We start from the raw sequence: 55250 nt of genomic DNA, 5'->3' as shown, positions 1-55250 counted from the left end.
CCCGCCGCTCGACGGCCGCTACGCAACCGAAGCCTTTGAACTGTTCCTGCAAAACGTCGAGGCGGCAGGCACCCGGCCGAACGAGTACCAGGCCAAGCTGTTCGGCGGCGCCAACATGTTCACCGGCGGCAAAGGCAGCCAGATGGACATCGGCGCGCGCAACATTGAATACGGACAGCGCCTCCTGGCCTCGAAGCATATCGCGCTGATGGCCGAACACGTGGCTGGCAGCGGACGGCGCAAGCTGCGCTTCGACATCTGGAGCGGTGCCGTCTGGCTGTCATTCCCCGAAGGTGAAGGCGCAGAAATAAGGAATGTTAATGGCTGACAAAATCAAGGTAATGATCGTCGATGACTCGGCGGTCGTGCGTCAGGTCGTTGCCCAGGCTCTGGCCAGCGACCCTGGCATCCAGGTCATCGGCGCGGCTTCCGACCCGGTCTTTGCCCTGGAAAAGATGCGCACGATGTGGCCCGACGTGCTGATCGTCGACATCGAAATGCCGCGCATGGACGGCATCACCTTCCTCAAGAAAATCATGGCCGAGCGCCCGACACCGGTCGTCATCTGCTCGTCGCTGGCCGAAAAAGGGGCGCAAGCCACCTTCGAAGCGCTGTCGGCCGGTGCCGTGTCGATCATCACCAAGCCCAAACTCGGCCTGAAAAGTTTCCTCGAAGACTCCTCCGACGACATCGTGCAGGCCGTTCGCAGCGCGGCAAGGGCCAACGTGCGCGTTCTGCGCCCCACCACTATCAACACCATCGTCCAGCCCAAGCTGACCGCCGATGCCATGCTCAGCGCCGGCAGCAACCTGGCGCTCACGCGCACCACCGACCAGGTCATCGCCATCGGCACCTCGACCGGCGGCACGCAAGCGCTCGAAGCCGTCCTCACCCGCCTGCCGGCAACCAGCCTGGGGATCGTCATCGTCCAGCACATGCCGGCGGTATTCACCGCGATGTTTGCCGAACGTCTGCACAGCCTGTGCCAGATCGAGGTACGCGAAGCGAAGAATGGCGACCGGGTGATTCCCGGACGGGCGCTGATCGCCCCCGGCGGCAAGCACATGATGCTCAAGCGCAGCGGCGCGCAATACATCGTCGAAGTCGCCGACGGCCCGGTGGTCAATCGTCACAAGCCCTCGGTCGACGTGCTATTCCGCTCGGTCGCCAAGTTTGCCGGAGCCAACGCACTCGGCATAATAATGACCGGCATGGGCGATGACGGCGCACGCGGCCTCAAGGAAATGCACGACGCCGGAGCCAAGACCATCGCCCAGGACGAAGCCAGCTGCGTGGTTTTCGGCATGCCGATGGAAGCCATAAAACTGGGCGCGGCTGATTTCACGATGTCCCTCGACCTGATTCCGGCAGCCATCGTCAATTACAGTGCCAGCTACAACAAAGGAGGACAATGATGGACGTTCTTGCGGCCCTGAATGCCATTGCGGCCGACGCCGCGCGCGGCGACATCGTATTTCCCACCCATACCGAAATTGCCTTGCGTGTGCAGCGCATGCTCGACGACCCCGACTGTTCGATCGACAAACTCGGCAAGCTGGTCTCGGCCGAACCGATCCTCGCCACGCGCGTGCTCAGCATCGCCAACTCGATCGCCTACAACCCCGGCGGCCGCGCCATCACCGACCTCAAAAGCGCCATCTCGCGGCTCGGTTTCGCCACCTTGCGCGCCCTCGCCGCGTCGATCATCGTGCGTCAGATGAAGGAAATGTCCCAAACAGAAGAACACCGCGTGCTGGCCGCCAGACTCTGGGAGCACACCGCCCATGTCGCCGCACTGGCGCGCGTCATCGCCAAGCGCGTCACCCGGCAAAACCCGGATGCCGCCTTCTTCGCCGGCATCGTGCACGAAGTTGGCAGCTTCTACCTCATCTCCCGCGCCAGCACCTTTCCCGGCCTCCTCACCAGCGATCTCGAAGCCTGGCACGGCGAAGGCGAAGCCAGCGTCGGGCGCGCCGTGCTGCAAGCGCTGGAAGTGCCGGCAAACATCGTTAGCGCCATGGAAACCCTGTGGTCCGGCTTCCTCGCCATGCCCCCGGCCTCGCTCGGCGACACGCTCCTGCTGGCCGATGAATTGTCACCGATCGAGTCACCGATCGACGCCCTCGCCGGCATGAGCCGCAAAGGCATGGACGTCGAACTTGAAGTGCTGATCGACGATGAAACCCTGACCAGCATTCTTGCCGAATCGGCCGAGGAAGTAGCCTCGCTGAGTGACGCGTTGAAGGGTTAGAGTGTAACGATCAGTGGATGTGCTGCGAAGCAAATACTCTTGTTTTGTTCGTCCCTCTTCAGGGAGGCTGCGCGCTGTCTTTCGTGATTTTCGTGGATGGACTGAGGTTTTTTTGGTTGATGGATTGGCGTGATAATAAAATATTGTTCGTTTTCTAATGGGAATGAGAATCCATGAATCCAGGAAAATTCGCCGCATTCATATCTGCTGCGCTCTGTTGCTCCATCACGCTGGCTGAACCTGCAGCATGGTACCTATGGAGAAGTCTGGTGAACGAAGGCGCTATTTGCTCGCAAATCTCGCCGGGTGAGGGATGGGAAGTAGTGAAAGGTCCTTTCCAGGATGCTTCTTGTAGAAAGCCGGGAGTTCCGCATTGAGCTTGGAACTGCCAGGTTTATTTCGGGTATTGACGTATTGGATTATGCTGACTTAATGGTGCGGCATCGCGTTTATGGTGTAACTTTTGAAGTAGATCTACTTCCTGCTTTTTCGCGATGCCATGTTGGCTATAGTTCCAGCCATGTAGTTGATTCATCATCTGTCCGCAGTGCGACCTTGGGAGGGCCATTCACTAATCGAGCCGTGCCAACTTCGATTTGGCCAGCGGCGGGTTCTTGGAAAAGTATTTCTTCATCCCGGAAAGTATGGCCTCGGCCATCTTGTCCTGATAGGCATCGTCGTTGAGTCGCCTTTCCTCTTCCGGGTTCGAGATGAAGGCCGTTTCGATCAGGATGGAGGGAATATCCGGCGCCTTGAGCACGGCGAAGCCGGCCTGCTCGACACTTCCTTTGTGCAGACGGTTGATGCCGCCAATCTCGCCGAGTACCGCCTTGCCGAGTTTCAGGCTGTCGCTGATCGTTGCCGTTTGCGACAGATCGAGCAGCGTGCGCGCCAGCATCGGATCCTTGACATCGAGATTGACGCCGCCGATCAGATCGGCGGCGTTTTCCTTTTGCGCCAGATAACGCGCCGCCGAACTCGACGCACCACTCTCGGACAAAGCAAAGACCGACGAGCCGTTGGCATCGGGTCGCGTGAAGGCATCGGCGTGAATCGATACGAAAAGATCGGACTGGATGCGCCGCGCCTTCTGTACCCGCATGTGCAGCGGCACAAAAAAATCGGTGTCGCGAGTGAGCACCGCCCGCATGTTGGGCTCGGCATCAATCTTCGCCTTCAGGCGCCTGGCCACAGCCAGCGTAACGTGTTTTTCATAGCTGCCGCCGCTGCCAACGGCACCTGGGTCTTCGCCACCATGACCTGGGTCAAGGGTAATGGTCACCAGGCGATCGACGATCGGTTTGCCTTGGCGAGGACGTTCTGCCTTGATCTCGACGTTCGGCTCAGGTCTTTTTTCGACCTGTATGCCCATGTTGCCGAGCAGTGATTCATTTTTTTCAAGCAACAGCAACAAAGGATCGGGCGGCACCAGCGGATAAACGTCGAGCACCAGACGATGACCATATTCACCCACTGGCGGCAGCACGAACACCTGCGGATTGACTTCATTCTTGAGTTCCATCACCAGACGAACAACGCCCGGCTTGAAGCGGCCGGCACGCAGCAACTTGATATTGGGGTCGTCTGGCGCAATCTTGTTGGCCAGCCCTTCAAGCACACTGTTGAACTCGATTCCTTCAAGATCAACCACCAGGCGGTCCGGGTTCTTGACTGTAAAGTGCGTGTATTTCAGTGGCGCATTGTGTTCGATGGCCACGCGCGTGTAATCTGCGGCCGGCCAGACGCGAACAGCGAGTATGCCCGGATTTCGATCCGCTGCGGCGCGCCCGACCGGGCTGACCAGCAGGAGCAAGCTTGCTCCGGCGAACTTGATCAGTTCACGGCGCCCGGCCAGCGGCTTATGAATGCGCTCAGACATTTATTCCCGGCCTCGCTACAGGCATGCAAGTCGATAATTCGACCAGATTCCGGTGTGTCTGCTGCAAAACGGAATACGAGGGCAAGATCGGCCTGCGGCACATGTCCAGCCGCCTTCTCTGGCCACTCGACCAGACACACGGAATCATCCCGAAAATATTCGCCAAGACCGGCATCTTCAAACTCTTCTGGCTCATTGAAACGATAAAAATCAAAGTGATACCAGTATATGCTCGAAACTACGTAAACTTCAACCAATGTGTAGGTAGGGCTTTTCACCGGCCCGGCGTGGCCCAACCCGCGCAGGAGTGCTCGGGCGAGTGTGGTTTTGCCGGCACCGAGATCGCCATCTAGCCAGATAACCATGCCTGGAGTCAGCAAGGGCGCCAACTCGCGCCCCAGGGCAATGGTTGCCGCTTCATCCGGCAAGCGCAGCGTCAACGGTGATTGGCCACCATCAAAACCATGAACAGGACTACGATTCGGGCTATGCAAGAGAAGAACTCCGATACGAACGCGATGGCGGCAGTCGCCTTGGGCCAGGTCGATTATGCCGCGCTGGTCAGAAACATCAGGAACTGGGGGCAGGAACTGGGTTTTGCCGGGATCGGCATCGCCCGTGCCGATGTTTCCGCCGCAGCCCCCAAGCTATTGCGCTGGATAGAACTCGGCCACCACGGCGAGATGGATTATATGGCCAAACACGCGGTGTTGCGCGCCCACCCGAAGGCGCTGGTGCCCGGCACGCTGTCGGTAATTTCCGCACGACTCCCCTATTGGCCACAGGCGGCTGAGAGTGAGCAAATACTCGCCAACCGCGGCCTGGGTTACATCTCCCGCTACGCACTCGGCCGCGACTATCACAAGATGATTCGTAGCCGACTGCAGAAACTGGCCGAGCGCATTGGAAAAGAAATCGAGAATTGTGAAACCGGCATTCCGTTCACTTACCGAGCGTTCTCGGATTCTGCGCCGGTAATGGAAGTTGAGTTCGCCCGTCAGTCGGGCATCGCCTGGCGCGGGAAACATACACTATCGCTTACCCGCCTGGGTTCCTGGCATTTTCTTGGCGAAATCTATACCACCCTGCCCTTGCCGCCAGACGCACCGATCAGCGAGCACTGTGGTACCTGCCGTCGCTGCCTTGACGCCTGCCCGACAGCGGCCATAGTCGCGCCCTACGAGGTCGATGCCCGCTTATGCATCTCTTATCTGACCATCGAATTACCCGGTGCCATTCCGGTTGAACTGCGGCCGCTGATCGGCAACCGGATCTATGGTTGTGATGACTGCCAGCTCTGCTGCCCGTGGAACCGTTATGCGCAACTCGGCGATCCTGATTTTGCCGTTCGCAACAACCTGGATACGGCCCCCCTGGCCGAACTTTTCGCCTGGAGCGAGCAGGAATTCGAGATCCGGCTGGCAGGCAGCCCGATCCGCCGCATCGGCCACGAACGCTGGCTACGAAACATCGCCGTCGCTCTGGGCAACTCGGAAAACTCTCCGGTAACGCTGGCTGCGCTCCAAACGCGTCGGGACCATCCTTCCGCGCTGGTACGCGAGCATGTCAGCTGGGCGCTGGCCGCTGTTCGACACAAATAACTGCTGATCAGTCTTGATTTCCTTGTATTTCCCGATAGTATTCAGTATTCATGTCGTATCGTAATGGACGTGTTGTTTGTAGCTCTCGTGACACATGTTCCTTGGCGATACCTTTAACCGTGGTCGGCGTGGCAAAATTCACCGGCCTCTGAAACAGGGCAAACCCGTCGAAAGACGGCGACGCAAAGTTACCGGCCTACCGCCGCATGCAATATGCGGCAACGGCAGCGGGACTACCAGAAAGCGGGGTTGATCGTGATTCAGCATTTCCCTCATGGCAAAGCCCTTTATTCAGCGCGTACTCCTGACGCGTTGACCTTTCCCGCACGTAAACAAAAAGCGGCTTCTCAACTGGGGCAAAGTCATGGCTAAATTCTCTTCGAACACTGCGTTGAACAGGGTTGTCTCCCTTAACGCTTTAGGTCGTGACCGCAGCCCGGGGCATCGCATTCTTGGCGAGTGTCGGGACCAACTGGTTAACAGCCTTTGTCTCTGGCTTCGCGAGCTCGCGACCCCGGTTTCCGAAGAACTTTTTGTCCTTGCGGATTCGACACGTGAACGACTTCAACAGACTCTTTATCTCGATCTGCGAGCAGATATTGAAAAAGACTGGTCACATCTGGTTGAAACTTTCCGCCGTGATCTCTCGGCTGAAGCCGAACGCTGCCAGAACCAGGAAAATCAAAAAGGCCGTCATCACGAAGTGCCGCTCGAAGTACCGGACTTCGACGGTTTGCAGCTACTTGCCGATGAAGACCTCTCCGAGCACATTGTCATCCGCGAATTCGCTGCTCAGCTTTGCGAGTCTTGTGACGCAGAACTCTACACACTCAATCGTCGTGTTGCCGCCTTGCTTGGACATGACGAACTGATTGAAAGCACCAATCCGCTGGCCCCACCGATCATTTGCAGCGCGCTTTCCGACGCTTGCGCCACGATAGGATCGGATGCGGGGGGGAGACTGCTCCTGCTGCGCAGACTGGAACGTCACCTGCACCTGGCCCTGCCCTCAATCTACCAGCAAATCAACGTCTACCTGATCGAACGCGGCATTCTTCCCGATCTGAAACGAAACTATCGGAGAGAGACTCCGGCTGGCGCTGCAGCCGGTTCACCATTCGAGGCCCAGGCACCCGCGCCATCAAGCACATCTGCTGCCACGCCTTTCACTGGCGATGGCATCCTTGATGCATTGCAGCGGCTCGCACAGGCTCGCGCTGGTCATTCTGCTCCTGCCGGGATGTTCGGCAATAGCGGCAGCTTCATCCCGGGCACCCAGGCGGCATCCTCCCCGGGCGTCTTGCTGGACACTGCAACCATCAATCAACTGCTGCTTTCCTCGCTCAATGAAATGCAGCATGCGCCGTCCGTACAATCCGGAGGCTTGATCGTCAATCAGGTGCGCATGGTTCGCGATTCGGAAAACGCGAAGCAGGTTGGCGGGCTCGAAGCGGTAACCATCGACATCGTTGCCATGCTTTTCGATTTCATTTTCGACGACAAGCATATTCCCGTCGCCATCAAGGCGCTGATCAGCCGGCTGCAGATCCCCGTTCTTAAAGTGGCCATGCTCAACCCCGGATTCTTCGCCGACCGCCAACATCCGACGCGTCGATTTCTCGGCAGCGTCTCCGGCGTCTCCATGCGTTGGGGCAGTTCGGTTGATGAGAAGGATCCTTTTTACTGCAAGCTCGCTGAACTCGTCGAACGGATTCAAACCCGATTTGAAAACGATGTCGAAGTGTTCGGCACGGCGCTCGCCGAACTGGAGGCCTTTGTCAATGAACGTGAAGGCGAAGAAGACAGCACCGCACTGACCGCCGCCAATGTCGTCATTCTGCGAGAACTGGAAACAGTTGCATGGGAGCGTGCGCAACGGGCAGTTCAGACTTTCCGCTCAGACACCTCCCTGCCGGCGCTGATCAATGACTTTCTCGGAGAACACTGGGTTGGCGTCCTGCAGGCGATTGCTGTTAAGGACAATGATATCGGGACGGGCTGGAAGGCCGCCAAGGAGACGATGAATGACCTGGCCTGGAGTATCAAGGCAAAAAAGTCCCCGGATGATCGCCTGAAGCTGATCGTCCTGCTACCCAGGTTACTGGCTCAACTCAATAAAGGTTTGGACAGTATCGATGCCGGCCCGGAGCAGCGCAGTGCTTTTTTCAACCAGTTGGTGCAATTCCATTCGGCAGCACTCAAAGGCGAGGCGCCAACTGCACCAACACCCGAAGCGATCGATGCATCCATCCAGGCCGACGTTTCTCCTTCATTCAGCCCCCCTGAGGAAGGTGATCTTCTGGTAACGCGCAGCATCGACCATGGCGTTGAGGTCGAAGAGGTCATGCTTGTAGGTGCCAGCCCGATCTGGCGTGCCGATGATCGCGAAATTTTTCGCCAGGTTAGCGAACTCAAGCGCGGGGACTGGGTGGAATTTGCCGACGGGGAAAGCGACACCAATCGCGAACGTCTGAACTGGATCAGTCCGCAGCGCGGCATTCTGCTCTTCAGCAACCACCAGTCATCCAAGGCCATTTCGATCGCCCCCGAAGCCCTGGCCCGACAGATTCGCGACGGCAATGCCACCATTCTTCACGAAGAACCTCTCTTCGAACGTGCGCTAAGCGGCGCACTCGAATCAATAAACGCCGCTTGAACAGCAAAAAAACAGGGAGCCGCTTGATACCGGCTCCCTGTTCTTTTCCTGAACATAACGCAGCCTGCCGCTGTATCCCTTGCTAAATCCCTGAACACAATCAATAATTTACCGAGCGCTTGCTTGCTTAATTATTGATCAACGCTGGCAAGCTAATGCCATCCTTCAGGAGAGCGCTGGAATGACCGTCAACACCTATCCGCACTTGCTCGCACCGCTCGACCTTGGCTTCACCACGCTGAAAAACCGCGTGCTGATGGGCTCGATGCATACCGGTCTTGAAGAAGCGCCGAAAGGTTTTATTCGCCTCGCCGCCTTCTTCGCCGAACGTGCCCGTGGCGGTGTCGGGCTGATCGTGACCGGCGGCTTTTCGCCCAACCTCTCGGGGCGCGTTCACCCGCACGCCTCGCAGTTCAGCTTTTCGTGGCAGGTCGGCAAGCACCGCTTGATTACCGATGCGGTGCATGCCGAAGGCGGGAAAATCGCGCTGCAAATTCTGCACGCCGGGCGCTACGCCTATCACCCGCTGGCCGCTGCGCCTTCGAAACTGCGCGCACCGATCAATCGTTTCACGCCCCGCGCACTAACGCGCTGGGGCATCCGCAAGACCATCGCCGACTATGCCCACTGCGCAGTTCTAGCGCAAAAAGCCGGCTACGACGGTGTCGAGGTGATGGGTTCGGAAGGGTATCTGATCAACCAGTTCATCGCCCAGCAGACCAACAAGCGCACTGATGAATGGGGCGGCAGCTTCGAGAACCGCATCCGTTTTGCCGTCGAAACGGTAAGCCGGGTGCACGACGCGACCGGGCCGAACTTCATCATCATCTTCCGCCTCTCGATGCTCGATCTGGTCGAAGGCGGCAGCACCTGGGATGAGGTGGTGGCGCTGGCCAAGGCCATCGAAGCGGCCGGCGCGACGATCATCAATACCGGCATTGGCTGGCATGAGGCGCGGATCCCGACCATCGCCACCATGGTGCCACGTGCCGCCTTTGCCTGGGTCACGCAGCGTTTGATGGGCGAAGTCAGGATTCCCTTGGTCACCACCAACCGCATCAATACGCCTGAAGTGGCCGAAGGAATCCTGGCCTCGGGTTGCGCCGACATGGTTTCCATGGCACGCCCTTTCCTCGCTGACCCGGCCTTCGTGAATAAGGCAGCGGATGGCCGGGCGGAAGAGATCAATACCTGCATCGCCTGCAATCAGGCCTGCCTCGACAATGTTTTCGAAGGCAAGCTGACTTCCTGCCTGGTCAACCCGCGGGCTTGTCATGAAACCGAACTGATCATCGCGCCGACGGCAGCGCCGCTCATGATCGCCGTCGTCGGTGCCGGACCGGCCGGCATGGCTTGTGCCGCAACGGCGGCCGAGCGCGGACACCAAGTCACACTGTTTGATGCCGCAGCGGTCATCGGGGGGCAATTCAACCTCGCTCGCCGCATTCCCGGCAAGGAAGAATTCAACGAGACGCTACGTTACTTTGACCGTCGACTGAAAAAAGCCGGCGTCACGCTCAAGCTTGGTCAGCGCATCGAGGCCGACAAACTGTCACAAGCCGGATTCGACCATGTTGTGCTGGCCACCGGCATCGTGCCACGCAAGCTGGATATTCCGGGGTACAACCACGCCAAGGTAGTGACTTACCTCGACCTGATCGAAGGACGCAAGGCGGCGGGCGCCAAGGTGGCGATCATTGGCGCCGGAGGAATCGGCTTCGATGTCGGCGAGTTTTTGACCCACTCCCACGATGGAAAAAGTGAAATCGAGCGATTTCAGGACGAATGGGGCATTGACGCCGCCTTGGCCGCACGCGGCGGCCTGAAGCACCCGGAAAAAGAAACCCCGGCACGCCAGATCTGGTTGCTGCAGCGAAAAACATCCAAAGTCGGTGATGGCCTGGCCAAGACCACCGGCTGGATTCGCCGTTCGCTGCTCAAGATGCGCGGCGTGCAGATGCTCGCCGGCGTCACGTATGAGCGCGTTGACGATGCCGGACTGCATATCAGCGTCAATGGACAAAAGCAGTGCCTGCCGGTCGATACGGTGGTGGTCTGCGCCGGACAGGAGCCGCGCCGGGAACTCGAAGCCGGGCTGCGTGCCGCCGGCATTCCCCTGTCGCTGATCGGCGGTGCCGATTTCGCCAGCGAACTTGACGCCAAACGGGCCATCGATCAGGGCACGCGCCTGGCAGCGGCTCTGTGAACGCCATGCCGCAAGAGGCCAGGAAGCGCATGAATAGGCGATCTTGGAGCAGCATGCCATGGAAGCCCCGTATTCATTGGCTCTCACGGCATCAACTCTGAAGATGCCCGTGTCTATTGACTTCCAGGCTTATATTGATGAGTCTGAATTAATTCAGCACGCTACCGGCCGGGCGGGATCTGCGCACCACTCGCTCCACGATCCGGCATAAAGCTTCGCTCCCTGCAGCCCGGCGATCTCCATGGCCAGCAAATTGTGACATGCAGTCACGCCGGAGCCGCATTGCATCACGGCCTGTGCAGGTTCGACGCCAGCCAGCAAACCAAGAAATTCCCGGCGCAACTCCGCAGGTAGGCGGAAGCAGCCTTCGGCATCGAGGTTATCCCGGAAAAACCGGTTGCGCGCTCCGGGAATATGGCCACCGACCGGATCAAGCGTTTCGTTCTCGCCGCGAAAGCGATCCGGATCGCGTGCATCAACCAGGCAAAGTTCATTACGGTCGAGGTTGGCCAGCACGTCCTCGGTCCTGACGACCCAATCGCGCAAGTTCATATCCACGGCAAAGACGGTGGCAGCCGGCTCTGGCAGATCCGTTGTCAACGGCCGCCCCGCCTTTACCCACTGCCTGATTCCGCCATCGAGCAGTGCAACACGATCATGGCCGAACCAGCGCAGCAACCACCACAAGCGTCCTGCAATCATGCCGTCGCCGTCATCATAAACAACGACCTGCGTTTCCCGCGAAACGCCGGAAGCGCCCAGTTTGTTCGCCAGCAGCACAGCATCTGGCAAGGGATGGCGGCCGTTACGACCGTTCATCGGGCCGGAAAGGTCACGGTCCAGATGCAGGAAAAACGCTCCGGGCAGATGGCCTTCGGCGTAGGATTTTTCACCGTAGGCGACATCCGACAGTTGATGGCGGCAATCGAAAACCCGCCAGTTTTGATCATTCAAATGCTCGGCAAGTTCATCACAGGACAACAGGGTCGTAAAACTCATCGCTCAATTCCCTGCGTCCAGCCAGGAACGGGCCTCGACTTCATCGCTGAACACTTGCATGTCGGCACGGATAAAAATCTGCGACAGCCATGCACTCCAGGTCACCCACTGGCTATCGGTCAGTACGGCGATACGATTGAAATCGTTGGCATGGGCGCGGGCGAAGACAATATCTTCCCACGCTACATCAAGGGTGAAATCGGCCATTTCACGCAGATCAAACAAGAGATCGACTGGCCCTTCGAACTTGACCTTGTAGTTGACCATGTCCTCGAACTCTTTATAGTCCGCCAAAGTAAATTCCCCGTAAACATTGACTTCAACGCGCTTGGGTTGTTGCTGGATAACGATCATGAGAGTCTCCCTGTGTGTATTCTGGAGTGTAGCATCAGTCCTGCCCGGCAGGTTTCGCCCGGGAGAACCACGTGGCGACAACACCGCTGGCAGCGATCAGCGTGATCGCCAACCCGGCGCTAATTGAAAGCCTCTCCCGCCAGATCAGCATACCGAAAAGACTGGCAAAGCCAAACAAAGCCGGCATTTCAGTCGCTTTCGAATTGACCAAAGGCCCCTTCTTGAGCTATTTTGCATGGTTTTATTCGAGCTTTCCCTTATGGCGCGATCAAACTCAACCGACAAGGTCGAAAACAGCGCTTCACTGCCAGCGACACCAGTAGCGAGCGAAATGAAATACGAAGCGGCGCTTGCCGAGCTGGAGCAGATCGTCCTGAGCATGGAAGGCGGGCAGTTGCCGCTCGAAGAATCGATTGCCGCCTATCGACGCGGGAGTGAATTGCTCAAGCATTGCCAGCAGCAACTCAGCGACGCCGAGCGCAAGATCCAGGTTCTTGAAAACGGCGCGTTGCGGGATTTTGACACGGCGAGCGGAGCTACTCAGTGAGTACATTTTCCTTTCTGGCCGGCAAGAACCCGAAGCCACCCTTCACCGACTGGATGCAGGCGGTTCAGACACGGGTCGAGGCCACGCTGTCACGCCTGCTGCCACCGGCGGAGGCTATCCCGGCGCGTCTGCATCAGGCCATGCGTTACGCCAGCCTCAACGGTGGCAAGCGTATCCGCCCCTTGCTCACTTTTGCTGCCGGCGAACTGACCAACGGCGCGCCGGAACGGCTGGAAATCGCAGCCAGCGCCGTCGAGTTGATTCATGCTTTCTCGCTGGTGCATGACGACTTGCCGTGCATGGACGACGACGTACTGCGCCGTGGCCGGCCGACCTGCCACGTCGAATATGACGAAGCAACCGCCCTGCTGGTCGGCGACAGTCTGCAATCGCTGGCTTTTGAACTGCTGGCCCGCGAAGAGCTTGGTCACCCCGAACGACAGCTTGAAATGATCCGTCTGCTGGCCCACGCCAGCGGTTCGTGCGGCATGGCTGGCGGCCAGGCCATCGATCTTGGCGCGATTGGCCAGTCGTTGAATCAGCCTGAACTCGAACTGATGCACGCCCTGAAAACCGGCGCCCTGATTCGCGCTGCTGTCATGCTCGGCGCGCTGTGCGGCGAGCCCCTGACCGACGAGGCCAGCGACGCGCTGGATCGCTTTGCCAAACGCGCCGGTTTGCTGTTCCAGGTCGTTGATGACATCCTGGATTGTACGGCGAGCACGGCAACGCTCGGCAAGACGGCCGGCAAGGATGCCGCCGCTGAAAAACCGACCTATGTCAGCCTGATGGGCCTGGAACGGGCCCGCGAATTCGCCGATGACCTCAGGCAACAGGCACTTGCAGCCCTCGCCATTTTTGGCGAACGCGGCCAGCGCTTGATTCAACTGACCGACTTCATCACTCACCGCAAGTTTTAGCCGATGTTTATGGCCACGCTTTCCGGCCAGAAACAACCGCTTATGCCGGAACCCGCTCACCAATGACTCAATATCCTCTGCTCGACACCATCAGCAACCCGGCTCAACTGCGCGCACTGGATCGCAAGCAGTTACCGCAGCTTGCCGATGAGTTGCGCAGTTTCCTCGTCGAGTCCGTATCCAGAACTGGAGGGCACCTTTCATCGAACCTTGGCACGGTCGAATTGACCGTCGCCCTGCACTATGTCTACAACACGCCAGAAGACCGCCTGGTCTGGGATGTCGGCCACCAGACCTACGCCCACAAGGTGCTTACCGGGCGTCGGGCGGGCATGGCCAAGCTGCGCACACACGGGGGCGTTTCGGGCTTCCCCAAGCGCAGCGAAAGCGAGTACGACACCTTCGGCGTCGGGCATTCATCAACCTCGATTTCTGCCGCGCTCGGCATGGCACTGGCCGTCAAGCTGAAGGGCGAAACGCGCCGGACCGTGGCCATCATCGGTGATGGCGCGATGTCCGCTGGCCAAGCCTTCGAAGCCATGAACAATGCCGGCGTGGCCGATGCCGACATGCTCGTCATTCTCAACGACAACGACATGTCAATCTCGCCGCCCGTTGGCGCACTCAACAAGTACCTCGCTCGCCTTTTTTCCGGCAGCACCTTCAATGCGGCACGCAAGGCCGGCGAGAAAGTGCTGAAGGTTTCCCCTTCGCTGCTTGAATTTGCCAACCGTGTTGAAGAACACGTCAAGGGCATGCTGACGCCGGGAACGCTATTCGAAGAACTCGGTTTCAACTATATCGGCCCGATTGACGGTCACGACCTGGATTCGCTGGTGCCCACACTGCAAAACCTGCAGAAGCTCAAGGGGCCGCAGTTCCTGCACGTAATCACCCGCAAGGGGCAAGGCTACAAACTGGCCGAGGCCGACCCGATCCTTTACCACGGCGTCTCGAAATTCAAGCCGGAGGTAGGTATCGAAGACGGCAAGCCGGGCGGCAAGCCAAGCTATACGCAAGTATTCGGCAACTGGCTGTGCGACATGGCCGCCGCCGACTCAAGGCTGGTCGGCATCACCCCGGCCATGGGCGAAGGCTCAGGCATGATGGGCTTTGCCGAACGCTTCCCTGAGCGCTATTTCGATGTCGGCATCGCCGAGCAGCACGCCGTGACCTTTGCCGCCGGTCTCGCCTGCGAGGGAATGCGCCCGGTACTGGCCATCTACTCGACTTTCCTGCAGCGTGGCTATGACCAGTTGATTCATGATGTCGCCCTGCAGAAGTTGCCGGTGGTCTTCGCACTCGACCGCGGCGGACTGGTCGGCGCCGACGGCCCGACACACCACGGCACGTTCGACCTCTCTTATCTGACCTGCATTCCGAACCTGGTGGTGATGACGCCTTCAGACGAAGAGGAATGCCGGAAAATGCTGACCACCGCTTTCCGCATCGACGGCCCGAGCGCCGTGCGTTACCCGCGCGGCTCCGGCCCCGGGGTTGCCACACAAAAGGCGCTGCTCGACCTGCCGATCGGCAAGGGCGAAATTCGGAGGCGTGGCAAGGGCGTTGCCCTGCTCGCTTTTGGCAGCATGCTTACACCGGCGCTGGAAGCCGCAGCTGAACTCGACGCCAGCGTAGCCAACATGCGTTTTGTCAAACCCATCGACCGCGAACTGATTATTGAGCTGGCACGGGAACATTCCCTGCTGGTCAGCGTCGAAGAGAATGCCTTGATCGGTGGTGCAGGCTCCGAAGTGGCGCGTGTTCTGGACGAAATTGCCAGCACGGTAAAATTTGTTCGCATGGGTCTTCCCGACCATTTCATCGACCATGGCGACCAGGCGCTCCTGCTGGCCGAAGTCGGTCTCGACAAAGACGGCATCGTCCGCATGGTGCGGACACATCAAGACAGCACAGAACAGGAATTGCAATGAACGCACCCCAGGCACCACAAATTACGAACGCCATGGTGGATGTTCAGAACTTGGCAGACACCCGGCAGATCGCCATCAATCGGGTCGGCATCAAATCGATCCGTCACCCGGTAAAAGTGCTCGACAAATCGGGCGGCATCCAGCACACCATCGCCGTATTCAACATGTACGTTGGCCTGCCGCACAATTTCAAGGGCACGCACATGTCGCGCTTCGTGGAGATCCTGAACAGCCACGAACGCGAAATTTCCGTTGAAAACTTCCCGACCATGCTGCGCGAGATGGTTGAGAAGCTCGAAGCGGAAACCGGGCATATCGAGATGAATTTCCCGTACTTCATCAACAAGTCAGCCCCGGTCTCCGGCGTGCAGAGCCTGATGGACTACGATGTCACGCTGATCGGCGAGATCTGCCACGGCGAAATCGCTTCGACGATCAAGGTCGTGGTGCCGGTAACCAGTCTTTGCCCCTGTTCGAAGAAAATCTCTGAACGCGGCGCGCACAACCAGCGCTCACACGTCACGGTGACCGCCAGAATCAACGATCACCTGTGGATCGAGGAGATAGTCGAGCTTGTCGAATCCGAGGCCTCCTGCGAGCTTTACGGCCTGCTCAAGCGCCCTGACGAAAAGTTCGTTACCGAACGTGCCTACGACAACCCGAAGTTCGTCGAGGATATGGTGCGCGATGTGGCGGCCCGCCTGACGGCCGAACCGCGCATCTATTCGTACGTGGTCGAATCCGAAAACTTCGAGTCGATCCACAACCACTCGGCCTATGCACTGATCGAAAATACAAATTCCACACCGGCCTGAACCCGGCAACCAACAATAACAACGGGGCAGAGTCTTTCGACTCTGCCCCGTTTTTTGTTTCAGGAATACTGGCGATCAGACCTTCTGCTTGCGCGTCAGCTTTTCCTTGATACGTGCGGACTTGCCCGAACGCTCACGGAGGTAGTACAGCTTGGCGCGACGCACATCACCACGACGCTTGACTTCAATCGCAGCGACCAGCGGGGAATAAGTCTGGAAGGTACGCTCAACGCCTTCACCGGACGAAATCTTGCGTACGATGAAATTTGAATTGAGGCCACGATTACGCTTCGAAATTACAACGCCTTCGTAAGCCTGCAGACGCTCGCGCACGCCTTCCTTCACCTTGACCTGAACGACAACGGTGTCGCCCGGCGCGAATGGTGGAATGGTCTTGCCCAGACGGGCGATTTCTTCTTGCTCAAGTTGCTCGATCAGATTCATTTTTTAACTCCGTTTTACAAACATTACGTTTTATTATCCTGACCGCATTGCTCCTGTAACTGCACCAGGAGTTGCGTTTCCTCTTTAGACTGCGTACGCCCCAACAGCAAATCAGGGCGTCGCTGCCTCGTCCGCCCCAGCGCCTGTGTCAGACGCCAGCGACGAATCTTCTCGTGATGACCGGACAACAACACCTCCGGCACCCGCTGACCTTCGTACTCCTCAGGCCGCGTAAAATGCGGGCAATCCAGCAAACCCGCAACAAACGAATCCTGTTGTGCCGACTCGGCGTCGTTCAGGACGCCCGGCAACTGCCTGACAACGGCGTCCAGCAAGGCCATTGCCGGGATTTCACCGCCCGAAAGCACGAAATCCCCGATCGAAATTTCCTCATCGACACAGCGCTCGATCAAACGCTCGTCGATTCCTTCGTAACGCCCGCAGAGCAAAACCACGCCTTCTTCGCCCTGCGCTGCATCCTGCACAAACTGCATCACCCGCCGATGAGTCAGTGGCGCCCCCTGCGGCGAGAGATAAACCACCCTGCTGCTGACCGAGCCCGCTGCGGCTTGCCGTGCCTTGGCGGCAGCAATTGCCGCTTCCAGCGGCCCCGGCAGCATCACCATCCCCGGCCCTCCGCCATAGGGACGATCATCTACAGTGCGGTGATTGTCCTCGGTGAAATCGCGCGGATTCCAGAAATCCAGACTCCAGCGACCTTCTTCCAGCGCCCGCCGCGTAACACCCGATTGCGTCAGCGCAACAAACATTTCAGGAAACAGCGTCACCACATCGGCAATGAAGCGCTCCTTCCGTGGCAGCCGTGTTACCAATCGGCTTCCCAATCAACACGAACTTTCCTTGCCACCAGATCAACGTCAAGAATGACCGCCGCAACAAATGGCAGAAGCTGCTCGGCTTTCTCACCATTGCCAACCCGTACCACATCGTTGGCGGGCGTTTCGATCAGCCCGAGGACCTGGCCCAGCAACTCGTCCCGCGTATTAACCACATCAAGACCGATCAGATCGGCCCAGTAATACTCATTCTTGCCTGCCGGTGGTAGCGCAGCGCGCGGCACCCCGACCAGCACCCCATGCGCCGCCTCCGACGCATTGCGATCGGGCACGCACTCCAGTTCGGCAATCAGAATGTCGCCATGCGCCTTGCAATTCAGCACGCGGGTCTGTCGCCAGAGCTCGGGGGCAAGTCCCTCTTGTCCGACCCACCAATGCTTCAGCTTGGCCCAAGCCAGAGGATCGTCGGCAAAAGGATGAACCTTCACCGCACCGCGCAAGCCATAGGGACCTACGATCTTGCCGAGCACAACAATATCGGCAGGAGTTACCGAGCCAGCAGATTCAGGCAAGAGAACTTCAAGCAACCGCTACCGCACCCTTGATGCCGGACTGCTTGACCAGGCGGGCAACGGTCAGTGACAGTTGAGCACCTTGCTGTTGCCAGTAGCTCAAGCGATCAGCGGCAATGCGCAGGCCTTCTTCCTTGTCCGTAGCGATCGGATTGTAGAAGCCAATCCGCTCAATGAATCGGCCATCACGGCGGGTGCGGGAATCAGCCACCACCATGTTGTAGAAAGGACGCTTTTTCGCGCCACCACGGGCGAGACGAATAACTACCATAGGATCTATTCCAAATTCAGAAAAAGGGCGAAATTATAACAAGAAAGCACGAAAGAACAAGCTGATATTTAATCGCCGACATGTTTTCGACGGATGAAGGGGATTTATTCATGCGCAGCAACAGCGCCGTCAAAATCTTACAAACCTCTGATGCGCAAGCTATACTCCGCAAGTTTATGATGTGATTTTTTCACTAGGCGCCATGATCGATTCGCTTTCAGGTTCAAACCGTATCGAGCCCACTGCTTTCTCGCAGGCAGGCATAAACGCCATTTCCACTTGGCTGGATGCGCCACCACCGCTTAGCGCGAAAGACGATCTGGCGCCCCTGCAGGGCCACCTGGGGACTTTGCGCGCCAGCCAGATATCGCCTGAGCTACACGCTTCTATAAAGGAGCGGTTATACACGCGCAGCATCTCTGTTGTCACAACCCTGCTCCCCATCCTGTCCGGTGCTGTACTCCCCATCCCGATCCCACGTAATACGAGGCATCTGATACGCAACCTCCAGGATTTGCTTCGAACGTTGGCGGAAGATTTATTGACCACACCAGAAATCATTGACGATCACTTGAATCGCGAGCCACTCCAGGCACAGGACCTCGCCCTCTGGAGAGACCTTTACGCACTCTCACAGCATCTGTTGATCAGCAATCTGGCGGCATCTCCAGCGGGTGTCGGAATCTGGCAGCAACTGCATCAAGCTTACGACACAGCCCGTCGCCTTGGGCTCGCCAGCAATACGCCGGAAAACGCTGCCAGCACTCTGCAGAACATCTATTTCTCGGCGGTTCTGCTTGGCTGCGCACAACCTGCGTCTTTAACCTCATGTGAAGTGAATTTCGTCGCTGCATATCTTGGAAACTTTGCTGACTGGATCGATTCGACCAACAGCATCCCAGCCAAAACGCCCGCCACGTTCTGGATCGACCCGGCGTGTGATGCAGCGGCATTCGCCTGCTCGCGAAAAACAGCGCCGCCAGATACACCCGTTCTCTACTTTTCCTGCGACCGACTCGCGACGCTACTCAAGACACAACTCGCTTCGCTCGAAGCCGGCGGCGCACCACAGCAGATCAACCTGCCGGACTTCGCCGGCACACCTGCCGGACATGGTGTCCTGCGTCGGCTCATCACCTCCTGGGGCGAACCAAGCAAGCGCCGTTTCCCGCGCCGCCGGCAGAACTACCGCGCAGTCCTTTGTTCCGGTCTGGACAGCCTGTGGCGCCTGTTCCAGGATGGAGATGCGGCGGAGACCATCGAAACATCAAGCTGGATGATTACCAACGAAAGCCCCGATGGCTACACTGCCATGCACGTCTCGGGGAAAACAGGCGGCATGTCTGTCGGTGATGTCACCGCGATCCGGACTGAAACCGGGGATAACTGGCAAATCTGCATAATCCGCTGGGCACTGTCCGAAAATCAGGAACATCTGGAACTTGGCCTGCAGATTCTGGCGACATGTGCGGTGCCAGCCCTCCTTGCCCTTCCTGCCGAAACCGGCGGATTCGGCCGCCTGCCTGTTCTTATCCTGCCAAAAATCCAGGCGCTACGCTCGACCGAAATGCTGGTTGTCCCTTCGGGCGCATTGGTGAAGCAGGCCAATAAGCTGGTTCTTGTCGTCGAAAAGGAAAATATTGAAGTAAGGGAGGTGAGAAGCACCCGCCTTGACGAGCAAAACAGCCAGATAGCGGTTTTCTCAATCGAGCCCGACACACTTCCTGCTTAAACCGGGGCCCCATCCTGGCTACATTTACCCCTGAACTCGGGCAATGTCGCGGCAACCAAAGCACCAAGCAACACCACTGCCCAGGACAGATACAACCACAGCAGGAAAATCGGCACGGTGGCAAAAGCGCCATAAACAAGGGTGAAGGACGGAAAGTGTGACAGGTAGAAGCCGAATGCTTTTTGCATCAACAGAAAGCCAAAGGCCGCAAACAAGCCAGCCCATAGCGCGTCACGCAGTTGTACCCGGGCATTGGGAACGGAAAAATATAGCCCGGAAAAGAAAATAGCCGCAACTGACAAGCCGGCCGCCTTGAACAGTAAGTTGCGTAGCCAGGGGGGCTCATCCACCAGCCCGAGCGATTCCGTCACCGCAAAGGAAATGGCAACGACCACGCAGGTAACAATCAGCGGCCATAAGGCCAGAACTGCCGCATACAGCCTCACACGGCGCCACCACGGGCGATTCTCCGTGACCGACCAGACGTGATTGAGCGCTCTCTCGATGCTCATCAGCAACAAGGAGACCGTCGTTAGCAGCACTGACAAACCGACCAGGGTGACATCCGCCGCTTTTTGCGAAAATTGCAATACGTACTTGATAATCATCCCGGCGCTACGCTCCGGCAGCAGGCTGCGAACGACAAACTGGTCGAGTTGATCAATCATCCCGAGAAAGCCGGGTAGCACAGAGATGACGCCAAGAACAACGGCGACCAGCGGCACCAGCGAGAGAAGCGTTGTAAAAGCCAGGCTGGCGCTGATCTGATCGAAATTTTCTTCGATAAATCGACGGAAAATACGCGCTGCGAAAGCACGGAAAGAGGAAAGCCGTAAAAGCATAAGTTCTCTATAATGAACCGCCGTGCCGAGGCTCCGTTCTCGGCCACAGTCTGAATAACACGACAGATACCGGCAGAGCAGAGAATGCTTTGCCAGTATCTCACTCCAAAACTACCCCGATGACCATACGCAATCTCTATTTAACCTCCTGCATCAGCCTGATCGTACTGATCTTCCTTTGCCTGGCTTGGGAATTGCGCCTCGCACCAATTCAGCCCGGAGGTTCCTGGCTGGTCCTGAAATGCATTCCTTTGCTGGCCCCACTCTTCGGCATCCTGCATGGTCGCCGATATACTTACCAGTGGTCATCGATGCTGATACTGCTTTATTTCACCGAAGGCGTCGTGCGCGCCAACACCGAAACAGGCACAAGCCAGTGGCTGGCTGTGATCGAAATTGGGCTTTCACTCATCTTCTTTTGCGCCGTGATCGGCTATGCCAGACTTAACCGCCCGCGCAGCAATCAAGTCTAATCAGCCTTAATGGGCGCCTTTCAACGCAAGAACCGCCCCAGCGCAAGAACATAACCAGAGAGTGCATAAACTACGAACAGCCCGAACAAGGCCATCGACGGTTCGGAGGAAAGAAGCGCGATACCCAAGGCGATGGCCACGATACTGCCCGGCTAGTACCACTTCTGCTGCAGAGCCCGGCAAATGACATGAACAAGAGAGCCGGCAATGAACGGCCAGCCTTCCTTGGCAAGAATCGGATGCGGATAACTTGTAAGGAGTAAAGGGTGAGGAGCGAGGAGCGAGGAGCGAGGAGAAAAACAAAGGGCAAGGCGCGAGGTTGTTACCCCTCACTCCTCACCCCTGACTCCTCACTGCATCAATCAGTTCTTGGTCTGGTCGACCAGTTTATTCTTCTTGATCCACGGCATCATGTCACGCAGCTTGGCACCGACCGTCTCGATCGGATGTTCTGCCATCAGACGGCGACGCGCGGTCATCGAAGGATAATTGGTCTTGCCTTCCAGGATGAACGCCTTGGCGTAGTCACCGTTCTGGATACGCTTCAGTGCTTCACGCATGGCCTTGCGCGACTCTTCGTTGATCACCGAGGGACCGGTCACGTACTCGCCGTACTCGGCATTGTTCGAGATCGAGTAGTTCATGTTGGCGATGCCACCTTCGTACATCAGGTCCACGATCAGCTTGAGTTCGTGCAAGCACTCGAAGTAGGCCATTTCCGGCGCATAGCCGGCTTCAACCAGCGTCTCGAAGCCCATCTTGACCAGTTCGACAGCACCACCGCAAAGCACGGTCTGTTCACCGAAGAGATCGGTTTCAGTTTCTTCACGGAAATTGGTCTCGATCACGCCGCCCTTGGTACCACCGTTGGCTGCCGCGTAGGAAAGAGCGATGTCCTTGGACTTTCCGGAAACATCCTGATGCACTGCGATCAGGGAGGGAACGCCCCCACCCTTGAGGTATTCCGAACGAACGGTGTGACCGGGGCCCTTCGGCGCAACCATGATGACATCCAGATCGGCGCGCGGCACCACCTGATTGTAGTGAATGTTAAAGCCGTGGGCAAAGGCCAGCGCGGCTCCCTTTTCGATGTTCGGCTCGACATCGTTGTAATACACGGCCGGGATGTTCTCGTCCGGCAACAGCATCATCACGACATCGGCGCCCTTGACGGCCTTGGCGATTTCCTCAACCTTGATCCCGGCCTTCTCGACCTTGCTCCAGGAAGCGCCGCCCTTGCGCAAGCCAACCGTTACATTAACGCCGGAATCGGTCAGATTCTGAGCGTGGGCATGACCCTGCGAGCCGTAACCAACGATCGTGACTTTCTTGCCTTTGATCAGCGAGAGGTCAGCGTCCTTGTCGTAGTAAACCTTCATGGTGTTCCTTTCGTGCGAAATATCTGGAGAAATTTCTGGTTAGACTTTAAGAATTCGATCGCCACGGCCAATACCGCTGACGCCGGTGCGAACGGTTTCGAGGATCAAATCCGCATCGATGGCCTGGATAAAGGCATCGAGCTTGGAACCACTGCCGGTGAGTTCAATCACGTAGGTCGACTCGGTAACGTCGATGATGCGCCCACGGAAGATTTCCGCCATGCGCTTCATTTCCTCGCGGTCCTTGCTGGTGGCGCGAACCTTGATCAGCATCAGCTCGCGCTCGATATGCGCGGCTTCAGAGAGATCGACGACCTTGATGACGTCGATCAACTTGTTCAATTGCTTGGTGATCTGCTCGATCACTTCATCGCTACCGCTGGTGACGATGGTCAAACGGGACAAGGACATGTCTTCGGTTGGCGCCACCGTCAGCGACTCGATGTTGTAGCCACGCGCCGAGAACAGGCCGGCCACACGCGAAAGCGCGCCGGATTCGTTTTCCAGCAGAATTGAAATAATGTGTCGCATGATGTATTTCCCTTACAGTTCTTCGGCCAGAATCATGTCCGACAGGCCCATGCCTGCCGCCACCATCGGGAATACATTCGCTTCCCGGTCAGTAAGGATGTCGAGGAACACCAGATCGTCCTTGTGGTCGATGAAGGCTTTTTTCAGCGCCCCTTCAACGTCCTCCGGCCGCTCGACACGAATGCCGACGTGGCCGTAAGCCTCGGCCAGCTTGACGAAATCGGGCAGCGAATCCATGTAGGAACCGGAGTAGCGGCTACCGTAGAACATTTCCTGCCACTGACGAACCATGCCCAGATAGCGGTTGTTGAGGTTGATGATCTTGATCGGCAGGCGGAACTGTTTGGCCGTCGACAGTTCCTGGATGCACATCTGGATCGAGCCTTCTCCGGTGACGCAAGCCACCTGCATACCCGGATTGGCCAAAGCGGCACCCATGGCGTAAGGCAGGCCGACACCCATGGTGCCCAGACCACCGGAGTTCAACCAGCGCCGTGGCTTGTCGAACTTGTAGTATTGCGCCGCCCACATCTGATGCTGACCGACGTCGGAAGTGATGATCGCGTTGCCGCCCGTCACCTCGTATAGCTTCTCGATGACGTATTGCGGCATGATCACGTCGTTCATCTTGTACTTCATGCACTGCTTGGAACGCCAGCCTTCAATCTCGGTCCACCAGTCGGCGATATCCGGCTTGCCCGGTTCGCTCTCAAGCAACTTGATCATCTCCGCGAGCACATCCGGAACGTTGCCGACAATCGGCACATCGACGCGAACGCGCTTGGAAATCGACGAAGGATCAATATCAAGGTGAATGATCTTGCGCGGCAGTGAAGAAAAATTCTCCGGGTTGCCGATCACCCGATCATCGAAACGGGCGCCGACGGCCAGCAAAACGTCACAATGCTGCATCGCCATGTTGGCCTCGACCGTGCCATGCATGCCAGGCATGCCAAGATACTGAGGATCGGTCGCCGGGTAGGCACCCAGCCCCATCAGGGTATTGGTAATCGGGAAGCCAAGGCGCCGCGTAAGCGTGGTCAACTGTTCGGCCGCATTGGAGAGAATCACGCCGCCACCGGAGTAAATCATCGGCCGCTTGGCGCCAAGCAGGAGTTGTACAGCCTTCTTGATCTGCCCCAGATGCCCCTTGACGACCGGGTTATACGAACGCATCTGGACTTCTTTCGGATACTCGAACTTGCATTTCGCGGCGGTAATATCCTTTGGAATATCCACCACCACCGGACCCGGACGACCCGTATTGGCGATGTAGAAAGCCTTTTTCATCGTCATGGCAATGTCGCGCACATCCTTGACCAGGAAGTTGTGCTTGACGCAGGGCCGGGTAATCCCGACCGTGTCGCACTCCTGGAAGGCATCCTGACCGATATAGTGAGTCGGCACCTGACCGGTGATGATCACCAGCGGAATCGAATCCATATAGGCCGTCGCAATGCCGGTCACGGCATTGGTCGCACCGGGGCCGGAGGTCACCAGCGCCACGCCGACCTTGTGCGTCGAGCGAGCCAGGCCATCGGCCGCATGCACTGCCGCCTGTTCGTGACGGACCAGGATATGCTTGACCTTGTCCTGCTTGAACAACTCGTCGTAAATATGAAGAACCGACCCGCCGGGATAGCCGAATACATATTCGACCTTTTCTTCCTGCAGGCACCTGATTACAATCTCCGCACCGGTCATCATGGTCATCATCCTCGCCTTACCAAGCAAAATGCTCGAAAAAGCCTGTAACGTTAAAGCCTAGACCACAATTGGTCAAGGCTTCCACTGAAACGGCCGATTACCAAGGGATTTAATCCCGCCCGACAATAACAAGGATCTAGTTCTGGCCAGCCAACGCGAACTTTCGGATTTTCTCGCCGCTTCAGAGCGTCGCGCTTTCAAGCAAGCGATGTTTGCCGTGCGTAACGAAGAGTCAGCACTTGATATCGTGCAGGACTCGATGATGAAACTCGCCGAAAAATATGGCGACCGCCCGGCCGAAGAACTGCCGCTGCTCTTCCAGCGCATCATGCAAAACACGATTCGCGACTATTATCGGCGCAGTAAAGTCCGCTCGCTGTGGACCACCCTGCTTTCGGCACTGTCGCCGAGCGATGACGAGGACTACGATCCGCTGGAAACCATCGCTGTCGAATCGGGGTCTTACACGCCAAATACTCCCGACGGGCAGTTGCAGCAATCCCAAGTCCTTGCAATCATTGAAAAAGAAATTAAACTGCTTCCTGCACGTCAACGGGAAGCCTTCCTCATGCGTTACTGGGAAGACATGGATGTTGCGGATACCGCTTCCGCAATGGGCTGCTCGGAAGGCAGCGTAAAAACACACTGCTCGCGTGCCACACACACACTGGCAGTTGCCTTGAAAGCAAAAGGAATCACGCTATGAACGAACAACATTTCGCCTACCGGGTCCGGCAGCACCTGAACCGCAGCCTGCACGAGTTGCGACCCGAAACAGTAGACCGGCTCGCTGCGGCCAGACAGAGTGCTCTGGCTTGCCAGAGACAGGCGGTAAGCCAGTCGGTACTGGCCAGCGCGGGCAGTTTCGTTCATCACCACTTTGGCCACCAGCACATAACGCAGGTGGTTGCCGCGCTCGCCTTGCTCCTGTGCGTCGTTTTTTCCACTTTCTGGATGGCCGATCAGCGTGTCACCGAACTTGGCAACATCGATAGCGCCCTGCTTGCCGATGATCTTCCCATTGGCGCATTTACCGACAAAGGTTTTGATGCATGGTTAAAACGCGCCTCGCCGGAATAATTTTAAGCTTTTTTCTCGTTACCTCGGGCTGGGCGGCAACGTCCAGCCCGTCGCTCATTGCAACGCCGCCGCAGCCGAAGTGGAGCGAATTGACGGTGCAGCAGAAAATCGTCCTCGCACCATTGAGTGACGACTGGGATTCGCTCGAATACTACCGCCAGAAAAAGTGGCTCGGCATAGCCGAACGTTTTTCCACAATGACGCCGGAAGAACAGCGCCGCATCCAGGGTCAGATGCAGGTATGGGGAAAGCTCAAGCCTGAACAAAGGGAGTTGGCGCGTGAAAACTTTAAATCGGCCAACCAGCTTCCAACCGAGAAAAAACAGGAACTCAAGCAAAAGTGGGAAGAGTATTCCAGCCTGCCGGAAGACGAAAAGGAAAAACTGAAACAGCAAGCGGCCAGCAAGCCCGTGTCCAAACCCGTCCGGCCGGCGACAACTGACCCTTTGCTGCCCATTCCTGCCCCCTTGGCAAAGCCTGTCGCTCCCGCGCCAATTCCGCCCGCTCTGCCTACACCTCCCGCCAGCACGGCGGCAGAAGAAACGGCGAAGTCTTCCGCCGCACCGGCGGCCGCTGACACGACGACCAAACCCTGATGCCTGTTCAAGAGAGCTTCGCCCGTCCAGGAATCCTGCGCCGGTTGGCCGGGATGTTTTACGAAATTTTATTACTGTCAGGCGTGCTTGCGATAACACTGATTCTTCCGCATGTACTGATCGGCGCTTTCGCGCATCGCGTCGCCACAGCGACGGTTTTGTGGGCGCACCTCTTTCTTGTCCTGCTTGTCTATTTCATCTGGTTCTGGAGCAATGGCGGTCAAACGCTGGCCATGAAAACCTGGCGCATCCGGCTGGTAACCAGCGCTGGGCTCCCTGTCCGGCCGACACAAGCGCTGCTGCGCTACCTTCTGTGCTGGCCTAGCCTGGGGTTTGGCGGAATCGGCATCGTTTGGGCCTTGCTTGACCGCGACGGGCAGTTCCTGCACGACCGGATCGCCGGCACACAGCTTGTCACGGGATAGTGCTTCTGCAAGCCACGCCAGCCGGTGCTCTACAAGCAGGCAGCCCGCATAGCCAATAAGAAAGCCACTCTTCAGGCGCATGGCTTGTAGAACGCCTATTCATGAGCCTCGCGAGACCCCCATATGAGCGTCAGCTGGCCAGCAATCAGCGCCGCTCAACCCACCAGATCATTGCCGCCGCTGCCAACATGAATAATGCCGAAGGCGCCATCGCGCTGATCACCGGCGACCAGCTATTGATCGCTCCAAGGTTGGAAAACAGCCCGTTGAGCATGTGAAAGAAGACCCCGATCATCACCCCGGAAAAAATCTTCAGGCTGACGCCGCTAACCCGGTTATGGCTGTAGCCAAAAGGCAAGGCCAAGGCGACCATGACCAGCGCCGCCAGCGGATAGATTACTTTTTTCCACAAGGCGATATCGTAACGCTGCGTCTTCTGACTGTTTTCCGCCAGGTGCCTGGTATAGGCCGACAGATGCAGCAGTGACATTCGCTCAGGCGAGACCATCAGCACGGCGAGGATGTCCGGATTGAGTGCTGAATGCCAGTCCATATCCGGCATTCTGACCACCTCGGATCGCTCACCGTGGAGGACGGTCTGAACGACGCCACTAAGCCGCCAAGTGGCTGGCGGAACATATACGCCCTCGTCAGCCTCGGTGACCGAACGCAGTTGTGCGTTTCGGTCAAATTCATAGATGCGAATACCGCGCAAACGCGTGTCCGGAAGGACAAACTGGACGTTGATGAAACTCCGCTCATCCTTGACCCACAAGCCACTGCGCAAGTCCTGCCCGACCATCTGGCCTTTCTCCTTGAGACGCAACTGCTGGGCAGCACGCTCGGATGGCGGGACCACGACTTCACCAATCACAAAAGTAATCAGGGCGAAAACTGCCGCCACCTGACACAGCCCTGCGAGCAGGCGCGCGGTGGACATTCCCGAGGCACGCAACACGGTAATTTCCGAATGCCTGGCCAGCGTCGACAAGGCATACAGCGTCCCGATCAGAACGGCAATCGGCATCAGTTCATAAACCCGTCCTGGCATCCGCAACGCAACAAACGCAACGGCGTGGTGTAATTGATACGTTCCCTGACCAACATTCTTGACCTCGCTGATCATGTCGAAGAAACCAAACAGACCCAGAAATCCGGCGAGCACCAGCAGTATCCCGCCAGCCACCTCACGCGCCAGATAACGACGATAAATCTTCATCGTAAAAACCGAACAAAGGAAAGCACCGCAATGCGCCGGTAGAAAAGAAGCGGCAGCAGACACAGCATGAACAGATGGACGGCCAGCAGGCCCGCCACAAAGGAAATTTTTCCGCTGGCCACCCACGCCTGGCTGATGGTTAGCAGGTTGTTGTACATGAGATAGGTAAACAACGCCAAAAGCATGTTTGCCGAACGGCCGGCACGCGGATTGACAAACGATAGCGGGATAGCCAGCAGCGCCAGAACGATGGCCGAAAGCGGAACACTGAGACGCCAAAGCAGTTCAGCCCGATAGGCCGGCAGATCCCTCATCATCAGATCCAGCGTTGGCGTATTCTGCGGAGTCCGCTCTATACCGCGTGCCTCCTTGGTCTCCAGACGAATGGCATAACGCCCATATTCCAGGATACGGATCTCCGGCGTACCCGGTTCAATCTCGTAACGGCGACCGTTCTCCAGAACCATGAAACGATCCCCGTTCTCGGCAATTTCCTGGTGACCGGTCGCGGCCATCGTCACCCCCAGCCGCTGGTTCTGGACCGAACTGACGAATACGTTTTTTACATAGCTCTCATCCTCGGCAACGGCCTCGACGAAAACGACCCGCTCCCCCGAAGAAGTTTCCTGAAATGCTCCGGGAGAAGCCTGCCCGGTATCCTTGCGCGTATCGAGATTACCCCGGTAATCAGCGCTCTGCGACAGCGCCCAGGGAGAAAGGAATAGAGACATCCCGGCAATCGCAAACGCCAGCGGCAGGGTAAATACCAGTACCGGTCGTATCCACGCCGCAAGTGACTGCCCGGAAGAAAACCAGACCACCATTTCGGAATCACGATAACTGCGCGACAGCGACAACAGAATTGCGATGAACAAAGCCAGTGACAGTAACGCCGGAATGTAGTTGAGCGCCGAAAAACCAAGCAGCGCGATCACCGCTTCCGGCGCAATCGAGCCGCGTGCCGCTTCGCCCAGCAACCGGATCAGCAGGGTCGTCAGCAAAATAGCGAAGAGCGCAACAAAAACGCCGGCAGCAGAGTGGGTAAACTCGCGCCGAGTGGCACGCTGAAAGATCATTTTTTGACTTTAACGAAAAACTGCAGTGATAATCGACTTTTGGTACGAAACTGCATTGTTTAGGGAGTATCCAGTGGAATTTAGCATAAAAAGCGCAAGCCCGGAAAAGCAACGCAGTGCTTGCGTCGTCGTCGGCGTTTTCGAACCGCGCAAACTGACTCTTGCCGCCGAGTTGATTGACAAAGCGTCACACAACACCCTTTCCGACATCATTCGCCGCGGCGACATGGAAGGAAAAGCCGGCTCAACACTACTCCTGCACAATGTTCCATCCACCCTCTGTGAGCGAGTTCTGCTCGTCGGGCTAGGCAAGGAAAAGGAATTCCACGAGAAAGAATACTGCGCGGCACTTCGTAGCGCAGTTAAAGCGCTTAATGAAACGGGGGCTTCTGATGGCACAATCTTTTTGACCGAAACTGCAGTCAAGAAACGCAGCATTGCCTGGCGCATCCGGCAGGCAGCGATCATCACCCAGGAAACCGTCTATCGCTTCGAGCAGTTCAAGAGCAAAAAAAGTGAAGTTCGCCGCCCTTTACGGAAACTGACATTTATCATTGAACACCGAAATGCACTGGCAGAGGCGGAAGAAGCAATGGCACAGGGGCTAGCCATCGCCGCGGGCATGGCGCTGGCCAGAAATCTCGGCAACCTGCCCGGCAACGTGTGCACTCCGGGCTATCTGGCTGAAACGGCGCAACAGATCGCCAGCGAGCATGCCATCGAGTGCCAGATTCTCGAACGTGCCGACATGGAAACGCTCGGCATGAACTCGCTGCTCTCGGTGGCCAAAGGCTCGCACCAGCCACCGAAGCTGATCGTCCTGCACTACAAGGGCGGCAAGAGTGACGAAAAACCGCTGGTCCTGGTCGGCAAGGGCATCACCTTTGATTCCGGCGGAATTTCGCTGAAACCGGGCCCGGAAATGGACGAAATGAAGTTCGACATGTGCGGCGCCGCCAGCGTGCTCGGCTCAATCAAGGCGGTGGCGCAAATGAAGCTTCCGCTCAATCTCACGGTGATCGTTCCCGCCTCCGAAAACATGCCCGGCGGTTCTGCCAGCAAGCCCGGCGACATCGTCACCTCGATGTCCGGCCAGACCATAGAAATACTCAATACCGACGCCGAAGGCCGCCTGGTCCTCTGTGACGCGTTGACCTACGCCGAACGTTTCGACCCGGCAACCGTGATTGATGTCGCCACGCTCACCGGCGCCTGCGTGATCGCCCTCGGCCATGTCGCCACCGGCCTTTTCGCCAACAACAACAGCCTCGCCCGCGATCTCCTGCAGGCCGGCGACGAGGCGCAGGACCGCGCCTGGCAGATGCCGCTGTGGGAAGACTATCAGGAGCTTCTGAAAAGCAACTTCGCCGACATGGCCAACATCGGCGGACGGCCCGCCGGCAGTATTTCTGCCGCCTGCTTCCTCTCGCGGTTTACCAAGAAGTTCGAATGGGCACACCTCGACATCGCCGGCACCGCCTGGAAATCGGGAACAGACAAAGGGGCCACGGGGCGACCGGTCGCGTTGCTCACGCACTACCTGCTGAAACGCGCCGGAAAACTCCATTGACCCAGATCTTCTTCTATCATAACGCCGCCGACCGCATCGCCGCCGCCGCCGCGCTGATCGGCAAGGCGTATCAGCAACGCAAGGCCTTGCTGGTCTTCGCGCCCGATGCCGAAGTCGCCGACACGCTCGACCGTCACCTGTGGATGCACCCGCCAACCGGATTCGTGCCGCACGTCCGCAGCAATTCACCGCTGGCGGCTGAAACGCCGGTGCTGATTACTGACACGCTTGAATCGTTGCCGCAAAACGAGCGACTGTTCAATCTTTCCGCTGAAATCCCTCCCGGGTTTTCTCGTTTCACCAGCATTATTGAAGTCGTTGGGAAGCAAGAGGCAGAGCGGCTGGCAGGTCGTGAGCGGGTGAAGTTTTACAAGGATCGCGGCTACGAGATCAAGTATTTCGACCTCGCGGAGAAACACTGATGGCCGAATTTTCGGATATTGTTGAGCGCGCCGACTCGTTGATGCGGCGTCGGCGAAGTTTTGTCGCCACACCGACCAGCAAGGCAGAATCCGCCAGCGTACCTTTGCTGGAGAATGACGATGATGATCTGCCGGTACTTACCGAGGTGGTTTCTGAAGCCGCCGTTTCTGAAGCGGCGGCAATCACCACGGAGCGCTTTGACGAAACCCAGGTTTCGCTGCTGGCCTCGGAAATCGCCCACGCCATCGGGCAACAACTAACCTACGAACTGCCGACGCTGCTCGAAGCCACCCTGATTACTGCAGGTGAAGAACTGCGCGCCGGCATCACCGCGACCATGGAAACCGCCCTGCGCGATTTCATCGCCCGACGCAAGCAACTGAGCCTGCCGCTCGACGAGCCGAATCGCAACGACTAGAGAATACTCATTCAAGAGCATTTTTCAAATTCTTACAGCCAAACACAGTGCATAGCGCATCCTGCGGTGTAATCAAGCCTTCAAGCCTTCATAACGCCGTTGTCAAACCACTGCTGCCAACGCGCCGCCTGCTTGAAAACCGAATCCAGCACACCGGTCAACTCGTGCAACCCGCCGTGCGACAAAAGTTTCAATTGCCAAGCCACCAGTAGTTTTGTCGGGTGTGAAACGCGAAGCGTTGCGCCCTGAAGGATGGCATCGCCAGCCTGAAGAAGTACTCTTGGGGTGCGCCCTGAAGGATGGCATCGCCAGCCTGAAGAAGTACTCTTGGGGTGCGCACCTCCAGGCAGATCAAGCACGTCGATGCATGAGGGGAATTCCGCGTGCGCAAAGAAAAGAATTTGCGCACCCTACCGGGCTGGCAGGGAGGGGTGGTTGCAAAGTGCTTCGAGCTGCTGCAAGCGTTCGTTCATGTTGCCTTGGGCATTTAATTTGTCGGGCATTTCTGGAATGCTGGCAAAGTGGTTACGCAACTTCGGTGTCGGCTCATGACAAACAACGCCGGATAAATTCTTCCGCAGTCACAATCGGGCAAACGAACGTACCCGCAAGACTCAACAAATCGGCATCCCCGCTGACCAGAAAGTCCGCCTTGCCCGCCAGAGCCAAATGCAAAAAAGGCAAATCATTTGCATCCCGGCACTGGATTGAGCTTGGCAACATCTCCGGCAAATTCACGGTGGTGCAATAAGGCAAATAATCAGCAAGCAATTCCTGCCGGTCTGTAGCCGAAAGTTTAAACTTGGGATACGCCAACACCCGAATCAACTCGCTCACCGAGTGGCTGCACGCCAGAGGCACAAATTGACCACTTTGCCATGCGCAGCGTAAGGGTTCGAGACGCCCGCCAGCAAACACCAAGGCCGACAGCACCACATTGGTATCCACCACAACGCGTGGCGGAATTTTGGCAGGGCTCATTTTGGCGTTCGCGCCCACGTCACGGCATCGGCGATATCGGCCTCGTTCAAATTCAACTCGGCCAATTTCGCGCGGACAACATCGCCGCGCTGAATGCGAACGGGGGTCAATACCAGTTGCCCATTGCGGGCTTCCACATCGAAATAGTCGGTAGCACCAACCTGCAACACAAGCGCTTTGGGCAAGGTGAGTTGATTCTTGGAAGTCATTTTAGCCAACATCGCTGCCTCCGTGGAATGTAAGGAATCATTACTTTACTCTGCCAAAGCTGTTTCATCAACCTAGAAAACTCAGTTGGATGATATGCCAATGTCGCAAGCCCTCATCCCCGGCCCTTCTCCCGCAGGGAGAAGGGTGTAAACCCCCTCTCCCCGCGGGAGAGGGTTGGGGTGAGGGCTAAACACGCGTCAGATCTGGCTTTGCGGTCAGTTTGTCGCGGTCAACTGAGGTTTTCAGGATCAAACAAACGGCGAGATGAGGTTTCTCACACATTATTTTTTGGATGCAGGATATTCCCGACAATCGCCGGGTGTGGTTCATGCCGCCTGAGCGTGGAGCTTCAACCCCAGCGCTTCTGGCTTGCCGGAATTGAACCGCCCACCGCCCCGAGACACTGATTGCCCATTCAAATTTCAAAAAAGGCTAAAAATTCACAGTCTGGATTTTGCCGTATCATAAACTTTCATCTTGTTCCGCTTGCCAACGGCGATGACGGTAACAAAAACGATTTCATTCTCAACCCGGTAAACCAGCCGATACCCGACGCGCAATAGTTTTATCTTGTAACAATCCGACATTCCGGCAAGAGCGGCTGCAGGAACATGGGGATTGTCCAGCCGTTCAGCCAGTTTCTTTTTAAGTGGTTCGCGAACGCTGTTGTCGAGCTTGCTCCACTCTGCCAGTGCCAACTCATGAAAACGGAGCTTATAGCTCATCCAGAGCCACCTCGACGAAGGGACCACTGGCACGTTCCTGAACCAGTTTCGCATCCTCCAGGTCTTCCAGATAAGCCATCAACCGCTCGTAATGCGCAGCAGGCAATAGATAGGCTTCCGGCCTGTTGTGATTGAGAATGGCCACCGGACACTCATCGGCCTGCTTGATGATTCCTGCAAAATTGCGCTTTAACTCCGTGACGCTGACGGTCATGTTGCTGTAGATGATGTCCATGGCGTTCTCCCAATGAATTATTGATACTTTATTAGACGTCTAATTTAGCACTTAATTCACCACACTTCCAGCTTTCTCCCATCCAGCACGGGTTATCAGGCAAAAAATCAATGGAGGACTCCAGCGGTTTGAAAAATTAAAAGTGGATCAATGGATTCTGACACCATTGATCCACAAGTGGATCAAGTACGTCGATGCACGACCAAAGGGGTCAGACCCATTTGATCGTTCGACCCGCCAGCGCCGACTTCAGGGCTGGCGGTAATCGGAACGGCTGAATAATTACTTTTTACTGCATTGCGAAGAACCCATGCTCGATGTGGAGGCATTGCCAAGTTTGGCGGCTTGGCAAATTTGATTGACAACGGCCTGACTCGAATCGAGTTGTTTCGCGGCATCGGAAGAGGAGCTTGCATTTACTACCGACTGCGTCTTGCCATTGTTGCAATACACCGTGCAGACATAGTCGGCGGCGACAGCCCACGAAGAGACAGCGGCCAGTACAACAGCAACGAGGATTCTTGTTTTCATTTTATGATTCTCCTACCCCAAATTGAGAGAAGGCAGATCGGGTGGGGCTTTCCCGAGCAGCCAAGAAATCAAGCGCGGTTAATCTGTACTTTTTGGTTTGATGAAAACCCCGGTCGCCTCGCGGCCAAAACCGGGGGATTTTGCTGCACTCATCATGACGGCCCGTGGACACCTTCGGGCACACCCGCCTCTCCCGTAAGAAAAGCGGTTCTGGCGCGTGAAGGCGTGCTGGCGAGACGGAACCCGTTGTTGTTGTTCCGGTTGCCGGGCGAGTTGTTGTTGCGATTGGCGGCACGGGTGTTTCTGGCGTTGTTGTTCCAGGAGCCACCGCGCAGCCCGCGCCCATCAGGCGAGCCGTCAGGCTCCCACAGCGGATCGAACCACCCGCCGCGAAAGAGGGCATGGCGCAAGCGCCAGGTATCGGCGTTTTCAGCATGGGCAATCCATGCCGCTACGTGTTGGATGACCGCATCGGCTGCCACCGTACCAGCCTGCCAACGGTCGCGCAGGCCGCGCAAACGGTTGCGAAAACGGCGGACGTTGGCTTCCGGAAGGCGGCGATGATCACCCGGCAGCAGCACGTAACCGAGAAATTCGGCGGCCTCGGTCGTCGGTACGACAAAGGTCTTGATCGGATGCAGTTTCAGACGGCGACGGGCAAGAAAAGCACCTATCTTTTCCTGCCAGACCGCCAGAACACTGATGTCATCATGAAACAGCGCAAAATCGTCGACATAGCGCACATAGGGCGCTTGCAGCACTTCCTTGACGAAATGATCCAAGGCATCGAGCATGACGTTGCCAAACAACTGGCTGGTCAGGTTACCGATCGGCAAGCCCCGCCGCCGCGCCAGCGGCGTCAGCAAGTCGTCACCGGGAAAGTGAATATCCACCGGTTCTTGCGCATTGGAACCGTCGATGATCGTATCGAGTAAGCACAGGGTTTGCGGGCAGGCAATACGGCGGCGCAGATCGGCCTTGAGAATGGCGTGGTCGATGGCGGGAAAATAGCGGTAGATGTCTGCACGCAGCACATGGCGATGGCGGTTGCGGAAGTGCTCGTAACGCGCCACGGCGCGGTGCGTGCCTTTGCCTTTGCGATTGGCGAAGGTATCGTCGATGAAACCTCGCTCGAAAATCGGCCCTACCACGGAGCACAGGGCGTGATGCACCACCCGGTCGCGGAACGGCGCAGCCGAGACGATGCGCCGCTTCGGCTCATGCAGCTCGATTTCGGTGTAGCCGCCGCTGTGCCAGCGGCCCTCTTGCAGCGCCCGTTCCAGGCGCAACACATTCTTTTCCAGATTGGCCATAAAGGCAGCCACGCCTGGCTTGCCGCGCTTGCCCAAGGCAGCCTTTAGCGCCGCTTCGCGCAAGGCGGCGAAGTTGGCGATGCCAGCGAAAAGATCAGTGTGGCGCTTCGGCACGTGGCGCGCCTTGGGCTTTCAACCAACCACCGACCAGCCGGCCCACTTCATCGATGGCGCGGGCTGCGAATTCGTAGCGGCGCAAATCCAGCAAATGCAAATCGGCGGAAAGGCGGAATAGAAAACGCAGTTTTTCCAGACCGAGATTGGCCTGCACCAGGATTGGCGCCGCCTGGCGGCTGTAAGTCGCCTCGATCAGGCGTTCCAGCACATCCAGTGCGCCAGACTGAATGCGATCACCCAAGGTGAATTTCTGTGCCTTGGGAAATTTTTCTACCGTCGGTACCAGCCAGCGCAGGAACTGATACCACTTTTCCAGTGCCGGGCCAGTGCTGCGGCTGTGATCTCGTTCGGTCATAAAAAAATTTCCTTGGGGGCTGCGCCCCCAAACCCGCACTATAAAACCTTGCCCGTTTCGTGATTCTCGATGAAGCGGTAAAGGAGTAAAGGAGTAAAGGGGAAAGGCTTAACGAGTCCTGGCGAGACGGAACCCGAAGCTGCCGTACCGGCCTCCGGGCGAGCTGAGGCTGCGATCGGCGGCACGGGCGCTTCCGGCGATGATGTACCAGGAGCCACCGCGCAGCCCGCGCCCATCAGCGCTACAGCCGCTTGCCCAGGCGCTGCCGTCGCCCGGCGCACCACGATAGCTGTCGTGCCAACAGTCCTGCACCCATTCAAAGGCGTTGCCGCTCATGTCGTGCAGACCAAAAGCATTCGCCTGCTTGCCGCCCACCGGTCGCTGATGACCTCCGCTGTTGCCGTCATACCAGGCAACGGCGCCAACGTTATTGCTGCCACAATATTTGTGGTAGCCACCCGCACGGCAGGCATATTCCCACTCCGCTTCGCTGGGCAGACGAAAGCCGCCTCCGTCGGTCTGGTTTAGCCAGGTGATGAACGCCTGGGCATCATTCCACGACACCTGCACCACCGGCGCACCCTCACCGTAAGCGTTGTATTTGATGAAATCGTCGTCAACCAGTTGGGTGTTGCCGGTCGCCTTGATAAAACGCTTGAACTGCCCCAGCGTCACTTCCGTCTTGCCCATCTGGAAGGCGCGGATGCTGACCCGGTGCTGCGGGGTTTCGGATGTGGAAGCCTCCGGGTCGGGGTTTGAGCATGTACTCTCCCCGAGGAAGGCCGATTTTTTGTCTTGCAGACAAGAACCCATGACAAAGCTGCCGGCGGGGATGTCCACGAGTGTCATCCCGATCGAATTGGTGGTCTCGCCGGCCTGAGCCAGAGTGACGGCCAGGCCGAGGGCCGCAACGGCAAGACAAGGGCGGAGACGAACACGGGCAGCCGCCCGTTGCAGGAGTTGCAAGCAACACATGGAAATTCCCTCAATAATGGTCAAAAAAAACCCCGTTGCGAATTGTCACGACGAGGCGATAGCGGAAAGCGGGGAAATCCCAAAAGAAGCGAAGCAAAAGCGAGCGGGGTGTATTTCATGAGGTATTTGCTGTGCTGTGCTTGGAATAAGCTAGTTTTTTATTTCCCTGAGTAAGCCATGTATATTATCATGCCCTTGACACAAAATGACGTTATCGATAGTTCCAGCAGATCACGCTGGAGATGCGCATGAATATTGGCTTCCAGCCTTTCGGGGGTGCGTACATTTCACTTGCGCACATGTGCCGGTCGTCAAAATGATGCTCACCGGGCCTGCCGGACGATGGCGTGCGCAAAGAAAAGATTTTTGCGCACCCTACGGGCTGCTAGCGAATCCTGGCTGTAAGCGGCGGCGCCCAGCGCGCCGGTGCGATCCGGTATAATCGCCGGTTTTCGCCACCCCTTACTACTGCCCCTATGGAACTCGCCAAAAGCTTTGAACCTGCGGACATCGAGCGTCGCTGGTATCCCGAATGGGAAGCCAGAGGCTACTTTGATGCCGGCCTCGATACCGAAAACCGCAACGCCTTCTGCATCCTGCTGCCGCCGCCCAACGTCACCGGCACGCTGCACATGGGGCATGGTTTCAACCAGGCGATCATGGACGCGCTCACCCGCTACCACCGCATGCGCGGCGACAATACGCTGTGGCAGCCGGGCACCGACCATGCCGGCATCGCCACGCAGATCGTCGTTGAACGCCAACTCGACGCGCAGGGCATCTCGCGCCACGACCTCGGGCGCGAAAAGTTCCTCGAAAAAGTCTGGGAGTGGAAAGAGTTCTCGGGCAACACCATCACCCGGCAGATGCGCCGTCTCGGCACCTCGCCGGACTGGAAGCGCGAGCGCTTCACGATGGATGCCGGCCTCTCGAAAATCGTCACCGAAACCTTCGTTCGCCTGCACAAAGAAGGCCTGATCTATCGCGGCAAGCGACTGGTGAACTGGGACCCGGTGCTGCACACCGCCGTCTCCGACCTCGAAGTGGTGAGCGAGGAGGAAGACGGTTTCATGTGGCACATCCGCTACCCGCTGGCCGATGCAGATGGAAAAAATGCGGGTTCGCTGACGGTGGCTACGACACGCCCGGAAACCATGCTCGGCGATACCGCCGTGATGGTGCATCCGGACGATCCGCGCTACAAGGACATGATCGGCAAGATGGTGAAGTTGCCGCTGTGCGACCGTGAAATCCCGATCATCGCCGACGCCTACGTCGACCTCGAATTCGGCACCGGCTGCGTCAAGGTCACGCCGGCGCACGACTTCAACGACTACGCCGTTGGTCAGCGCCATAACCTGCCGATCATCTCGATCCTTACGCTCGACGCCAAGATCAACGAAAACGCCCCGGAAAAATATCTCGGCATGGATCGCTTCGACGCTCGAAAGGCTGTCGTTGCCGACCTCGAAGCTCTCGGGATTCTGGAAAAAACCGACAAGCACAAACTCAAGGTGCCGCGCGGCGACCGTACCGGCGTCGTCATCGAGCCGATGCTCACCGACCAGTGGTTCGTGGCCATGACCAAGCCCGGGGCAGACGGCACCAGCATCGCCGGCAAAGCCATCGAATGCGTGGCCTCTGGCGAGATCAAGTTCGTTCCCGAGAACTGGGTCAATACCTACAACCAGTGGCTGAACAACATCCAGGACTGGTGCATCTCGCGCCAGTTGTGGTGGGGGCACCAGATCCCGGCGTGGTATGGCGACAATGGTGAAATCTTCGTTGCCCACGACGAAGCGGAAGCCAGGGCGCAGGCGGCGGCAGCCGGCTATACCGGCGCTCTCAACCGTGACCCGGACGTGCTCGACACCTGGTACTCCTCGGCCCTGTGGCCTTTCTCGACGCTCGACTGGACTCCTGAGTGGCCGGAAAAGTCGAATCCGGCACTTGACCTCTACCTGCCGTCGACGGTGCTGGTCACCGGCTTCGACATCATCTTTTTCTGGGTGGCGCGCATGGTCATGATGACCAGGCACCTCACCGGCAAGATCCCGTTCAAGCACGTTTATGTGCATGGCCTGATCCGCGACGCCGAAGGCCAGAAAATGTCCAAGTCGAAGGGCAACGTGCTCGACCCGATCGATCTGATCGACGGTATCGGCATCGAAGATCTGGTCAAGAAACGCACCACCGGCCTGATGAATCCGAAGCAGGCGGCGCAGATCGAGAAGCACACGCGCAAGGAGTTCCCGGAAGGCATTCAGGCTTTCGGCACCGACGCCCTGCGCTTCACTTTCCTTTCGCTGGCCAGCCCCGGCCGCGACATCAAGTTCGACCTGCATCGCTGCGAGGGCTACCGCAACTTCTGCAACAAGCTGTGGAATGCCACGCGCTTTGTGCTGATGCACACCGAAGGCCAGGACCTCGGCCTGGAGCACCGCCAGAACGGCCCGACCTGCGGTGGTGGCGCCCCGCTCGCCTTCTCCTTTGCCGACCGCTGGATCGTCAGCAAGCTGCAACGCAGCGAGGCCGAAGTTGCCCAGCATTTTGCCGACTACCGTTTCGACCTGCTCGCCCGTTCGATTTATGAATTCGTCTGGGACGAGTTCTGCGACTGGTATCTGGAACTGGCCAAGGTGCAAATCCTGAGCGGCAGCGAGGCCGAAGCCCGTGCCACGCGGCGCACCCTGGCGCGAGTGCTGGAAACCGTGCTGCGCCTGGCGCACCCGCTGATTCCCTTCATTACCGAAGAACTGTGGCAGGCCATCGCCCCGATTGCCGGCCGCAAGACGCACGACTCCATCATGCAGGCCGCCTACCCGCAAGCCGAGCCGGAGAAAATCGACAGCGCCAGCGAAGCCACCATGCAGCAACTCAAGGATCTGGCCTATGCCTGCCGTAACCTGCGCGGCGAGATGAACCTCTCGCCGGCGGTCAAGGTGCCGCTGATCGTTTCCGGCAATGCCGAAGCGCTGGCCGGTTTTGCACCCTATCTCAAGGTTCTCGGCAAGCTTTCAGAGGTGCAGATCGTCGACACCCTGCCGGAAGACGCCAGCGCGCCGACCGCCGTTGTTGGCGAAACACGCCTGATGCTGAAAATCGAGATCGACCTTGCCGCCGAATGCGAACGCCTGGGCAAGGAGATCGCCCGGCTGGAGGGCGAAATCGTCAAGGCACATGCCAAACTCGGTAATGAAAGTTTCGTCGCCCGCGCCCCGGCAGCGGTCGTCGAACTGGAAAAGAAGCGCCTCGCCGACTTTGTCGCCACCGTCGAGAAACTGAAACCCCAGTTGGAACGTCTCAAGCGCGGCTAGACCGCTCCGGCAAGCACCTTCCCGGCAACCGGCCGGGAAGGTGCTTGCAGCGGTCGTCTTGGCACACAATGCCGCGCAAGCCAATAAATACGGGCATCGCCAATGCCTATGCTCTGCAATGGCCGCAATACGGGCATCTCAGGCCACATCGCGCCGGAACCCGAGCCAGACGGCGACACCCAGGAGACCCAGAAAGCAGCCCACCGACCAGTTGGCCAAGGTGAAGCCAAGAAAAATCCACTCCTTGTCAGTGCAAAAACCGGTAACCATGAACATCGCCGGCCACTGCGTACCGAGCCAGTTGATGAGTTGCTCGGCCAGCGTCGGATCGCCAAAGCCGCATTCGATCGACTCCTGCGGTACGTACTGCATCCAGCTCTGCTGAACCGCGGCAATCACCCCGCCTAAAGCGGTCAGACCGACGAGGACGCACCATAGCCTGCGCCAACCCGGCAACAGCACACCGCACAAGGCAAAAAAACCCAGCATCAGGTAATACAAACGTTGCAAATTACACAAATGGCAAGGATGCAAGCGGGCCAACTCGCCAACAAGCAGACCGGTCGCCAGCAGGCCGATTGAGGCGGTGACCAGCAAGGCAAACACACCGCGGGGGGAAAGTCGCATGAATACTCTCGATCAGGTCAGCGAATAGCTGCGCAGGCGCAGCGAAAGTTCCTGCAACCGGCGCAGGGAAATGGTCACTGCGGCAATCGTCACATGGGTCAAACCCAGTGTCACCAACACATTGATCCACCACGGCCAATCGACGATGCCAGCGTACATAATCCCTCCAACCAATCAAGCCAAGAATTCTAAGTCATTTAATTGCTCAGGAAATACGATAGCCGATCGCTTCAGCAATATAAAGAGCGTGTGCAGCAGTTTCCGATTTTTCCCGGACAACCCTTCAACGTGTATTTTTTCCGGGGAAGTTTATCCTGCGCCCGCAACCCGTTATTATTGCGCCATGAAAATACGCATACTGCTGGTCGAAGACGATGAGCGCCTCGCCGACCTTACTGCCGAATACCTGCGCAAAAACGATTTCGAAGTCACCATAGAAGGCCGTGGCGACACCGCCGAAGCCAGGATACTGAACGACAATCCCGATCTGGTGATCCTCGATGTCATGCTTCCTGGCAAAGATGGTTTTGAAGTCTGCCGTGCAGTACGCGCCAAGTACAAGGGCGTGATCCTGATGCTGACGGCGCGCGACGAAGACCTCGACCAGATTCTCGGCCTCGAACTCGGCGCCGATGATTACATCGCCAAGCCGGTACAGCCGCGCCTTCTGCTCGCACGCATCAAGGCCCTGCTCCGACGCTCGCCCGGCTCCGCCAGCCCGGCGGACGCAAACTCAGAAACCGGCGAGACGGCGCAACTTTCCTTTGGCAGCTTCCGCATCAGCCAGTCGACGCGCAGCACCCACCTCGGCAACGAAACGATCGACCTGACCACTGCGGAATTCGACCTGCTCTGGCTGCTCGCCCGCCACGCCGGAAATATCCTGTCGCGCGATGACCTGCTTCAGGAATTGCGCGGCATCGGCTTCGACGGTCTTGACCGTTCGATCGATGCCCGCATTTCGCGACTGCGTCGCAAGCTTGGCGACGACCCGGAAAATCCGACACGCATCAAAACCGTCCGCGGCAAAGGCTATCTGTTCAGCAAGCATGACTGGCAATAGTCGCAACAACACAAGTAACAACAAGCTGCTGGCCATCCTCGGGCGCTACAAGCCGGCGCCGTGGCGCGGTCGCTACAGCCTGACGCGCCTTTTCTTCAATTTTTACATGCTGGTAATGGGTTCGTTCATTGCCATCGCCTTTTTCGCCGATTTCGTCATTTCGACCGCCGTCAAGGGCATTACCGACGACTACACCAGCCGCTTCATGCGCGGCACCATCGTCCTGATCGAAGACGAGCTGTTTCGCCGGCCACGCTCGGAATGGCCAAAAACCATCAAGGCACTCGACAACAAGTTTTCCTACAAACTTGAGATCGTTGAACGCTGGACCTTAAAACTGCCACCAAAACAAGCAGAAAAACTCGACTCAGGCGAACTGGCGATTGATTCCGATGGCGATATTCTCTACCACCGGCTGAAGCAAACTCCGCAGATCCTGGTAGTCGGGCCGCTATCGCCCGACGCCAACCCGGATCGCCCGCGCGCACTGCCGCTTGAGTTACGCATCCGCCTGCTGACTTGGAGCCTGATCGGTCTGTGCCTAGCCATCGCCGTCTGGTTCTGGGTCCGCCCGGTGTGGCGCGACCTTGAAGCACTGCGTCAGACAGCGCGATCACTCGGTGAAGGCCACTTTGAAACACGCGCCCCGGAAGCGCGTAGCAGGGCCTTTGAACTGCTGACCGAAACCCTCAACGGCATGGCCGAACGTATCCAGCGCCTGATTGCCACGCAGAAGGAGTTATCGAGTGCGATCTCGCACGAACTCCGCACCCCGATCGCGCGTATGCGCTTCGCGCTCGAAATGCTGGCCGAAACCGACGAGCGTGCCGAACGAGAACGTCTGTGGCAATTGATGGAAGTCGATCTCGATGAACTCGACAACCTGATCGACTCCAGCCTCACCTATGCCCGCTTCGAACGTGAGCAACCGGAACTGCACCTGACGCCGGTGGAACTGGCGCCATGGCTTGAAGAAGAAGTTGAATCCATGCGCATTCTCAGCCGTTCGCTCGAAATGACCGTCGACAGCAGCGCACTGCCTGCAGCACAGCAGGTAGAACTTGATTTGAAGAGCATGCCGTATGCCGTAACCAACCTGCTGCGCAACGCACTCAAATATGCAAAAACAAGAATCGCCGTCAGCGCCGAAGTCGTCGGAGACCGCGTTCAGATCCATGTCGACGACGACGGAATCGGCATCCCGCCTGACGAACGCAAGCGCGTCTTCTTCGCCTTCACCCGGCTGGATCGCTCGCGTGACCGTGCTACCGGCGGCTACGGCCTTGGACTGGCTATCGTCCGGCTGGTTCTTGAGCAGCATGGGGGCACAGCAAGCGCGGATGAATCACCGCTCGGCGGAGCACGTTTTACCCTGAGCTGGCCGCTGTTACAGAGCGTCACCCAAACCTGACGAAAGCACTGATGACGCACGCTATCCACCCAACTATCATTGCTTCACTAAATGATCATACAGATGGAGAAGCTCGTCATGTACCAATTCAATCAGATTCGCGAACGCTTTCTCGCCAACGCCCGCCAGCATTTGCTTGTTCCAGACAAGAAGGCGTGTAACTGCAATTTTGATTGCTGCCAGAACAGCCTTGCTCGCCGCACCAATGAATCCGCACCGCGCCCCGGGAAAATCGAAGAGTGATTTTCATGGCAACGCCCCCCACGACTTTCCCTGTCGCCGAAGGTTTAGGAATCTTCGTCGGGATTGTTTCCTGGGATCTGCTCGCTGATGGACGCATGGAAATCATGCGGGCCGTGCTGATAGCCGGATGCTGTTCGCTCGCCTGGTTTGGCTTGCGCTGCTGGAAAGAGAAAACCCGAAACAGGCGTCACTGAATGATGCTGCTGAACAAGGAAAAGCCCACCGATAGCGTGGGCTTTTCCTTGTTTGAAAGGCGAGTTACACAACGTCACGCAAACGCCGAACATGCGCAACAGACACGAAGTAGTCGAATCCCTAGTATTGCATTGTTGCTTCAGCGACCCCCTCGCTGGCAATGTTTGACCCTCCCTGACCCATCGCCAATGATGGGACTTTTAATCCCGCGCCCAACGGCGTGGGATTTTTTTTGCCTGAAACAGTCAGATCAAACTGGCGCCGCCGAGACTGGGGCCACCGCTTCGCCAAGCATACGAATCTCGCGTTGCGGGAAGGGAATTTCAATGCTGTTCTCGCGAAAAACTTTCAATAGCGCAAAGCTGATATCCGAACGTACATTGCCCGTACCCGCTTCCGGGTCAGCTAACCAGAAGCCGAGTTCCAGATTGATGCCGCTATCGGCAAACCCGGTAAGCAACACCCCCGGCAGCGGTTCGGCCAGCACCCTGGGTTGCTGCCGTGCCGCCTCGACCATCAGTGGTATGACTTTATCAAGATCCGTGCTGTAAGCGACCTGAATGCTCACCGCAACGCGGACGCGGGTATCGGTGAACGACTGGTTACGAATTATGTTGTTCACCAGGTATTCGTTCGGGATGATCACTTCGGTGCCGGTCAGCATGCGCAGGACGGTATAGCGCGTGGTGATCTGCGTCACCGTACCGGATGTCTTGTCATCAACGGCCACCAGATTGCCCAATCGGATCGAACGATCAAGCAATATGATGAAACCGCTTACGTAGTTACTTGCTATTTTCTGCAAGCCCAAACCGAGGCCTACAACCAAGGCACCACTGAAAACCGAGAGCGCCGTTACATCGATGCCGACCATCGACAGGCTGATAAGCAGCGCGATCACGGAGAGTATCGCCTTTGCCAGCCGTACCAGCACTTCGCGTACATTGCCGTCCATCTGCCCGGCGGCCATCAGGCGACTCTCGATCAAGCTGGCAATCCAGAGCGCGAGCAGCAGCGTAATACCCACCGTCACGGCGCCATGCAACAGCATCCAGAGATTGAGCGACTGCTTGCCGACACGGAAACTCACCTGTTCGACCATCTCGATCATTGGATCGGCAATGCCAATGAGATCCAGCGCCACACCAACCCATATGGCCGAGGTAATCCAGCGCTCGAAACTGCTGAGAAAGCCACCATGGGGAAAAACACAACGGAGTATATAGACCAGTATTCTGACCAGCGCCCACGAGACGAGCAGCGGCCCGGCCAGATAGAGCAGGCTGAGATGCCCCCACTGCAAGGCCAGCAGCGTCTTGCGCAGGATCAGCACAAACACCAGTGCCAACAATGGGAAAGCAATCCGTTTCAGGCTGCCGACACCAAAGGCTTGCAGGGCACTTCGACCGGATATGTCTTGCCGGCTATCCCGCTCACGCAGGCGGAAGGACAACCACCAGGCAAGTGCCAGCACCAGCACCAACGCCAGCGCGACCCAGTAGAACTCCGGGTGCTGTAAATCGCCCCAAAGTTTATTGAGCAATGCGAACATCTGCTTCTCGTTCATCGACGTTCCATTACGGCCGCAAAAAAGCCATCGGTACCATGGCGATGCGGCAGCAGGCGCAAGCGCTCACCACTCTCCTGGTCACAATCAATTTCGATCTCCTGTTTGCGCAACACTTCGGCGGCAGGCAGTGAAACGAATTCCGGATGCGCCGCCAGGAACGGCGTCACCACCGCCTCGTTTTCCGCATCGAGCAAACTGCAGGTCGCGTAAACCAGACGCCCGCCCTTCTTCACCAGACCCGAAGCGGCATGAAGAATCGCCGCCTGCTTGACGCTCAGTTCGGCGACGCTTTCAGGCGTCTGCCGCCATTTCAGATCGGGGTTACGGCGTAAAGTTCCGAGGCCGGAGCACGGTGCATCGACCAGCACGCGATCCAGTTTGCCGGCCAGTCGCTTGATCTTGATGTCGTTCTCGGACTCGATGCGCGCCGGATGCACATTCGACAGCCCGGACCTTGCCAGACGCGGCTTCAGCTTGGCAAGTCGCTTCTCGGCCACATCGAAGGCATAGAGCCGGCCTTGCGAGCGCATCAGGGCACCGAGCAGGAGCGTCTTGCCACCGGCTCCGGCACAGAAATCGGCAACCATCTCGCCGCGCTTCGGCTGCAACAGGAAGCCGAGCAACTGGCTGCCTTCATCCTGCACTTCAAAGCTGCCATCGAGAAACAAGGGATGGCGCGAAATCGACGGCTTGCCCACCAGGCGGATGCCAATCGGCGAATAGCGGCATGGCTCTGCTGGCAATCCATCGGTTTTGAAACGAGCCAGGACATCATCGCGTGAGGTCTTGAGCAGATTGACGCGCAGATCGAGCGGCGCCGACAGATTGAGGCCGCCTGCCAGCGCCTCCAGTTGCGGCGCATCGAACTGCGCGGTCAGCGCTTCATACAGCCAATCCGGCAGATCGAGGCGAACCGCTGGCGGCAGATCTTCCAGTTTGATCGCCTTGGCCTGCGCCAGCCATTTACCCTCGACTTCGTTCAACACCGCATCCAGTTCGCGCCGGTTCAAGCCTTGCAGGCAGGCCAGCGTAGCCAGCAGCAAACGCCGCGACGTCACGTCATCAAGGCATCTGGCGGAGAGTGAGCGTTTGCGGCGAAGCACGGAATAAACGGTTTCCGCAATGAAACCACGCTCGCTATGACCCAGTTCGCGATGCTGACGAAAGTAGCGCGAAACCACCAGATCAGCGGGAAAAGTAGAACGTAGCAACTCAGAAAGCAGCGCTTCGGTATGGTTAAACAGGGTGGGCGTAAAGCGCATTATTCTGGACTCAGTTGGATTTTGGTGGCGACCTGGACGAGACTATCGCCCTTACTGTCGACATAGCGGATTTTAACCGGCAGCAGCAGATAATCATAAGCCAGCCAGAGTTCGGTCGTATTCTCGCCGGGAGCGCGCAGATGCAGCGTGCGCATTACGCCGGCCGGCACCTCGATTTCCTCATCGCCCAGCACCTCAAGGCGATAGATTCCGTACTTGCGGCCGGTGGCAATCGGCAACGTACTACCGGCTTCGGGATGCGGCAGGAAACCGAGCTGATAATTGAACGACAGCAGGTCCTGTGCGCCGTAGTCGAGTGCCTGCTCGCCATGATCTCCGACGCGCACTGTCATGTTTTCCCAATCGAACAAGGCCTTTTCCTTTACCTCCTGACCGTTGCGCCGAATGGCAAAGCTTTCCGGTTGCAGGCCTTCAGCCGTCATCAAGCCACGGCTCTCCATTTCGATGCGATAGGATTTGAACAGCCAGACCAGGCCAGTCGTTTCGACCACCGAGCTCAGGCGGTAGTGACCATCAAAGACGCTCCATTCATGCCGCGAAACACCGATCTCGAAATTCGAATCACCGCGATCGACGCGATAGCTGATTCTGCCGTGCTCCGGCAAACGCGGAGCAACGGCCGGCAACAGCGCAGGCTCAGGCGCGACAACAGACGCCTGCTTGCCTGCGGCATCGACCGTAGGCGCAGCAACCGTGTCGCTTGAAGCCTCCGGCACGCTCAGCACTGGCGTGGCAATAGCAACCGTTTTGGCCACCGCTGCCGCTTTCTGACGTGGCTGCTTCGCCTTGGCTTTAACTGCGGTCGGCTTCTCGGATTTTTTCGGTGGCTCGACCGGCGCTTGCGGCCTGGGCATCGGCTTCAGTTCCACCATCACCGGCATCGATTCCGGCTCGGTCGCCAGCTCGATATCCGGCCCGAACAGCGCGGCCACATGAATACCGAGCGAAGCGGCCAAAGCAATAATCAGTGCGAAGGGCATGCAACCCTCAACGCATCAAAGGGGAAATCAGCGCTCCGGCACTGTCCTGTGGCGCATTGAACTCGACCCGCCCGTCGACCAGTCGCAGACGTCCTTCGGCAAACCAGCGCACGGCCAGCGGATAAACCTGATGCTCCTGCGCCAGCACCCGTGCCGCCAGGCTGGTTTCGTCATCGCCATCAAGCACCGGCACCGCAGCCTGCACGATGATCGGGCCATGATCAAGCGCTGGCGTCACGAAATGAACCGTACAGCCATGCACCCGCACACCCTCCACCAACGCGCGCTGGTGTGTGTGCAGACCAGGAAAGGACGGCAACAGCGAAGGATGGATGTTGATCAGCCGCCCCGCAAAATGCCGCACGAAGACATCGCTGAGAATCCGCATGAACCCGGCGAGCACCACCAGATCGGGCGAAAAAACATCAATCGCCTCGGCCATGGCCGCGTCGAAGGCTTCGCGACTGGCAAACTGCTGGTGATCGACAACACGGGTCGAAATACCCTTGGCGGCGGCCGTTTCCAGCCCTTTGGCGTCCGCCCGGTTGGAGAAAACCGCCGCCACGCATATCGGCAGCGAGCCCGAAGCAACCGCGTTGAGCAGCGACTCCATATTACTGCCCCGGCCGGAGATGAGAATTACGATGGATTTCATTTGATTCCTAAGGCACCAACGGGCAGGAAAACCGCCGTTGCAATGCTTTGCGTAAAACGCGTGATCGATCTTCCCTGCTTGTCGGCCACCACTTTTGACAGAAAATCCAGAAGACCGATGACACGACCGAATTCACGCTCGAAACTCAGATTGGGATTATTCAGATCCAGTTCATTGGAAAGCAGCAACGGCTCGCCATTGGCGATTCTGGTCGAAGACATCTTCCAGATGGCGATCTCGATGTTGCGGGCGCAATTGTAGAGCTTCTGCTCGTTCAGGTCGTCAAGCACGTAAAAGTCGGACTTGTGCTCGAAGGCGGCATAGACCATCCCCAGCACCCCGGCCATCACGCCCAGCACGCGGTCACCCTGATAGTTCGGGCTGAAAGCGTAGAGCGCTGCCGCGCCTTCCCGTCGCCCCTCAAGTTCGGGGAAATCCACACCCCCGACGAAGAGGCGGTCAAGCGCGGCCTCCATGCTCGGCTGCCCACCCTTCTTCCACTCCCTGGGGTTGCGCTTGTAGAGCTTTTCCGCGATACGGCGCAGCCCGGCCATCACCTCGGCACGATCCGTATCGATGACCCGGTCGATCTCTGTTTTAGCCAGCAGTCGCGGATCAAAACGAGTTTCTTTCTGCCCGCCTGTACCGACGCGAGTCGCGCAGGCGGTGAGCTGAAAAACCAGCAAAACAAGCAGTGAAACGGCAAAACGTCTATTCATGGCCCATGATAACGCACAAGCCGTCATTCGGACTTGACTTGAAAACGACCGCCAGAAAACCGCATTTGAAATCCCAAACGCTCAACTTGGCCGATGACTTATCCGGAACACTCCTGGCTGGCGCGCCGGGTATTGGGCCTGAATTCCGTGCGACTCCGAGCACAACTCTTTCGGTCGGATTAACGTGAAAGTCGCGCCAGCGACTCTCGAACCTCCCCTCGCCCCTTGGGAGAGGGGGCGGGGGTGAGGGAAACGGGCAGGGCTTTCATAATTTGGGGCGTCTATCAAAGCCATGCCTGTTAGTCCAGTCTGAACCATCAGCGTGAGTTAAACTTCAAAACTTCAAAACTTCACAGCAGAGCGCAAAGCGCCGAGCCTTCTGGCCACCTCTTCGAATCGAAGGAATCCATGCTTCCGACAAGTTGGCATATCTATGACCATTACGGCTACGCATTTGTCGCGGTGGTCGGGACCTTCGCTGCAGTGGCCTCCATTCAATGGCTGATCCAGGGATCACGCTGGGCAGCCTGGGCCCGCTCTCTGCAGGGCGTAGCGCCGCCATTCATCAATATCATTGGTGTGCTTTTCGGCTTGACCATGGCCTTCCTGGCAAACGATACGTGGAGCGCACATGACCGTGCGATGAAAGCTGTCTACAAAGAAGCCGATTCGCTGCACAGCATTGCTGCCTTGTCGGAGCCCCTCCCTGTTTTGCTCAAAGCTCGCTTGCGCGAAGCCCTTGTCAGCTACGCCCTGGCCAGCGCCGATGAATGGCAACTGCTGGCCCAGCGCGAAGAAAGCCGAGAGGTGGTGGAACGTGCCGATGCCCTGCTCATATTGCTGGCCAGCAGCGAGGTCGGAAGTGCTGCGGGCGAGAATGTGCAAGCATTGATGCTGCGTAAGGCGAGCGAAATCCGCGACGAGCGTAACCAGCGTGTGGCGCTTAGCCAGACCCATGTAAATCCGCTGAAGTGGCTGGGAATGGCTTTTCTCGGGCTTCTCACCTTGCTATCGATCGCCGTGGTGCACGTCGACCGGCCACGGGCCGCCTTTGTTTCAATCATGCTGTTTGCTCTGGCAGCCGCGCCAACCGCAGCCATCGTGCTGATCCAGGGCAACCCCTTCCAGCAACCCACTGACGTCACACCCGCACCAATCAAAGCGGCGATTGCCGGAATACACCCAAGGTAATTCCGGGACGCTATCTGCGTGCTTTCGAATCAGTTTCCCTGGGCAGCACGGCACAACAATGGCGAGTTGGGGGCAGTCGAAGCACTATTCGAAGAAAGCGCTGGTTCATTCTCTCGGGAACCATCACCTGAAACGCTCAATTCCCTGAATGACGTCGCCCTCGGTACGATACGTTTGATGCTCCGTAATCGATGATAATCCCAAAAAAACCTCAGTTAACATCGACAAATTGACCGCAACGCCAGGTGTGACGGGTGTTTAGCCCTCACCCCAACCCTCTCCCGCGGGGAGAGGGAGTTTGCACCCTTCTCCCCGCGGGAGAAGGGCCGGGGATGAGGGCTTGCGACATTGGCATCACATCCAACTGAGGTTTGTAGGATAATCGTGCGTACAATATTTTTGGCATCAACTCCTGCCGAGAACCAGAAAATTAACCAACCCGAACAGGAAAGTGGTTGATTAACAGCAGGCTAATGCAGCATTTCCCAGACCCCAGGACTACGGTAAGCCTCGGATATTTTTGCGAAACAGCCGCCCAGTGGGCAATCACGCCCTTGTTGACACCCGTGCTCCAGCGAACACTCACGCTGCGTCTGATTGGTCAGGACCATTGTGTGCTCGGCTTCACAGCGGACTATCGGGGAATAGCAATAACTCATGATTCACTCCTTGCAAATGTTGACTTGATCACTATAAACGTGGCTTCAATGGCTTACCATCCGTAATGACCGCTAATCGGATGCAATCCCCTCTCCGCTGGTCTGAAGCATTCGGCCGCTCGCAAGATTCGTTTTGTTGGACACCCGTGATGCGAGACATGTTGGTCGTTAGCGCAACAGTCTGAGTGGCCGGAGTTATTCTGCTACCGCGTGCACCCGCCGTTTGAAAACCCGAGACTCGAACAGTCTAAAGGACGTAGAAGGCGACGGCGATGTAGTGCGCCAGGCTGCCGCCGATGACGAACAGATGCCAGATGCCATGCCAGTGCCGGAAGCGGCTGTCGAAGGCAAAAAAAACAATGCCAATGGTGTACAGCAGTCCGCCGGCGACAAGCCACACGAAACCAGCCGTGTTGATACGCTCGAGCAATGGCTTGGTGGCAACGACAATGACCCAGCCCATGACCGCGTAAATCACCAGCGACATGATTCGCGCTTCGGAACGTGGCTTTATTTCCTGCAGCATACCGATCACGGCCAGCCCCCACACCACGCCGAACAGCGACCAGCCCCACGGGCCGCGCAGCGTTACCAGACAGAAAGGGGTATAGGTTCCGGCAATCAGCAGGTAGATCGACAGGTGGTCTAGCTTGCGCAGGATGTCCTTGGCACGTCCGCGCATGCTGTGATAGAGCGTTGAGACGCTGTAGAGCAGGATCAGCGTGGCGCCAAAAATGGAGACGCTGACGATCTTCCACGGATCGCCGCTTGAAGCCGCGATCACGATCAGGATCACGGCGCCCGCCAGCGACAGCAGGGCGCCGACCAGATGAGTCCAGGCGTTGAATCTTTCTCCGTGATACATGTTTCCTGTCTTTCGCTCAGTGCTGAAAGGTTTGCCGTGAAAAGGCTGGTTCGTCGCGATATAAAATGTCCATCCCCAGGCGCTAGAATGCGATGATGCAATTCGCACAAATTCTTCCGGCTGGTTTATTCATGACTATTGCACAAGCTGAGGCGGCTGGGACTTCACCGGCTTATGGCTTGTTCCCGGCTGACGATTTTCGCCTCACGACCGGTGAATGTGCGGATTGTGCCACCATTGAACAGGCGCTGTGGTTCTTTCACCAGGAAACAATTGCGGTACCCAAACCCGGGCTTCCGGTGGCCGGATTCGATCCTCGGTTGCGGGCCGCAGAGGATGTGCGGCGCTGGAATGCCGGGACACCGCCCGGTTCAGCACGGGATTATCCCGGCCTGGTCTGGGTCGGTTCTCCTCAAGTGATGGAACATGTGCGGCTCGATGCCAGCGGCGAGCAGTTGCAAACGGATGAGGAGCTGATCGGCTTTGCTTTGGCACCGCGTCTCGATTCCAATCGCTCGTATTACAACGCGGATAGCAAGGCCTTCTTCAACCAGCGCGAACTGCGGCTGCGTGGAAAAAAGAACGAGAAGCCGATTCAATTTGTCGCACGCACCATCTGGCCGGCAGATTTCCGGCTTGACCCGGCCGCGCCGCTGAAGCCTATTGCCGCAACGCCGGTCGCACTGCGTGAATTCGTGCGCAACGAGCCGCAAGGCGGGGCGCAGAGCGCCTTTGCTACCCAGGTGGTCTGGCAGCGCAACCCGGGTGCGGCACAGCAGCGTGCCGGCCGTCCGCTGATCGGCATCATGCTCAACGGCGCACAGGGCGACGACGACGAGGCGCACGGCGGGCATTTCGGCCTGGTCACCGGACGCGTTGGCCCGCAGGGGCAAATGCACGACTGGCTGATTGCCAACTACTACACACTCGATTCGGAAAGCGAGAAAGGCATTATCGCGGCCATGCTGCCGATGGATAACTACCTCGCCGATCTCAATAGCGGACAGGCCTGGTATCGACCCTCCTGGATGCTGGTCGCTACCTTGCGCGACGAGCGGACCGCTGCACATCTGGTTTCCGCGCAGGCGCGGGTGTTCAACCAGTTCTACCGGCACCAGTTTGTTTACCAGCATGCGGCTGCCAACTGTACGGGAATCAGTATTTCGACGCTGCGCACGCTCGGCTGGGAGGTTCCGGTCTTGGGGGCGAGCAGTTGGTGGAAGGCGATTGCCGGCTTGCCCGCCGTTTCGGTGACAACCGGCAGCCTGACCAAAGGCAAGGCAATTTTCGATTATTTCACCGAAGATCAGACCCGGCTCCTTCCGGCGGTCGCCTTCGAACAGGCCGGCGCCGATCTGCTGCAACTGGTCAGCGGCATGGCAACTCGCGCATTGACTCCTTACGAAGAAATGCTCAAGCAGGATGTCGAGGAAATCATCCTGGTGCGCATCCCGCAACTGCCGTCGAGTCGCGCCTGGGGCGACTATCCGGTGGCTAATGTCGACGAGTACCGCAGTCGCTTGCCACAAGACCCGGCCATGCACCAGATTGTTCCGGTCGGCCCGCGCCCCTTCCCGCCAGGCCTTAAAGACCCGGCCATGCCTGACTTGAAACCCTTACGTTCGGATTATGCGGTGGCCGCTTATGCCGCAGGTTTGCTGCTGCTCGGCGGCTTTGTGTTGCGCTATCTGTTGCGCAAACGCCGTGGGGAAAATGAATCCGTGGCGAAGCAGCGCGATGAGTGAGCTTATGAGCCTGCTTATCGAATTGATCAGCCGGCACTGGGAAATTCTCCACAGCCTGCTCGTTGTAGTCGGCCTGGCCATCTACGTCGCTGCCTCCCACACGCTTAACCAGCGGCGCCACCCCTCGGCAGCCATCGCCTGGGTGCTCGGCATCGTGCTGCTTCCCTACCTGACGTTGCCACTGTATCTCGCCTTTGGCAGCCGCAAGGTAGTGTCTTCCCGTTTGCTACAAGCCACCCGGCGGGTTGCTGTTGCGGCCCACTCAAAGTACGAGACAGCAACGAACGCCACGGCAACCCGCGCCCAGCAACTTGGCATGGCGATGGGCTTGCCCGACCCGGTGACCTACGCAGGGCTTGGCATTCATGAAGACGGCTCTCAGGCGCTGAGCGCATTGCGACGCATCATCGACGGGGCCAAAACAACACTTGAATTATCCACTTTCATTTTCGGTCGTGATGTTCTGGGCGACGAAATTGCGGAAAGTCTCAAGCAGCGTGCTCTGGCCGGTGTCAAAGTCAGGCTGCTGATCGACGGCATCGGGATCTATCTTGGTGGCTATCCTGATCTGAAGAACCTTGCCGAGGCGGGGGTCGAGGTAGCGCGTTTCGTATCGCCGTTTGGCTCTCCCAAGCGCGGACGCACCAACCTGCGCAATCACCGCAAGATGGTCATCGCCGATGGATTGCACTTGTGGTGCGGTGGCAGGAATCTCGCAGCCGAATACTTCGAGGGCGATCCGCGCCCGATTCTGGGCAGCAAGCCCTGGCTTGACCTGAGCTTTGATCTGGACGGAGAACTTGCCGGGCTGGCGCTACACCAGTTCGAGAAGGATTGGGCTTTCGCCACCGAACGTCCGTCGCCCGAACCCCTGCCATCCCAATCCCCAGCGCCTGCTTCTGCAACCTTGGCGCAGTTGGTGGCCAGCGGCCCCGATCAGCCCGATGACACATTTTTCACGCTGCTGGTTTCCAGTTGTTTTACCTCCGAGCAGCGCATTCTGGCGGTCAGTCCCTATTTTGTTCCCGATGCCTCGTTGCTGACCTCGCTGATGCTGGCCTCCCGTCGCGGCATCGAGATCGATCTGGTCTTGCCGGAACGATCCAATCATCGCCTGGCGGATTTTGCACGCCACCGTTCGTTGCGCGATCTGGTGGCGGCAGGAGCCAGAGTCTGGCTGCATCCGCACATGATTCACGCCAAGGCGGTGGTGATCGACGACCAGCTCGCATTCGCCGGCTCGGCCAATCTCGACGGCCGCAGCCTGTTCCTCAATTACGAGATGATGGTTGCCTTCTACGATCTGGAGGCTGTGCGCGGTTTCTCGCACTGGATCGACGCGCGCAGACAGGAGTCAGCGCCCTACATTGCGCGCCGACCGGGGATGCTGCACGAACTGGCCGAGGGCTTGCTTCTTTGGCTGGCTTTTCAGCTTTGATGAGTCTGGGGAAGGGTGTGTTCAGCCTCAGACAGGCCGCCCTCTGAGTCTGAACTGCTGCCAACCCCCCCAGCCCCAATGCTCTCAACCTAACAGACCGTTTGCATATTTCGTTGAATTTCTGAAGATT

At 57.8% G+C, this 55250-nt stretch carries 58 protein-coding genes and 1 riboswitch (1 of these 59 running past the window's edge); of the genes, 27 read left to right on the top strand and 31 right to left on the bottom strand.

Annotated elements, in window-relative coordinates:
* The 3 genes in view from ACOYNV_RS03140 to ACOYNV_RS03130 are tightly spaced (each overlapping or abutting the next) and all read left to right on the top strand, a layout consistent with a single transcriptional unit that may run on beyond the window.
* Positions 1-328, top strand: the 3' portion of a protein-coding gene (locus ACOYNV_RS03140) for a chemotaxis protein CheD (RefSeq protein WP_422898283.1). Its footprint begins 194 nt before the window's first position; only the last 328 of its 522 coding nucleotides appear in the window; its start codon lies beyond the left edge, outside the window; its stop codon occupies positions 326-328.
* Positions 321-1415 (top strand): protein-glutamate methylesterase/protein-glutamine glutaminase, encoded by a 1095-nt coding sequence (locus ACOYNV_RS03135; protein ID WP_422898282.1) that lies wholly within the window; start codon positions 321-323, stop codon positions 1413-1415. Before ACOYNV_RS03140 ends, ACOYNV_RS03135 begins: the two co-directional genes overlap by 8 nt.
* Positions 1412-2251 carry an HDOD domain-containing protein gene (locus tag ACOYNV_RS03130; protein WP_422898281.1) on the top strand — a complete coding sequence of 280 codons (840 nt, stop codon included), beginning with the start codon at positions 1412-1414 and terminating at the stop codon, positions 2249-2251. Before ACOYNV_RS03135 ends, ACOYNV_RS03130 begins: the two co-directional genes overlap by 4 nt.
* A gap of 571 nt (positions 2252-2822) precedes the next feature.
* Here the strand turns inward: ACOYNV_RS03130 and ACOYNV_RS03125 are convergent.
* Together ACOYNV_RS03125 and tsaE are read right to left on the bottom strand one after the other, a co-directional pair.
* A complete protein-coding gene (locus ACOYNV_RS03125) occupies positions 2823-4130 on the bottom strand; it encodes an N-acetylmuramoyl-L-alanine amidase (RefSeq protein WP_422898280.1) in 1308 nt (435 codons plus the stop codon).
* A complete protein-coding gene (tsaE, locus tag ACOYNV_RS03120; RefSeq protein ID WP_422898279.1) occupies positions 4085-4624 on the bottom strand; it encodes a tRNA (adenosine(37)-N6)-threonylcarbamoyltransferase complex ATPase subunit type 1 TsaE in 540 nt (179 codons plus the stop codon). The genes ACOYNV_RS03125 and tsaE overlap by 46 nt, the downstream gene beginning before the upstream one ends.
* On the opposite strand from tsaE, the gene queG reads away from it, so the two are divergent.
* From queG to ACOYNV_RS03105, 3 genes are all read left to right on the top strand, one after another.
* Positions 4619-5731: a tRNA epoxyqueuosine(34) reductase QueG gene (queG, locus tag ACOYNV_RS03115; RefSeq protein WP_422898278.1), complete on the top strand. Its 1113-nt coding sequence runs from the start codon at positions 4619-4621 to the stop codon at positions 5729-5731. The genes tsaE and queG overlap by 6 nt on opposite strands.
* 147 nt (positions 5732-5878) lie before the next feature.
* A riboswitch (cyclic di-GMP riboswitch) is annotated at positions 5879-5972 on the top strand.
* 123 nt (positions 5973-6095) lie between these two features.
* Complete coding sequence (locus ACOYNV_RS03110; RefSeq protein WP_422898277.1) at positions 6096-8387, top strand: DUF1631 family protein; 2292 nt, start codon at positions 6096-6098, stop codon at positions 8385-8387.
* A 181-nt stretch (positions 8388-8568) separates the two neighbouring features.
* A complete protein-coding gene (locus ACOYNV_RS03105; protein ID WP_422898276.1) occupies positions 8569-10593 on the top strand; it encodes an FAD-dependent oxidoreductase in 2025 nt (674 codons plus the stop codon).
* A 153-nt stretch (positions 10594-10746) separates the two neighbouring features.
* Here the strand turns inward: ACOYNV_RS03105 and ACOYNV_RS03100 are convergent, their stop codons facing one another.
* Genes ACOYNV_RS03100 through ACOYNV_RS03090 form a run of 3 tightly spaced genes read right to left on the bottom strand, consistent with a single transcriptional unit; the run spans position 10747 to position 12133 of the window.
* Complete coding sequence (locus ACOYNV_RS03100) at positions 10747-11592, bottom strand: sulfurtransferase (RefSeq protein ID WP_422898275.1); 846 nt, start codon at positions 11590-11592, stop codon at positions 10747-10749.
* Positions 11593-11595: 3 nt separating this feature from the next.
* Positions 11596-11946 carry an STAS/SEC14 domain-containing protein gene (locus ACOYNV_RS03095; protein WP_422898274.1) on the bottom strand — a complete coding sequence of 117 codons (351 nt, stop codon included), beginning with the start codon at positions 11944-11946 and terminating at the stop codon, positions 11596-11598.
* 34 nt (positions 11947-11980) lie between these two features.
* A complete protein-coding gene (locus ACOYNV_RS03090; RefSeq protein ID WP_422898273.1) occupies positions 11981-12133 on the bottom strand; it encodes a hypothetical protein in 153 nt (50 codons plus the stop codon).
* Positions 12134-12205: 72 nt separating this feature from the next.
* On the opposite strand from ACOYNV_RS03090, the gene ACOYNV_RS03085 reads away from it, so the two are divergent.
* The 4 genes from ACOYNV_RS03085 (at position 12206) to folE2 (ending at position 16162) form a co-directional block, all read left to right on the top strand.
* Positions 12206-12493 carry an exodeoxyribonuclease VII small subunit gene (locus ACOYNV_RS03085; protein WP_422898272.1) on the top strand — a complete coding sequence of 96 codons (288 nt, stop codon included), beginning with the start codon at positions 12206-12208 and terminating at the stop codon, positions 12491-12493.
* A 53-nt stretch (positions 12494-12546) separates the two neighbouring features.
* A complete protein-coding gene (locus ACOYNV_RS03080; RefSeq protein ID WP_422898303.1) occupies positions 12547-13413 on the top strand; it encodes a polyprenyl synthetase family protein in 867 nt (288 codons plus the stop codon).
* A 62-nt stretch (positions 13414-13475) separates the two neighbouring features.
* Entirely contained in the window at positions 13476-15347 is a 1872-nt protein-coding gene (gene dxs / locus ACOYNV_RS03075) for a 1-deoxy-D-xylulose-5-phosphate synthase (RefSeq protein ID WP_422898271.1), read from the top strand.
* Positions 15344-16162 (top strand): GTP cyclohydrolase FolE2, encoded by an 819-nt coding sequence (gene folE2, locus ACOYNV_RS03070; protein WP_422898270.1) that lies wholly within the window; start codon positions 15344-15346, stop codon positions 16160-16162. Before dxs ends, folE2 begins: the two co-directional genes overlap by 4 nt.
* A 75-nt stretch (positions 16163-16237) precedes the next feature.
* Here folE2 and rplS read toward each other — a convergent pair whose 3' ends face one another.
* Genes rplS through rpsP form a run of 4 tightly spaced genes read right to left on the bottom strand, consistent with a single transcriptional unit; the run spans position 16238 to position 18246 of the window.
* Positions 16238-16606, bottom strand: a complete 369-nt coding sequence (gene rplS / locus ACOYNV_RS03065; protein ID WP_422898269.1) for a 50S ribosomal protein L19 — start codon at positions 16604-16606, stop codon at positions 16238-16240.
* A gap of 23 nt (positions 16607-16629) precedes the next feature.
* Complete coding sequence (trmD, locus tag ACOYNV_RS03060; RefSeq protein ID WP_422898268.1) at positions 16630-17451, bottom strand: tRNA (guanosine(37)-N1)-methyltransferase TrmD; 822 nt, start codon at positions 17449-17451, stop codon at positions 16630-16632.
* Positions 17433-17975 (bottom strand): ribosome maturation factor RimM, encoded by a 543-nt coding sequence (gene rimM / locus ACOYNV_RS03055; RefSeq protein WP_422898267.1) that lies wholly within the window; start codon positions 17973-17975, stop codon positions 17433-17435. Before rimM ends, trmD begins: the two co-directional genes overlap by 19 nt.
* Before the next feature lie 7 nt (positions 17976-17982).
* A complete protein-coding gene (gene rpsP, locus ACOYNV_RS03050; protein WP_422898266.1) occupies positions 17983-18246 on the bottom strand; it encodes a 30S ribosomal protein S16 in 264 nt (87 codons plus the stop codon).
* A 541-nt stretch (positions 18247-18787) separates the two neighbouring features.
* Between rpsP and ACOYNV_RS03045 the strand changes: the two genes are divergently transcribed.
* Positions 18788-19978 carry a hypothetical protein gene (locus ACOYNV_RS03045; protein ID WP_422898265.1) on the top strand — a complete coding sequence of 397 codons (1191 nt, stop codon included), beginning with the start codon at positions 18788-18790 and terminating at the stop codon, positions 19976-19978.
* Here ACOYNV_RS03045 and ACOYNV_RS03040 read toward each other — a convergent pair.
* Positions 19975-20820, bottom strand: coding sequence for a YihY family inner membrane protein (locus ACOYNV_RS03040; protein ID WP_422898264.1), 846 nt, complete (start codon positions 20818-20820; stop codon positions 19975-19977). The two genes, ACOYNV_RS03045 and ACOYNV_RS03040, sit on opposite strands and share 4 nt — an antisense overlap.
* 119 nt (positions 20821-20939) lie before the next feature.
* On the opposite strand from ACOYNV_RS03040, the gene ACOYNV_RS03035 reads away from it, so the two are divergent.
* Positions 20940-21293 (top strand): DUF2069 domain-containing protein, encoded by a 354-nt coding sequence (locus ACOYNV_RS03035; protein ID WP_422898263.1) that lies wholly within the window; start codon positions 20940-20942, stop codon positions 21291-21293.
* 362 nt (positions 21294-21655) lie between these two features.
* On the opposite strand, the gene ilvC is transcribed toward ACOYNV_RS03035, so the two are convergent.
* The 3 genes from ilvC to ilvB are packed head-to-tail and all read right to left on the bottom strand — an operon-like array spanning position 21656 to position 24919.
* Positions 21656-22672 (bottom strand): ketol-acid reductoisomerase, encoded by a 1017-nt coding sequence (ilvC, locus tag ACOYNV_RS03030; RefSeq protein ID WP_422898262.1) that lies wholly within the window; start codon positions 22670-22672, stop codon positions 21656-21658.
* A gap of 39 nt (positions 22673-22711) precedes the next feature.
* Positions 22712-23203 (bottom strand): acetolactate synthase small subunit, encoded by a 492-nt coding sequence (gene ilvN / locus ACOYNV_RS03025; RefSeq protein ID WP_422898261.1) that lies wholly within the window; start codon positions 23201-23203, stop codon positions 22712-22714.
* Between the two features lie 12 nt (positions 23204-23215).
* Entirely contained in the window at positions 23216-24919 is a 1704-nt protein-coding gene (gene ilvB / locus ACOYNV_RS03020) for a biosynthetic-type acetolactate synthase large subunit (protein WP_422898260.1), read from the bottom strand.
* Positions 24920-25022: 103 nt separating this feature from the next.
* Here ilvB and ACOYNV_RS03015 point away from each other — a divergent pair, with 103 nt between their 5' ends.
* From ACOYNV_RS03015 to ACOYNV_RS03000, 4 genes are read left to right on the top strand one after another with little or no spacing between them, the layout of a single operon-like run.
* The gene (locus tag ACOYNV_RS03015; RefSeq protein ID WP_422898302.1) at positions 25023-25616 is read left to right on the top strand and encodes an RNA polymerase sigma factor; all 594 of its coding nucleotides are present in this window, start codon (positions 25023-25025) and stop codon (positions 25614-25616) included.
* Complete coding sequence (locus ACOYNV_RS03010) at positions 25613-25990, top strand: DUF3619 family protein (RefSeq protein WP_422898259.1); 378 nt, start codon at positions 25613-25615, stop codon at positions 25988-25990. Before ACOYNV_RS03015 ends, ACOYNV_RS03010 begins: the two co-directional genes overlap by 4 nt.
* Complete coding sequence (locus ACOYNV_RS03005; RefSeq protein ID WP_422898258.1) at positions 25963-26586, top strand: DUF3106 domain-containing protein; 624 nt, start codon at positions 25963-25965, stop codon at positions 26584-26586. Before ACOYNV_RS03010 ends, ACOYNV_RS03005 begins: the two co-directional genes overlap by 28 nt.
* On the top strand, positions 26586-27011 hold the full coding sequence (locus tag ACOYNV_RS03000) for an RDD family protein (protein ID WP_422898257.1): 426 nt from the start codon (positions 26586-26588) through the stop codon (positions 27009-27011). The genes ACOYNV_RS03005 and ACOYNV_RS03000 overlap by 1 nt, the downstream gene beginning before the upstream one ends.
* 145 nt (positions 27012-27156) lie before the next feature.
* Here ACOYNV_RS03000 and lptG read toward each other — a convergent pair whose 3' ends face one another.
* The gene (gene lptG / locus ACOYNV_RS02995; RefSeq protein ID WP_422898256.1) at positions 27157-28230 is read right to left on the bottom strand and encodes an LPS export ABC transporter permease LptG; all 1074 of its coding nucleotides are present in this window, start codon (positions 28228-28230) and stop codon (positions 27157-27159) included.
* Complete coding sequence (gene lptF, locus ACOYNV_RS02990; RefSeq protein WP_422898255.1) at positions 28227-29306, bottom strand: LPS export ABC transporter permease LptF; 1080 nt, start codon at positions 29304-29306, stop codon at positions 28227-28229. The genes lptG and lptF overlap by 4 nt, the downstream gene beginning before the upstream one ends.
* A 73-nt stretch (positions 29307-29379) precedes the next feature.
* On the opposite strand from lptF, the gene ACOYNV_RS02985 reads away from it, so the two are divergent.
* From ACOYNV_RS02985 to ACOYNV_RS02975, 3 genes are read left to right on the top strand one after another with little or no spacing between them, the layout of a single operon-like run.
* Complete coding sequence (locus ACOYNV_RS02985) at positions 29380-30876, top strand: leucyl aminopeptidase (RefSeq protein ID WP_422898254.1); 1497 nt, start codon at positions 29380-29382, stop codon at positions 30874-30876.
* On the top strand, positions 30873-31298 hold the full coding sequence (locus ACOYNV_RS02980) for a DNA polymerase III subunit chi (RefSeq protein ID WP_422898253.1): 426 nt from the start codon (positions 30873-30875) through the stop codon (positions 31296-31298). The genes ACOYNV_RS02985 and ACOYNV_RS02980 overlap by 4 nt, the downstream gene beginning before the upstream one ends.
* On the top strand, positions 31298-31717 hold the full coding sequence (locus ACOYNV_RS02975; RefSeq protein WP_422898252.1) for a hypothetical protein: 420 nt from the start codon (positions 31298-31300) through the stop codon (positions 31715-31717). Before ACOYNV_RS02980 ends, ACOYNV_RS02975 begins: the two co-directional genes overlap by 1 nt.
* A 546-nt stretch (positions 31718-32263) precedes the next feature.
* On the opposite strand, the gene ACOYNV_RS02970 is transcribed toward ACOYNV_RS02975, so the two are convergent.
* The 8 genes from ACOYNV_RS02970 to ACOYNV_RS02935 form a co-directional block, all read right to left on the bottom strand.
* The gene (locus ACOYNV_RS02970; RefSeq protein ID WP_422898251.1) at positions 32264-32698 is read right to left on the bottom strand and encodes a putative toxin-antitoxin system toxin component, PIN family; all 435 of its coding nucleotides are present in this window, start codon (positions 32696-32698) and stop codon (positions 32264-32266) included.
* On the bottom strand, positions 32695-32919 hold the full coding sequence (locus tag ACOYNV_RS02965) for an AbrB/MazE/SpoVT family DNA-binding domain-containing protein (protein WP_422898250.1): 225 nt from the start codon (positions 32917-32919) through the stop codon (positions 32695-32697). Before ACOYNV_RS02965 ends, ACOYNV_RS02970 begins: the two co-directional genes overlap by 4 nt.
* 429 nt (positions 32920-33348) lie before the next feature.
* Positions 33349-33633 carry a type II toxin-antitoxin system RelE family toxin gene (locus tag ACOYNV_RS02960; protein WP_422898249.1) on the bottom strand — a complete coding sequence of 95 codons (285 nt, stop codon included), beginning with the start codon at positions 33631-33633 and terminating at the stop codon, positions 33349-33351.
* Entirely contained in the window at positions 33623-33868 is a 246-nt protein-coding gene (locus ACOYNV_RS02955) for a type II toxin-antitoxin system Phd/YefM family antitoxin (RefSeq protein ID WP_422898248.1), read from the bottom strand. The genes ACOYNV_RS02960 and ACOYNV_RS02955 overlap by 11 nt, the downstream gene beginning before the upstream one ends.
* A gap of 282 nt (positions 33869-34150) precedes the next feature.
* Positions 34151-34399 carry a hypothetical protein gene (locus ACOYNV_RS02950; RefSeq protein WP_422898247.1) on the bottom strand — a complete coding sequence of 83 codons (249 nt, stop codon included), beginning with the start codon at positions 34397-34399 and terminating at the stop codon, positions 34151-34153.
* Between the two features lie 152 nt (positions 34400-34551).
* Entirely contained in the window at positions 34552-35826 is a 1275-nt protein-coding gene (locus tag ACOYNV_RS02945) for a reverse transcriptase domain-containing protein (RefSeq protein WP_422898246.1), read from the bottom strand.
* Positions 35807-36184 (bottom strand): diversity-generating retroelement protein Avd, encoded by a 378-nt coding sequence (gene avd, locus ACOYNV_RS02940; protein ID WP_422898245.1) that lies wholly within the window; start codon positions 36182-36184, stop codon positions 35807-35809. Before avd ends, ACOYNV_RS02945 begins: the two co-directional genes overlap by 20 nt.
* Before the next feature lie 108 nt (positions 36185-36292).
* Entirely contained in the window at positions 36293-37159 is an 867-nt protein-coding gene (locus ACOYNV_RS02935; RefSeq protein WP_422898244.1) for a formylglycine-generating enzyme family protein, read from the bottom strand.
* A gap of 476 nt (positions 37160-37635) precedes the next feature.
* Here ACOYNV_RS02935 and ACOYNV_RS02930 point away from each other — a divergent pair, with 476 nt between their 5' ends.
* Positions 37636-40476, top strand: coding sequence for a valine--tRNA ligase (locus ACOYNV_RS02930; protein WP_422898243.1), 2841 nt, complete (start codon positions 37636-37638; stop codon positions 40474-40476).
* 138 nt (positions 40477-40614) lie between these two features.
* Here the strand turns inward: ACOYNV_RS02930 and ACOYNV_RS02925 are convergent, their stop codons facing one another.
* Positions 40615-41103, bottom strand: coding sequence for a disulfide bond formation protein B (locus tag ACOYNV_RS02925; protein ID WP_422898242.1), 489 nt, complete (start codon positions 41101-41103; stop codon positions 40615-40617).
* Between the two features lie 12 nt (positions 41104-41115).
* On the bottom strand, positions 41116-41262 hold the full coding sequence (locus tag ACOYNV_RS02920; RefSeq protein WP_422898241.1) for a hypothetical protein: 147 nt from the start codon (positions 41260-41262) through the stop codon (positions 41116-41118).
* 184 nt (positions 41263-41446) lie between these two features.
* Between ACOYNV_RS02920 and ACOYNV_RS02915 the strand changes: the two genes are divergently transcribed.
* From ACOYNV_RS02915 to ACOYNV_RS02900, 4 genes are all read left to right on the top strand, one after another.
* Positions 41447-42166: a winged helix-turn-helix domain-containing protein gene (locus ACOYNV_RS02915; protein WP_422898240.1), complete on the top strand. Its 720-nt coding sequence runs from the start codon at positions 41447-41449 to the stop codon at positions 42164-42166.
* The gene (locus ACOYNV_RS02910; protein WP_422898239.1) at positions 42153-43577 is read left to right on the top strand and encodes an ATP-binding protein; all 1425 of its coding nucleotides are present in this window, start codon (positions 42153-42155) and stop codon (positions 43575-43577) included. Before ACOYNV_RS02915 ends, ACOYNV_RS02910 begins: the two co-directional genes overlap by 14 nt.
* Before the next feature lie 78 nt (positions 43578-43655).
* The gene (locus ACOYNV_RS02905) at positions 43656-43820 is read left to right on the top strand and encodes a hypothetical protein (RefSeq protein ID WP_422898238.1); all 165 of its coding nucleotides are present in this window, start codon (positions 43656-43658) and stop codon (positions 43818-43820) included.
* A 5-nt stretch (positions 43821-43825) separates the two neighbouring features.
* Positions 43826-44014 (top strand): hypothetical protein, encoded by a 189-nt coding sequence (locus ACOYNV_RS02900; RefSeq protein WP_422898237.1) that lies wholly within the window; start codon positions 43826-43828, stop codon positions 44012-44014.
* Positions 44015-44265: 251 nt separating this feature from the next.
* Here ACOYNV_RS02900 and ACOYNV_RS02895 read toward each other — a convergent pair whose 3' ends face one another.
* Genes ACOYNV_RS02895 through ACOYNV_RS02875 form a run of 5 tightly spaced genes read right to left on the bottom strand, consistent with a single transcriptional unit; the run spans position 44266 to position 49222 of the window.
* A complete protein-coding gene (locus ACOYNV_RS02895; protein ID WP_422898236.1) occupies positions 44266-45582 on the bottom strand; it encodes a mechanosensitive ion channel family protein in 1317 nt (438 codons plus the stop codon).
* On the bottom strand, positions 45579-46847 hold the full coding sequence (locus ACOYNV_RS02890) for an RsmB/NOP family class I SAM-dependent RNA methyltransferase (protein ID WP_422898235.1): 1269 nt from the start codon (positions 46845-46847) through the stop codon (positions 45579-45581). Before ACOYNV_RS02890 ends, ACOYNV_RS02895 begins: the two co-directional genes overlap by 4 nt.
* Positions 46847-47848, bottom strand: coding sequence for a DUF3108 domain-containing protein (locus tag ACOYNV_RS02885; protein ID WP_422898234.1), 1002 nt, complete (start codon positions 47846-47848; stop codon positions 46847-46849). The genes ACOYNV_RS02890 and ACOYNV_RS02885 overlap by 1 nt, the downstream gene beginning before the upstream one ends.
* A gap of 7 nt (positions 47849-47855) precedes the next feature.
* On the bottom strand, positions 47856-48503 hold the full coding sequence (gene purN, locus ACOYNV_RS02880; RefSeq protein ID WP_422898233.1) for a phosphoribosylglycinamide formyltransferase: 648 nt from the start codon (positions 48501-48503) through the stop codon (positions 47856-47858).
* Entirely contained in the window at positions 48500-49222 is a 723-nt protein-coding gene (locus ACOYNV_RS02875; RefSeq protein WP_422898232.1) for a hypothetical protein, read from the bottom strand. Before ACOYNV_RS02875 ends, purN begins: the two co-directional genes overlap by 4 nt.
* 408 nt (positions 49223-49630) lie before the next feature.
* On the opposite strand from ACOYNV_RS02875, the gene ACOYNV_RS02870 reads away from it, so the two are divergent.
* A complete protein-coding gene (locus ACOYNV_RS02870; RefSeq protein ID WP_422898231.1) occupies positions 49631-50413 on the top strand; it encodes a hypothetical protein in 783 nt (260 codons plus the stop codon).
* Between the two features lie 906 nt (positions 50414-51319).
* Here the strand turns inward: ACOYNV_RS02870 and trhA are convergent.
* Positions 51320-51937, bottom strand: a complete 618-nt coding sequence (gene trhA / locus ACOYNV_RS02865; RefSeq protein WP_422898230.1) for a PAQR family membrane homeostasis protein TrhA — start codon at positions 51935-51937, stop codon at positions 51320-51322.
* A 131-nt stretch (positions 51938-52068) separates the two neighbouring features.
* Here trhA and ACOYNV_RS02860 point away from each other — a divergent pair, with 131 nt between their 5' ends.
* Both ACOYNV_RS02860 and ACOYNV_RS02855 read left to right on the top strand, forming a co-directional pair.
* On the top strand, positions 52069-53682 hold the full coding sequence (locus tag ACOYNV_RS02860; protein WP_422898229.1) for a hypothetical protein: 1614 nt from the start codon (positions 52069-52071) through the stop codon (positions 53680-53682).
* 4 nt (positions 53683-53686) lie between these two features.
* Positions 53687-55120 (top strand): phospholipase D-like domain-containing protein, encoded by a 1434-nt coding sequence (locus ACOYNV_RS02855; protein WP_422898228.1) that lies wholly within the window; start codon positions 53687-53689, stop codon positions 55118-55120.
* The last annotated feature ends 130 nt before the right edge of the window (positions 55121-55250 follow it).

Source organism: Propionivibrio sp. (assembly GCF_049316945.1).
Lineage (GTDB): Bacteria > Pseudomonadota > Gammaproteobacteria > Burkholderiales > Rhodocyclaceae > Propionivibrio.
Note: the sequence above shows the minus strand (reverse complement) of the source record. Positions and strands in the feature narration are given on the sequence as shown.

Excerpts from the sequence above, each read along its gene's own strand:
- ACOYNV_RS03135 (WP_422898282.1), top strand. The coding sequence starts at position 321 with ATGGCTGACAAAATCAAGGTAATGATCGTCGATGACTCGGCGGTCGTG.
- ACOYNV_RS03130 (WP_422898281.1), top strand. The coding sequence starts at position 1,412 with ATGATGGACGTTCTTGCGGCCCTGAATGCCATTGCGGCCGACGCCGCG.
- ACOYNV_RS03125 (WP_422898280.1), bottom strand. The coding sequence starts at position 4,130 with ATGTCTGAGCGCATTCATAAGCCGCTGGCCGGGCGCCGTGAACTGATC.
- queG (WP_422898278.1), top strand. The coding sequence starts at position 4,619 with ATGCAAGAGAAGAACTCCGATACGAACGCGATGGCGGCAGTCGCCTTG.
- ACOYNV_RS03110 (WP_422898277.1), top strand. The coding sequence starts at position 6,096 with ATGGCTAAATTCTCTTCGAACACTGCGTTGAACAGGGTTGTCTCCCTT.
- ACOYNV_RS03105 (WP_422898276.1), top strand. The coding sequence starts at position 8,569 with ATGACCGTCAACACCTATCCGCACTTGCTCGCACCGCTCGACCTTGGC.
- ACOYNV_RS03100 (WP_422898275.1), bottom strand. The coding sequence starts at position 11,592 with ATGAGTTTTACGACCCTGTTGTCCTGTGATGAACTTGCCGAGCATTTG.
- ACOYNV_RS03095 (WP_422898274.1), bottom strand. The coding sequence starts at position 11,946 with ATGATCGTTATCCAGCAACAACCCAAGCGCGTTGAAGTCAATGTTTAC.
- ACOYNV_RS03090 (WP_422898273.1), bottom strand. The coding sequence starts at position 12,133 with ATGCCGGCTTTGTTTGGCTTTGCCAGTCTTTTCGGTATGCTGATCTGG.
- ACOYNV_RS03085 (WP_422898272.1), top strand. The coding sequence starts at position 12,206 with ATGGCGCGATCAAACTCAACCGACAAGGTCGAAAACAGCGCTTCACTG.
- ACOYNV_RS03080 (WP_422898303.1), top strand. The coding sequence starts at position 12,547 with ATGCAGGCGGTTCAGACACGGGTCGAGGCCACGCTGTCACGCCTGCTG.
- dxs (WP_422898271.1), top strand. The coding sequence starts at position 13,476 with ATGACTCAATATCCTCTGCTCGACACCATCAGCAACCCGGCTCAACTG.
- folE2 (WP_422898270.1), top strand. The coding sequence starts at position 15,344 with ATGAACGCACCCCAGGCACCACAAATTACGAACGCCATGGTGGATGTT.
- rplS (WP_422898269.1), bottom strand. The coding sequence starts at position 16,606 with ATGAATCTGATCGAGCAACTTGAGCAAGAAGAAATCGCCCGTCTGGGC.
- rpsP (WP_422898266.1), bottom strand. The coding sequence starts at position 18,246 with ATGGTAGTTATTCGTCTCGCCCGTGGTGGCGCGAAAAAGCGTCCTTTC.
- ACOYNV_RS03040 (WP_422898264.1), bottom strand. The coding sequence starts at position 20,820 with ATGCTTTTACGGCTTTCCTCTTTCCGTGCTTTCGCAGCGCGTATTTTC.
- ACOYNV_RS03035 (WP_422898263.1), top strand. The coding sequence starts at position 20,940 with ATGACCATACGCAATCTCTATTTAACCTCCTGCATCAGCCTGATCGTA.
- ilvC (WP_422898262.1), bottom strand. The coding sequence starts at position 22,672 with ATGAAGGTTTACTACGACAAGGACGCTGACCTCTCGCTGATCAAAGGC.
- ilvN (WP_422898261.1), bottom strand. The coding sequence starts at position 23,203 with ATGCGACACATTATTTCAATTCTGCTGGAAAACGAATCCGGCGCGCTT.
- ilvB (WP_422898260.1), bottom strand. The coding sequence starts at position 24,919 with ATGATGACCATGATGACCGGTGCGGAGATTGTAATCAGGTGCCTGCAG.
- ACOYNV_RS03010 (WP_422898259.1), top strand. The coding sequence starts at position 25,613 with ATGAACGAACAACATTTCGCCTACCGGGTCCGGCAGCACCTGAACCGC.
- ACOYNV_RS03005 (WP_422898258.1), top strand. The coding sequence starts at position 25,963 with ATGGTTAAAACGCGCCTCGCCGGAATAATTTTAAGCTTTTTTCTCGTT.
- ACOYNV_RS03000 (WP_422898257.1), top strand. The coding sequence starts at position 26,586 with ATGCCTGTTCAAGAGAGCTTCGCCCGTCCAGGAATCCTGCGCCGGTTG.
- lptG (WP_422898256.1), bottom strand. The coding sequence starts at position 28,230 with ATGAAGATTTATCGTCGTTATCTGGCGCGTGAGGTGGCTGGCGGGATA.
- lptF (WP_422898255.1), bottom strand. The coding sequence starts at position 29,306 with ATGATCTTTCAGCGTGCCACTCGGCGCGAGTTTACCCACTCTGCTGCC.
- ACOYNV_RS02975 (WP_422898252.1), top strand. The coding sequence starts at position 31,298 with ATGGCCGAATTTTCGGATATTGTTGAGCGCGCCGACTCGTTGATGCGG.
- ACOYNV_RS02970 (WP_422898251.1), bottom strand. The coding sequence starts at position 32,698 with ATGAGCCCTGCCAAAATTCCGCCACGCGTTGTGGTGGATACCAATGTG.
- ACOYNV_RS02965 (WP_422898250.1), bottom strand. The coding sequence starts at position 32,919 with ATGTTGGCTAAAATGACTTCCAAGAATCAACTCACCTTGCCCAAAGCG.
- ACOYNV_RS02960 (WP_422898249.1), bottom strand. The coding sequence starts at position 33,633 with ATGAGCTATAAGCTCCGTTTTCATGAGTTGGCACTGGCAGAGTGGAGC.
- ACOYNV_RS02955 (WP_422898248.1), bottom strand. The coding sequence starts at position 33,868 with ATGGACATCATCTACAGCAACATGACCGTCAGCGTCACGGAGTTAAAG.
- ACOYNV_RS02950 (WP_422898247.1), bottom strand. The coding sequence starts at position 34,399 with ATGAAAACAAGAATCCTCGTTGCTGTTGTACTGGCCGCTGTCTCTTCG.
- avd (WP_422898245.1), bottom strand. The coding sequence starts at position 36,184 with ATGACCGAACGAGATCACAGCCGCAGCACTGGCCCGGCACTGGAAAAG.
- ACOYNV_RS02935 (WP_422898244.1), bottom strand. The coding sequence starts at position 37,159 with ATGTGTTGCTTGCAACTCCTGCAACGGGCGGCTGCCCGTGTTCGTCTC.
- ACOYNV_RS02930 (WP_422898243.1), top strand. The coding sequence starts at position 37,636 with ATGGAACTCGCCAAAAGCTTTGAACCTGCGGACATCGAGCGTCGCTGG.
- ACOYNV_RS02925 (WP_422898242.1), bottom strand. The coding sequence starts at position 41,103 with ATGCGACTTTCCCCCCGCGGTGTGTTTGCCTTGCTGGTCACCGCCTCA.
- ACOYNV_RS02920 (WP_422898241.1), bottom strand. The coding sequence starts at position 41,262 with ATGTACGCTGGCATCGTCGATTGGCCGTGGTGGATCAATGTGTTGGTG.
- ACOYNV_RS02915 (WP_422898240.1), top strand. The coding sequence starts at position 41,447 with ATGAAAATACGCATACTGCTGGTCGAAGACGATGAGCGCCTCGCCGAC.
- ACOYNV_RS02910 (WP_422898239.1), top strand. The coding sequence starts at position 42,153 with ATGACTGGCAATAGTCGCAACAACACAAGTAACAACAAGCTGCTGGCC.
- ACOYNV_RS02905 (WP_422898238.1), top strand. The coding sequence starts at position 43,656 with ATGTACCAATTCAATCAGATTCGCGAACGCTTTCTCGCCAACGCCCGC.
- ACOYNV_RS02900 (WP_422898237.1), top strand. The coding sequence starts at position 43,826 with ATGGCAACGCCCCCCACGACTTTCCCTGTCGCCGAAGGTTTAGGAATC.
- ACOYNV_RS02895 (WP_422898236.1), bottom strand. The coding sequence starts at position 45,582 with ATGAACGAGAAGCAGATGTTCGCATTGCTCAATAAACTTTGGGGCGAT.
- ACOYNV_RS02890 (WP_422898235.1), bottom strand. The coding sequence starts at position 46,847 with ATGCGCTTTACGCCCACCCTGTTTAACCATACCGAAGCGCTGCTTTCT.
- ACOYNV_RS02885 (WP_422898234.1), bottom strand. The coding sequence starts at position 47,848 with ATGCCCTTCGCACTGATTATTGCTTTGGCCGCTTCGCTCGGTATTCAT.
- purN (WP_422898233.1), bottom strand. The coding sequence starts at position 48,503 with ATGAAATCCATCGTAATTCTCATCTCCGGCCGGGGCAGTAATATGGAG.
- ACOYNV_RS02875 (WP_422898232.1), bottom strand. The coding sequence starts at position 49,222 with ATGAATAGACGTTTTGCCGTTTCACTGCTTGTTTTGCTGGTTTTTCAG.
- ACOYNV_RS02870 (WP_422898231.1), top strand. The coding sequence starts at position 49,631 with ATGCTTCCGACAAGTTGGCATATCTATGACCATTACGGCTACGCATTT.
- trhA (WP_422898230.1), bottom strand. The coding sequence starts at position 51,937 with ATGTATCACGGAGAAAGATTCAACGCCTGGACTCATCTGGTCGGCGCC.
- ACOYNV_RS02860 (WP_422898229.1), top strand. The coding sequence starts at position 52,069 with ATGACTATTGCACAAGCTGAGGCGGCTGGGACTTCACCGGCTTATGGC.
- ACOYNV_RS02855 (WP_422898228.1), top strand. The coding sequence starts at position 53,687 with ATGAGCCTGCTTATCGAATTGATCAGCCGGCACTGGGAAATTCTCCAC.